The 56,064-nt window shown below is 72.4% G+C and carries 50 protein-coding genes, 1 tRNA gene and 1 pseudogene (1 of these 52 running past the window's edge); 31 read left to right on the top strand and 21 right to left on the bottom strand.

Translation table 11 applies throughout. The features are described 5' to 3' along the window. Positions 1–249: 249 nt before the first annotated feature. From rho to ACGF3A_RS05360, 7 genes are all read right to left on the bottom strand, one after another. Positions 250–2,334 (bottom strand): transcription termination factor Rho, encoded by a 2,085-nt coding sequence (rho, locus tag ACGF3A_RS05390; RefSeq protein ID WP_393725970.1) that lies wholly within the window; start codon positions 2,332–2,334, stop codon positions 250–252. Between the two features lie 401 nt (positions 2,335–2,735). Continuing rightward, positions 2,736–3,692, bottom strand: a complete 957-nt coding sequence (thrB, locus tag ACGF3A_RS05385) for a homoserine kinase (protein ID WP_393725968.1) — start codon at positions 3,690–3,692, stop codon at positions 2,736–2,738. Between the two features lie 366 nt (positions 3,693–4,058). Next, positions 4,059–5,156, bottom strand: coding sequence for a threonine synthase (gene thrC / locus ACGF3A_RS05380; protein WP_393727164.1), 1,098 nt, complete (start codon positions 5,154–5,156; stop codon positions 4,059–4,061). A gap of 96 nt (positions 5,157–5,252) precedes the next feature. After that, positions 5,253–6,551 (bottom strand): homoserine dehydrogenase, encoded by a 1,299-nt coding sequence (locus ACGF3A_RS05375; protein WP_393727163.1) that lies wholly within the window; start codon positions 6,549–6,551, stop codon positions 5,253–5,255. A 108-nt stretch (positions 6,552–6,659) separates the two neighbouring features. Next, complete coding sequence (gene lysA / locus ACGF3A_RS05370) at positions 6,660–8,051, bottom strand: diaminopimelate decarboxylase (RefSeq protein ID WP_393725966.1); 1,392 nt, start codon at positions 8,049–8,051, stop codon at positions 6,660–6,662. Between the two features lie 65 nt (positions 8,052–8,116). Beyond that, the gene (locus ACGF3A_RS05365) at positions 8,117–8,929 is read right to left on the bottom strand and encodes a DALR anticodon-binding domain-containing protein (RefSeq protein ID WP_393725965.1); all 813 of its coding nucleotides are present in this window, start codon (positions 8,927–8,929) and stop codon (positions 8,117–8,119) included. Positions 8,930–9,197: 268 nt separating this feature from the next. Then, positions 9,198–9,653 (bottom strand): PleD family two-component system response regulator, encoded by a 456-nt coding sequence (locus ACGF3A_RS05360; RefSeq protein ID WP_393727161.1) that lies wholly within the window; start codon positions 9,651–9,653, stop codon positions 9,198–9,200. Positions 9,654–9,813: 160 nt separating this feature from the next. On the opposite strand from ACGF3A_RS05360, the gene ACGF3A_RS05355 reads away from it, so the two are divergent. Together ACGF3A_RS05355 and ACGF3A_RS05350 are read left to right on the top strand one after the other, a co-directional pair. Then, positions 9,814–9,885, top strand: a tRNA-Arg gene (locus tag ACGF3A_RS05355). 93 nt (positions 9,886–9,978) lie between these two features. Further along, positions 9,979–10,227, top strand: a complete 249-nt coding sequence (locus ACGF3A_RS05350; protein WP_393725963.1) for a hypothetical protein — start codon at positions 9,979–9,981, stop codon at positions 10,225–10,227. Between the two features lie 150 nt (positions 10,228–10,377). On the opposite strand, the gene ACGF3A_RS05345 is transcribed toward ACGF3A_RS05350, so the two are convergent. Then, positions 10,378–11,715: a TerD family protein gene (locus ACGF3A_RS05345; RefSeq protein ID WP_393725962.1), complete on the bottom strand. Its 1,338-nt coding sequence runs from the start codon at positions 11,713–11,715 to the stop codon at positions 10,378–10,380. 73 nt (positions 11,716–11,788) lie between these two features. On the opposite strand from ACGF3A_RS05345, the gene ACGF3A_RS05340 reads away from it, so the two are divergent. After that, positions 11,789–12,532, top strand: a complete 744-nt coding sequence (locus tag ACGF3A_RS05340; RefSeq protein WP_393725960.1) for a sulfite exporter TauE/SafE family protein — start codon at positions 11,789–11,791, stop codon at positions 12,530–12,532. A gap of 6 nt (positions 12,533–12,538) precedes the next feature. Here ACGF3A_RS05340 and ACGF3A_RS05335 read toward each other — a convergent pair. Both ACGF3A_RS05335 and ACGF3A_RS05330 read right to left on the bottom strand, forming a co-directional pair. Beyond that, positions 12,539–12,850, bottom strand: a pseudogene (locus ACGF3A_RS05335) (hypothetical protein); the annotation flags it as partial. Next, complete coding sequence (locus tag ACGF3A_RS05330; protein WP_393725958.1) at positions 12,807–13,712, bottom strand: universal stress protein; 906 nt, start codon at positions 13,710–13,712, stop codon at positions 12,807–12,809. The gene ACGF3A_RS05330 and the pseudogene ACGF3A_RS05335, both read right to left, overlap by 44 nt. A 178-nt stretch (positions 13,713–13,890) precedes the next feature. Between ACGF3A_RS05330 and ACGF3A_RS05325 the strand changes: the two genes are divergently transcribed. From ACGF3A_RS05325 to ACGF3A_RS05310, 4 genes are all read left to right on the top strand, one after another. After that, on the top strand, positions 13,891–15,147 hold the full coding sequence (locus ACGF3A_RS05325) for a PucR family transcriptional regulator (RefSeq protein WP_393725956.1): 1,257 nt from the start codon (positions 13,891–13,893) through the stop codon (positions 15,145–15,147). Positions 15,148–15,301: 154 nt separating this feature from the next. Beyond that, positions 15,302–16,216, top strand: a complete 915-nt coding sequence (locus ACGF3A_RS05320; RefSeq protein WP_393725954.1) for an SGNH/GDSL hydrolase family protein — start codon at positions 15,302–15,304, stop codon at positions 16,214–16,216. A 5-nt stretch (positions 16,217–16,221) separates the two neighbouring features. Beyond that, a complete protein-coding gene (locus tag ACGF3A_RS05315) occupies positions 16,222–18,264 on the top strand; it encodes a hypothetical protein (RefSeq protein ID WP_393725952.1) in 2,043 nt (680 codons plus the stop codon). A gap of 11 nt (positions 18,265–18,275) precedes the next feature. Continuing rightward, positions 18,276–19,388 carry a tyrosine-protein phosphatase gene (locus ACGF3A_RS05310; protein WP_393725950.1) on the top strand — a complete coding sequence of 371 codons (1,113 nt, stop codon included), beginning with the start codon at positions 18,276–18,278 and terminating at the stop codon, positions 19,386–19,388. A 74-nt stretch (positions 19,389–19,462) separates the two neighbouring features. On the opposite strand, the gene ACGF3A_RS05305 is transcribed toward ACGF3A_RS05310, so the two are convergent. Further along, the gene (locus ACGF3A_RS05305) at positions 19,463–19,702 is read right to left on the bottom strand and encodes a chaplin (protein WP_393725948.1); all 240 of its coding nucleotides are present in this window, start codon (positions 19,700–19,702) and stop codon (positions 19,463–19,465) included. A 262-nt stretch (positions 19,703–19,964) separates the two neighbouring features. Here ACGF3A_RS05305 and ACGF3A_RS05300 point away from each other — a divergent pair, with 262 nt between their 5' ends. The 5 genes from ACGF3A_RS05300 (at position 19,965) to ACGF3A_RS05280 (ending at position 22,669) form a co-directional block, all read left to right on the top strand. Continuing rightward, positions 19,965–20,366 carry a rodlin gene (locus tag ACGF3A_RS05300; RefSeq protein WP_393725946.1) on the top strand — a complete coding sequence of 134 codons (402 nt, stop codon included), beginning with the start codon at positions 19,965–19,967 and terminating at the stop codon, positions 20,364–20,366. Positions 20,367–20,684: 318 nt separating this feature from the next. After that, the gene (locus ACGF3A_RS05295; RefSeq protein WP_393725944.1) at positions 20,685–20,921 is read left to right on the top strand and encodes a chaplin; all 237 of its coding nucleotides are present in this window, start codon (positions 20,685–20,687) and stop codon (positions 20,919–20,921) included. A 156-nt stretch (positions 20,922–21,077) separates the two neighbouring features. Then, positions 21,078–21,731, top strand: coding sequence for a chaplin family protein (locus tag ACGF3A_RS05290; RefSeq protein WP_393725942.1), 654 nt, complete (start codon positions 21,078–21,080; stop codon positions 21,729–21,731). Between the two features lie 164 nt (positions 21,732–21,895). Then, the gene (locus ACGF3A_RS05285; RefSeq protein ID WP_393725940.1) at positions 21,896–22,147 is read left to right on the top strand and encodes a hypothetical protein; all 252 of its coding nucleotides are present in this window, start codon (positions 21,896–21,898) and stop codon (positions 22,145–22,147) included. 114 nt (positions 22,148–22,261) lie between these two features. Continuing rightward, the gene (locus tag ACGF3A_RS05280) at positions 22,262–22,669 is read left to right on the top strand and encodes a rodlin (RefSeq protein ID WP_393727159.1); all 408 of its coding nucleotides are present in this window, start codon (positions 22,262–22,264) and stop codon (positions 22,667–22,669) included. A gap of 133 nt (positions 22,670–22,802) precedes the next feature. Here the strand turns inward: ACGF3A_RS05280 and ACGF3A_RS05275 are convergent, their stop codons facing one another. Next, positions 22,803–23,228, bottom strand: coding sequence for a hypothetical protein (locus ACGF3A_RS05275; protein WP_393725939.1), 426 nt, complete (start codon positions 23,226–23,228; stop codon positions 22,803–22,805). Positions 23,229–23,479: 251 nt separating this feature from the next. On the opposite strand from ACGF3A_RS05275, the gene ACGF3A_RS05270 reads away from it, so the two are divergent. Then, positions 23,480–23,980, top strand: a complete 501-nt coding sequence (locus ACGF3A_RS05270) for a DUF5949 family protein (protein ID WP_393725937.1) — start codon at positions 23,480–23,482, stop codon at positions 23,978–23,980. A gap of 10 nt (positions 23,981–23,990) precedes the next feature. On the opposite strand, the gene ACGF3A_RS05265 is transcribed toward ACGF3A_RS05270, so the two are convergent. After that, on the bottom strand, positions 23,991–24,536 hold the full coding sequence (locus ACGF3A_RS05265) for a carboxymuconolactone decarboxylase family protein (RefSeq protein ID WP_393725935.1): 546 nt from the start codon (positions 24,534–24,536) through the stop codon (positions 23,991–23,993). Positions 24,537–24,623: 87 nt separating this feature from the next. Here ACGF3A_RS05265 and ACGF3A_RS05260 point away from each other — a divergent pair, with 87 nt between their 5' ends. Continuing rightward, positions 24,624–25,103 (top strand): MarR family winged helix-turn-helix transcriptional regulator, encoded by a 480-nt coding sequence (locus ACGF3A_RS05260; protein WP_393725933.1) that lies wholly within the window; start codon positions 24,624–24,626, stop codon positions 25,101–25,103. Between the two features lie 43 nt (positions 25,104–25,146). Here ACGF3A_RS05260 and dnaK read toward each other — a convergent pair whose 3' ends face one another. Then, on the bottom strand, positions 25,147–27,060 hold the full coding sequence (gene dnaK, locus ACGF3A_RS05255; protein ID WP_393725931.1) for a molecular chaperone DnaK: 1,914 nt from the start codon (positions 27,058–27,060) through the stop codon (positions 25,147–25,149). A 124-nt stretch (positions 27,061–27,184) separates the two neighbouring features. Then, a complete protein-coding gene (locus ACGF3A_RS05250) occupies positions 27,185–28,294 on the bottom strand; it encodes a ferritin-like domain-containing protein (RefSeq protein ID WP_393725929.1) in 1,110 nt (369 codons plus the stop codon). A gap of 190 nt (positions 28,295–28,484) precedes the next feature. Between ACGF3A_RS05250 and ACGF3A_RS05245 the strand changes: the two genes are divergently transcribed. The 6 genes from ACGF3A_RS05245 (at position 28,485) to ACGF3A_RS05220 (ending at position 33,660) form a co-directional block, all read left to right on the top strand. Then, a complete protein-coding gene (locus tag ACGF3A_RS05245; RefSeq protein WP_393725927.1) occupies positions 28,485–29,432 on the top strand; it encodes a diiron oxygenase in 948 nt (315 codons plus the stop codon). Positions 29,433–29,702: 270 nt separating this feature from the next. Further along, a complete protein-coding gene (locus ACGF3A_RS05240; RefSeq protein WP_393725925.1) occupies positions 29,703–30,428 on the top strand; it encodes a TetR/AcrR family transcriptional regulator in 726 nt (241 codons plus the stop codon). 50 nt (positions 30,429–30,478) lie between these two features. Further along, positions 30,479–31,015, top strand: a complete 537-nt coding sequence (gene soxR, locus ACGF3A_RS05235; protein ID WP_393725923.1) for a redox-sensitive transcriptional activator SoxR — start codon at positions 30,479–30,481, stop codon at positions 31,013–31,015. A gap of 5 nt (positions 31,016–31,020) precedes the next feature. Beyond that, a complete protein-coding gene (locus ACGF3A_RS05230) occupies positions 31,021–31,305 on the top strand; it encodes a hypothetical protein (RefSeq protein WP_393725921.1) in 285 nt (94 codons plus the stop codon). A gap of 156 nt (positions 31,306–31,461) precedes the next feature. Continuing rightward, positions 31,462–32,373, top strand: coding sequence for a protein kinase (locus tag ACGF3A_RS05225; protein ID WP_393725919.1), 912 nt, complete (start codon positions 31,462–31,464; stop codon positions 32,371–32,373). Positions 32,374–32,511: 138 nt separating this feature from the next. After that, positions 32,512–33,660, top strand: coding sequence for a C40 family peptidase (locus tag ACGF3A_RS05220; RefSeq protein WP_393725917.1), 1,149 nt, complete (start codon positions 32,512–32,514; stop codon positions 33,658–33,660). Positions 33,661–33,679: 19 nt separating this feature from the next. Here ACGF3A_RS05220 and ACGF3A_RS05215 read toward each other — a convergent pair whose 3' ends face one another. Next, the gene (locus tag ACGF3A_RS05215) at positions 33,680–34,540 is read right to left on the bottom strand and encodes a protein phosphatase 2C domain-containing protein (protein ID WP_393725915.1); all 861 of its coding nucleotides are present in this window, start codon (positions 34,538–34,540) and stop codon (positions 33,680–33,682) included. Between the two features lie 594 nt (positions 34,541–35,134). On the opposite strand from ACGF3A_RS05215, the gene ACGF3A_RS05210 reads away from it, so the two are divergent. The 5 genes from ACGF3A_RS05210 to ACGF3A_RS05190 all read left to right on the top strand — a co-directional run bounded on the left by ACGF3A_RS05210 (position 35,135) and on the right by ACGF3A_RS05190 (position 40,769). Continuing rightward, positions 35,135–37,819, top strand: coding sequence for a nitrate- and nitrite sensing domain-containing protein (locus tag ACGF3A_RS05210; RefSeq protein WP_393725913.1), 2,685 nt, complete (start codon positions 35,135–35,137; stop codon positions 37,817–37,819). Continuing rightward, the gene (locus ACGF3A_RS05205; protein ID WP_393725911.1) at positions 37,816–38,406 is read left to right on the top strand and encodes a roadblock/LC7 domain-containing protein; all 591 of its coding nucleotides are present in this window, start codon (positions 37,816–37,818) and stop codon (positions 38,404–38,406) included. Before ACGF3A_RS05210 ends, ACGF3A_RS05205 begins: the two co-directional genes overlap by 4 nt. Before the next feature lie 2 nt (positions 38,407–38,408). Beyond that, a complete protein-coding gene (locus ACGF3A_RS05200) occupies positions 38,409–38,813 on the top strand; it encodes a DUF742 domain-containing protein (protein WP_393725909.1) in 405 nt (134 codons plus the stop codon). Further along, positions 38,794–39,399 carry an ATP/GTP-binding protein gene (locus tag ACGF3A_RS05195; protein WP_393725908.1) on the top strand — a complete coding sequence of 202 codons (606 nt, stop codon included), beginning with the start codon at positions 38,794–38,796 and terminating at the stop codon, positions 39,397–39,399. The genes ACGF3A_RS05200 and ACGF3A_RS05195 overlap by 20 nt, the downstream gene beginning before the upstream one ends. Positions 39,400–39,485: 86 nt before the next feature. Beyond that, entirely contained in the window at positions 39,486–40,769 is a 1,284-nt protein-coding gene (locus tag ACGF3A_RS05190) for a styrene monooxygenase/indole monooxygenase family protein (RefSeq protein WP_393725906.1), read from the top strand. On the opposite strand, the gene ACGF3A_RS05185 is transcribed toward ACGF3A_RS05190, so the two are convergent. Then, the gene (locus ACGF3A_RS05185; RefSeq protein WP_393725904.1) at positions 40,758–43,220 is read right to left on the bottom strand and encodes a penicillin acylase family protein; all 2,463 of its coding nucleotides are present in this window, start codon (positions 43,218–43,220) and stop codon (positions 40,758–40,760) included. The two genes, ACGF3A_RS05190 and ACGF3A_RS05185, sit on opposite strands and share 12 nt — an antisense overlap. A gap of 81 nt (positions 43,221–43,301) precedes the next feature. Next, entirely contained in the window at positions 43,302–43,748 is a 447-nt protein-coding gene (locus ACGF3A_RS05180; protein ID WP_393727157.1) for a MarR family winged helix-turn-helix transcriptional regulator, read from the bottom strand. A 274-nt stretch (positions 43,749–44,022) separates the two neighbouring features. Here ACGF3A_RS05180 and ACGF3A_RS05175 point away from each other — a divergent pair, with 274 nt between their 5' ends. Continuing rightward, complete coding sequence (locus tag ACGF3A_RS05175; protein WP_393725903.1) at positions 44,023–44,931, top strand: lysozyme; 909 nt, start codon at positions 44,023–44,025, stop codon at positions 44,929–44,931. A gap of 324 nt (positions 44,932–45,255) precedes the next feature. Here the strand turns inward: ACGF3A_RS05175 and lon are convergent, their stop codons facing one another. Continuing rightward, complete coding sequence (gene lon, locus ACGF3A_RS05170) at positions 45,256–47,697, bottom strand: endopeptidase La (RefSeq protein ID WP_393725901.1); 2,442 nt, start codon at positions 47,695–47,697, stop codon at positions 45,256–45,258. A gap of 252 nt (positions 47,698–47,949) precedes the next feature. On the opposite strand from lon, the gene ACGF3A_RS05165 reads away from it, so the two are divergent. Beyond that, positions 47,950–48,465, top strand: a complete 516-nt coding sequence (locus ACGF3A_RS05165; RefSeq protein ID WP_393725899.1) for a GNAT family N-acetyltransferase — start codon at positions 47,950–47,952, stop codon at positions 48,463–48,465. 43 nt (positions 48,466–48,508) lie between these two features. Here the strand turns inward: ACGF3A_RS05165 and ACGF3A_RS05160 are convergent, their stop codons facing one another. Both ACGF3A_RS05160 and ACGF3A_RS05155 read right to left on the bottom strand, forming a co-directional pair. After that, positions 48,509–48,925 carry an RNHCP domain-containing protein gene (locus tag ACGF3A_RS05160; protein ID WP_393725897.1) on the bottom strand — a complete coding sequence of 139 codons (417 nt, stop codon included), beginning with the start codon at positions 48,923–48,925 and terminating at the stop codon, positions 48,509–48,511. A gap of 1 nt (position 48,926) precedes the next feature. After that, a complete protein-coding gene (locus ACGF3A_RS05155; RefSeq protein ID WP_393725895.1) occupies positions 48,927–49,304 on the bottom strand; it encodes an RNHCP domain-containing protein in 378 nt (125 codons plus the stop codon). A 234-nt stretch (positions 49,305–49,538) separates the two neighbouring features. Between ACGF3A_RS05155 and ACGF3A_RS05150 the strand changes: the two genes are divergently transcribed. From ACGF3A_RS05150 to ACGF3A_RS05135, 4 genes are all read left to right on the top strand, one after another. After that, positions 49,539–50,222: a spermidine synthase gene (locus tag ACGF3A_RS05150; protein WP_393725894.1), complete on the top strand. Its 684-nt coding sequence runs from the start codon at positions 49,539–49,541 to the stop codon at positions 50,220–50,222. Positions 50,223–50,323: 101 nt separating this feature from the next. Next, positions 50,324–51,100 (top strand): response regulator transcription factor, encoded by a 777-nt coding sequence (locus ACGF3A_RS05145; RefSeq protein WP_393725893.1) that lies wholly within the window; start codon positions 50,324–50,326, stop codon positions 51,098–51,100. 16 nt (positions 51,101–51,116) lie between these two features. Further along, entirely contained in the window at positions 51,117–52,253 is a 1,137-nt protein-coding gene (locus ACGF3A_RS05140) for an ATP-binding protein (protein ID WP_393725891.1), read from the top strand. 227 nt (positions 52,254–52,480) lie between these two features. Next, positions 52,481–56,064: the 5' portion of a multifunctional oxoglutarate decarboxylase/oxoglutarate dehydrogenase thiamine pyrophosphate-binding subunit/dihydrolipoyllysine-residue succinyltransferase subunit gene (locus ACGF3A_RS05135; RefSeq protein WP_393725889.1), read on the top strand. Its footprint extends 256 nt past the window's final position; the window shows 3,584 of its 3,840 coding nt (coding positions 1–3,584); its start codon is at positions 52,481–52,483; its stop codon lies beyond the right edge, outside the window.

Genomic DNA, 56,064 nt, shown 5'->3' with positions numbered 1-56,064 from the left:
CACCAGGTCGCGTAAGCCATGCTCTGCGGGACGGAGGCCGCCTCACGGGGCCGTTGCTCCTTGTCGTCCCGTTCTACCTGCGACGACGTACCCCCGCCCGGCGGACGGACACCGTTTGGGGGAGGCAACTGTCTGTGGTCAAGCTCTCAACAGCCACAGAAGTCCCCGCACACACGGCGAGGGCCGCCCCACCGTGCGTGGTGGAACGGCCCTCGCCACATGATCCGTCCGAGTGACGAACGACTCCCGTCAGTCCGCGCCGTTGCCCGGCGCAGGCGTCGTCTTCTGGATCTGGAGCAGGAACTCCGCGTTCGACTTCGTCTGCTTCATCTTGTCGAGCAGGAGCTCGACCGCCTGCTGCTGGTCCAGGGCGTGGAGGACCCGGCGCAGCTTCCAGACGATCTGGAGCTCCTCGTTCGCCATGAGGATCTCTTCCTTGCGGGTGCTGGACGCGTCGACGTCCACCGCCGGGAAGATCCGCTTGTCCGAGAGCTTCCGGTCGAGCTTCAGCTCCATGTTGCCGGTGCCCTTGAACTCCTCGAAGATCACCTCGTCCATCCGGGAGCCGGTCTCGACCAGCGCGGTGGCGATGATGGTGAGCGAGCCGCCGTCCTCGATGTTCCGCGCGGCGCCGAAGAACTTCTTCGGCGGGTAGAGCGCGGTCGAGTCGACACCGCCGGAGAGGATGCGCCCGGAGGCCGGGGCCGCCAGGTTGTACGCACGGCCCAGACGGGTGATGGAGTCGAGCAGCACGACCACGTCGTGGCCCAGCTCGACGAGCCGCTTGGCCCGCTCGATGGCCAGCTCGGCGACCGTCGTGTGGTCCTCGGCCGGACGGTCGAAGGTCGAGGAGATGACCTCGCCCTTGACCGACCGCTGCATGTCGGTGACCTCTTCGGGACGCTCGTCGACGAGGACGACCATCAGGTGGCACTCGGGGTTGTTGTGCGTGATCGCGTTGGCGATCGCCTGCATGATCATGGTCTTGCCGGTCTTCGGCGGGGCCACGATCAGACCGCGCTGCCCCTTGCCGATGGGCGAGACCAGGTCGATGATCCGGGTCGTCAGCCCGCCGGGCTCGGTCTCCAGGCGCAGCCGCTCCTGCGGGTAGAGCGGGGTGAGCTTCTGGAACTCGGGGCGGGCCTTGCCGCCCTCCGGCGCCATCCCGTTGACGGAGTCCAGGCGGACCAGCGCGTTGAACTTCTCGCGCCGCTCCCCCTCGCGCGGCTGGCGCACGGCGCCGGTGACGTGGTCACCCTTGCGCAGGCCGTTCTTACGGACCTGGGCGAGCGAGACGTACACGTCGTTCGGCCCCGGCAGGTAGCCGGACGTACGGACGAACGCGTAGTTGTCGAGGATGTCCAGGATGCCCGCGACGGGGATCAGGACGTCGTCCTCGGCGATCTGCGGCTCGCCGCCGAAGGAGTCCTCACGGCCGCGACGGCCGCGACGGTCCCGGTAGCGGCCACGGCGCCCGCGGCGGCCGCCGCCGTCGTCGTCGAAGTCGTCACGGCGGTCGTTGTTGCCACCGCCGCCCTGGCCCTGCCCCTGGCCCTGGCCCCGGCCGCCCTGCTGGCCGCCCCCGTCGTTGTTCTTGTTGCGGTTGCGGTCGCGGTCGCGGTCCCGGTCGCGCTGGCGGTCACGCTTGTTCTGGCGGTCCTGCTGCTTGCCGCCGTCCTGGCCCTTGCCACCGTCGCCCTTGGCCTCGGAACGGTCGGCCTTGGCCTCCTTGCCGTCCTGCTTCGGCGCGGCGTCGGTACGGCCCTCGGCGGTGTCGGCGGCCGCCTCGGCGGACTTGCCGCGCCGCGAGCGGCTCTCGCCGGCCGGGCGCTCGTCGCCCTCGTGCTGGCCGGGGATCTCGATCTGCTGCTGGGCGGCGGTGCTGTCGCCCGCGGCCTCGTCGCGCTCGCCGGTGCGCGCCTTGGACGTCGCACGACGCTTCGGCTTCGTCTCGGCGGCGTCCGCGGTCTCGGCGGCCTTCGACGCCTTGGTGTCCTTGGACGCCTTGGCGTCCTTGCTGCCGTCGGACGACTTGGCGTCCTTGGCCGCCTTGGCGGCGGGGGCGGAGTCGGACGAACTCCCGCCCGCCTGGCGCTCCTTGATGACCTCGATCAACTGGCTCTTGCGCATCCGCGCGGTGCCCTTGATGCCGAGGCCGGAGGCGACCTGCTGGAGTTCGGCCAGAACCATGCCCTCAAGCCCCGTGCCGGAGCGCCGACGCCTGGGTGCGGCACCGGAGGCAGTCGAGGCGGAAGCGTCCGTAGCAGCAGGCGCCGCGGCACCGTCGGCTGCGGTATCGGCGTTCACGCCCATCAGATCGGTGGTGTCGCTCACGAAGGGTCCTTCCCTGGAGCGGACGTCGGCCAGTCTGGCTCGGCGACCGGTTGTGCTGTCCGGCTAGAGTCCTGTGCTCGCGGACCTGACCGGGGCGGTGGTCCCGCCTGGATGTACGGCGGGGAGATCAGTACGTGGGTTCGGCGTGAAACGTAGACAAGGGTGTCCTTCACGTCGGCTCCGGAGCGTGCTCTGCGCTGCCCGGTAGTGATCCAAGCAGTGTGGGAGGCTCCTGGGAGAAGAGGTGGTCCCTACTGGGCCTGCCAGGGGAACACTCATGCACTGCACTCTTCGAGCCGCCACCGTCTTCCGCGTGGGACCCACGAGACTGCGAGTGCAGACTTGAGGTTAACACTACCGGATCCAACAAACATTCCCCCTCTCGAAGACCGGCAATCGACTCACTGGGGCGTGCGGCCGCCCGCCCCCTCCGTACCGCCCGCGCTGAGCGGCAGGACGCTCGCCCCGGCGGCGTCGAGGGCGAACCGGTTCGCGGTCCAGCCCTCCCCCGCCAGCCGGGACACCTTGTCGGCCTCGCCGCCGTCCGCGGCCAGGGCCAGCACCGTGGGCCCGGCACCGGAGATGACAGCGGGGACGCCGTCGGCGCGCAGACGGTTCACCAGTTCGGCGCTCTCGGTCATCGCCGGGGCCCGGTACTCCTGGTGCAGCCGGTCCTCCGTCGCGGCCAGCAGCAGCTCGGGGCGCCTGGTCAGGGCCTCTACGAGCAGCGCGGCACGGCCCGCGTTGAAGGCCGCGTCGACGTGCGGGACGGTGCGGGGCAGCAGGCCGCGCGCGGTCTGGGTGAGCAGCGGGCGCTCGGGGACGAAGACCACCGGGACGAGGGAATCCGAGGGGTCCATCCTGATCGCGCGCGCGGCTCCGGCGTCCGTCCAGGCCAGGGTGAAGCCGCCGAGCAGGCACGCGGCGACGTTGTCGGGGTGGCCCTCGATCTCGGTGGCCAGCTCCAGCAGCGCCGTGTCGTCCAGCCGGGCCTCGCCGCCCGTGGTCACGGCGCGCGCGGCCATCACACCGGCGCAGATGGCGGCCGAGGAGGAGCCGAGGCCCCTGCCGTGCGGGATGCGGTTGGCGCAGACGACCTCCAGGCCGCGGGGCTGCCCCCCGAGCAGGTCGAAGGCGGTGCGCAGGGAGCGTACGAGCAGGTGGCTCTCGTCGCGGGGCAGGCTGTCGGCGCCCTCTCCCGCGATGTCGACGTGCAGCCCGGAGTCGGCGACACGGACGACCACGTCGTCGTAGAGTCCCAGGGCCAGGCCCAGGGCGTCGAACCCGGGGCCGAGGTTGGCGCTGGTGGCGGGGACGCGCACACGGACGGCGGCGGCGCGGAACGCGGGACCGGCCATCTCTCGATGACTCTCCTTGCTTTGGTTGCGGCAGCACCCCTCGAACCGCGGCAGCACGCCGGACCGGTCACGACTCTCGGCACCCGCGTGGGGGACGTTCGGGAGTCGGGGTGAATCTCAGCCTATCGAAGGAAGGTTCACTGGCGACATAGGGCGCACAGGAGGCGCACGATGCGTGTCGTGAGCCGACCCGTGCGACGGGCTCCGGCCGAGGGCGCCCCCGCGGCGAATTCACGGAGATTTCGCGGCGCGTTCCCGCGCTCGTTCTCGTGAATGTTCTCGCGATCGCTCTCGTTGTTCTCGCGATCACTTTCGCCGCTCCCGCGCTCGTTCTCGCGGCGGGGGTGCCCTCGTGGGGCGTTCCGGCTATGCCAGGCCGAGGCGCTCGGCCGCCGCGTCGGCGTCGACCGGGACCGTGACCGGCTGGGGCGCGCCCGCGACGGCCCAGTCCGGGTCCTTGAGCCCGTTGCCCGTGACGGTGCAGACGACGCGCTGGCCCGGGTCGAGCGCGCCCTGCTCGGACGCCTGGATCAGGCCCGCGACGGAGGCGGCGGAGGCGGGCTCCACGAAGACGCCCTCCTGCGCGGCCAACAGCCGGTAGGCGCGCAGGATCTGACGGTCGGTCACCGCGTCGATGAAGCCGCCGGACTCGTCCCGCGCCTGCTCGGCCAGCGTCCAGGAGGCCGGGTTGCCGATCCGGATCGCGGTCGCGATGGTGCTCGGGTCCTTGACGGCCTCGCCCCGCACGATCGGCGCGGAGCCGGAGGCCTGGTAGCCCCACATGCGGGGGGTCTTCGAGGCGGGCCCGCCCTCGGCCGCGTACTCTCCGTAGCCCTTCCAGTACGCGGTGATGTTGCCCGCGTTGCCCACCGGGAGGACGTGGACGTCCGGCGCGTCGCCGAGCATGTCGACGATCTCGAACGCGGCCGTCTTCTGCCCCTCGATCCGCACCGGGTTCACCGAATTCACCAGTGCGACCGGGTACTTCTCGGAGAGGCCCCGCGCGAGGGTGAGGCAGTCGTCGAAGTTCCCCTCGACCTGGAGGATCTTCGCGCCATGCACCAGCGCCTGGCCCATCTTGCCCAGCGCGATCTTGCCCTGGGGGACGAGGACGGCGCAGACCATTCCGGCCCGTACGGCGTAGGCGGCGGCGGAGGCGGACGTATTGCCGGTGGAGGCGCAGATGACGGCCTGGGCGCCGTCCTCCTTCGCCTTCGTGATGGCCATCGTCATGCCGCGGTCCTTGAAGGAGCCGGTGGGGTTGGCGCCCTCGACCTTCAGGTGCACGTCGCAGCCCGTGAGTTCGGAGAGGACCCGCGCGGGGACGAGCGGCGTGCCGCCCTCACGGAGGGTCACGGGCGTGGTGTCCGCGCCGACCGGCAGGCGGTCGCGGTACTCCTCGATGATGCCGCGCCACTGGTGCGTGCCACGCGTGCCCGCGGACCGCCCGGCGGCGTCGGGCATTCGATCCAGCGGAGAATCCATGACGGTCACGTTCCTTGCTCCGATTTCCCTCGCATTGTGACGCCGGTCGATCCGGGACGCCTACTCGCGGGACGCCTACTCACCCTCGACCCGCATGATGCTCGCGACCCCGCGCACGGTGTCGAGCTTGCGCAGCGCCTCGACGGTCGCGCTGAGCGCGGCGTCGGGGGCGCGGTGCGTGACCACGACGAGCCAGGCCCCGTCGTGAGCGCCTTCCTTGCCCTTCTGGCGCACGGTGTCGATGGAGACCCCGTGCTCCGCGAAGACCGTGGCGACCTGGGCGAGCACGCCCGGCTTGTCGGCCACGTCCAGGCTGATGTGGTACCGCGTGACCACCTCGCCCATCGGCGAGACGGGCAGCTGCGTGTACGCGGACTCGCCGGGGCCCTTCGCCCCGTTGAGCTTGTTCCGGCAGGCGGCCACCAGGTCGCCCAGGACCGCGGAGGCCGTGGGAGAGCCGCCGGCGCCCGGCCCGTAGAACATGAGCTGGCCCGCCGCCTCGGACTCGACGAAGACCGCGTTGTACGCCTCGCGCACGGAGGCCAGCGGGTGGCTCAGCGGGATCATCGCGGGGTGCACCCGCGCGGTCACGGAGCGCCCGTCGGCGGCACGCTCGCAGATGGCGAGCAGCTTGACCGTGCAGCCCATGCGCTTGGCGGAGGCGATGTCCGAGGCGGTGACCTCGGTGAGGCCCTCCCGGTAGACGTCGTCGAGGCGGACGCGGGTGTGGAAGGCGATGCCCGCGAGGATCGCGGCCTTGGCCGCCGCGTCGAAGCCCTCGACGTCGGCGGTCGGGTCCGCCTCCGCGTACCCCAGCGCGGTGGCCTCGTCGAGCGCCTCGCTGTAGCCCGCGCCGCTGGAGTCCATGCGGTCGAGGATGAAGTTCGTCGTCCCGTTCACGATCCCGAGGACGCGGTTGACCTTGTCGCCCGCGAGGGACTCGCGCAGCGGGCGCACGAGCGGGATGGCGGCGGCGACGGCGGCCTCGTAGAAGAGGTCGCCGCCGTGTTTCTCGGCCGTCTCGTGCAGGGTCGAGCCGTCCTCGGCGAGCAGGGCCTTGTTGGCCGTGACGACGCTGGCGCCGTGCTCGAACGCGGAGGTGATCAGGGCGCGCGCCGGCTCGATGCCGCCGATGACCTCCACGACGACGTCGATGTCCTCGCGCGCCGCGAGCGCGGCGGCGTCGGTGGTGACGAGCGCGGGGTCGATGCCCTCGCGGACCCGGTCGGGGCGGCGCACGGCGACACCGGCCAGCTCGACCGGTGCGCCGATGCGTTGCGCGAGGTCATCCGCGTGCGTCGTCATGATGCGCGCCACCTCTGAGCCGACGACCCCACAGCCCAGCAGCGCCACCTTCAGCGGACGCGTACGCATCATCTGACCTCGTTTTCCGTCTGTTCCGTCTCGTCAAGGGCGGTCTCAAGTCTCACGTACCGAGCGGGAGAATCCACGCTGGTTCCAGTATGTGGGACCTATTTCTCACTAGCCGACATCGAGCCGCAGAAGATCCTCCTCCGTCTCCCGCCGCACGACGGCCCGCGCCTCCCCGTCCCGTACGGCGACGACCGGCGGGCGCAGGGCATGGTTGTAGTTGCTGGCCATCGAGCGGCAGTACGCGCCGGTGGCCGGGACGGCGAGCAGGTCGCCGGGGGCCAGGTCGGCGGGGAGGAACGCGTCCCGTACGACGATGTCGCCGCTCTCGCAGTGCTTGCCGACGACGCGGCTGAGCATGGGCGGCGCGTCCGAGGCACGGGAGACGAGGGCGACGCTGTACTCGGCGTCGTAGAGCGCCGTACGGATGTTGTCCGACATTCCGCCGTCCACGCTGACGTACGTCCGCAGGCCCTCCAGCTCCTTGATCGTGCCGACCTCGTAGAGCGTGAAGGCCGTCGGGCCGACGATCGCGCGCCCGGGCTCGACGGAGAGCCGGGGCACGGCGAGCCCGGCGGACTCGCACTCGCGGGTCACGATGTCGCGCAGCGACTTGGCGATGTCGTGCGGCTCGCTCGGGTCGTCCTCCGGCGTGTACGCGATGCCGAGGCCGCCGCCGAGGTCGATCTCGGGCAGCTCGACGCCGTGCTCGTCGCGGACCTCGGCCAGCAGCCCGACGACGCGCCGCGCCGACACCTCGAATCCGGCCATGTCGAAGATCTGCGAGCCGATGTGCGAGTGGATGCCGATGAGCTCCAGGCTGTCGAGCTGCAGCACGCGCCGTACGGCCTCGGCGGCATCGCCGTCGGCCAGCGCGAGCCCGAACTTCTGGTCCTCGTGCGCGGTGGCGATGAACTCGTGGGTGTGCGCCTCCACGCCCACCGTCACCCGGATCTGCACGCGCTGGCGCACGCCCAGCTTCCGGGCGATGTGCGCGACGCGGGCGATCTCCTGGAACGAGTCGAGCACGATCCGCCCGACGCCCGCCTCGACGGCGCGGCTGATCTCCTCGGTGGACTTGTTGTTCCCGTGCAGGGCGATGCGCTCGGCGGGCATCCCGGCGCCCAGCGCGGTCGCCAGCTCGCCGCCCGAGCAGACGTCGAGATTCAGCCCCTCCTCGGTCAGCCAGCGCACGACGGCGCGCGAGAGGAAGGCCTTCCCGGCGTAGAACACGTCGGCGTCGTGCCCGAACGCGTCCCTCCAGGCCCGGCAGCGGGCCCGGAAGTCGGTCTCGTCGAGCACGTACGCCGGGGTGCCGAACTCCTCGGCGAGTCTCGCGACGTCGATCCCGCCGACGCGGACGGTCCCGTCCGCCTCACGGCGGACGGTCTGCGCCCAGACGCGGGGGTCGAGGGCGTTCAGGTCGGCGGGCGGGGCCGAATAGTGCCCCTCGGGGAGCACATCGGCGTGACGGGGCCCTGCGGGGTGTGCGGAACGGCTCATGACTTCTTCTGTCCTCGTGTCCTGGAGTCCTGGGGCCGGTGACTGGTGACTGGTGGCTGGCGGCCTCAGATATGGGCGGGTGCGGAAACGCCGAGCAGGGACAGGCCGCCTGCCAGCACCGCTCCGGTGGCCTCGGCGAGGGCCAGCCGGCCGCGGTGGGCGGCCCCGGGTTTCTCGTCACCGCTGGGCAGCGGCGGACAGGAGTCGTGGAAGTCGAGGAAGGCGTCGGCGACGGCGACGAGGTGCCGCGCGAGGGGGCCGGCGGCACGGGCGTCCTCGACACGGGCCTGATCGGCGACACGGGCCTGGTCGGCGACACGGGCCTGGTCGGCGAGGAGGGCGAGCAGCGCGGCCCCGTCCTCCGCCCGTCCGTCGTGGTGGGGCTCGACCCCGAGCTGCCGCCCGTTCCGCAGCACGGCGCGCGTGCGGGCGTACGCGTACTGCACACGGAAGAGCGAGCTGGACCGCGCGGTGCGCACGGCCAGCGCGGCGGGGTCCTCGCCGGTGGCGGCGGCCCAGCGCGCGATGTCGACGGCGGGCCGGTCCCGGGGGTCACCGGGCGGGCCCCCGGCAGCGAGCCCCCGTACGAGATCGGCACGCGCATCCTCGCTCAGGGTCACGTTGACGAACCCGGGCCCGACGACCCGTACGTCCGCGATGCCGGGCTCCGCCGCGAGCCCCTCGCGCAACAGCTCGGCGGTCTCCAGGGCGGGACGCCCCGCGCGGGCGGCGACCCGGAGCGCGACCCCCGTCGCGTAGTCCCCGCCGCCACGCCGGGGCGGCGCCTCGACGACCACGCGCTCAGGCAGCACGGCCGCGTCCGCGCCCGCACGACGCAGCGTGTGCAAAGCGGTACGGGAGAGCTGGGCGGGTGTCACAGAGCAAGCGTATGGGAGGTGGGGTGGGTGCACGCGAACAGGTTTCGCGTACTGGGACGAACGATCGTGGACGCTGGGCCGGAGCGCCGGGCTCCTAGGGAGTGTCTTCAAAGTAGCGTCGTCCGCCCGAAGGGCGGGCCCGGTGGCGTCTGGTGCGTGCGATCGCAAGGCGGAGGAAGGAGCCACTGCGGAGCATTGGCGACTGACGACAACGCCGCGAGCGTGCGTGCCAGGCGCCACCGGGCAGACGGGACTTTGAAGACACGACCTAGGGCTCGACGACCTCGGAGATCTCCGAGATCCCGGAGACGTCGGGGACCCCGGAGACGGGCCCCACGGAACCGGCGCCGCCGCCCCCTCCATGCATCAGACGGCGGACCATCCGCACCAGCTCGGCGGGCTCGAACGGCTTCGCCAGGAACGCGTCCACTCCCCCGGGCCCTCCGCTGCTCCCCGTCTCCAGCTCGGTGCACGCGCTGACGAGGGCGAGCGGGATGTGCCGCGTCCGCGGATCGGCCCGCAGCCGCTCCGCCGTACGCACCCCGTCGAGCCGGGGCATCACGGCGTCGAGCGTGACGACGTCGGGCCGGATGCGATGCACCATGTCCAGGCAATCGGCACCGTCGACGGCGGTCACGACCTCGAAGCCCTCCAGCTCAAGGTTGACCCTGATCAACTGCCGGATGACCTTGCTGTCGTCGACGACAAGGACCCGGCCGGACATACCTGGCACACCGCAAAGCCTAGGCGGGCGCCTCCACCTGCGTCCGGGTTTTGCCCATTTCCGCCCGCGCCGGTCCGCCCGACCACCCCCACGGCAAACCGGTTCCGGGCCACCACCCCCGAGCTGGTACTGTTCTACCTGTCGCCGCCACAGCGGCCACGCCCCCGTAGCTCAGGGGATAGAGCAACGGCCTCCGGAGCCGTGTGCGCAGGTTCGAATCCTGCCGGGGGTACTTCGATGTAAGTGCCGCAACGCCTCGCGACCAGCCTCTTCGCTGGTGCGGGGCGTTTGTCGTGCGCGGGGCCGGGACATCCTGCTCACGCTCGTGCGGGAACAGCTCGCCGAGGACCGGCAGTTCGCCCGCCGTCTGGAGTTGCGGGCGGCGAGTGCCCAGGGGGATCTGGTCGAGATCCGTGCCCAGCTCCACGCCTACGGCGAACAGGCCTTGCAAGCGGCCCACGCGATCGCCGCGCTGACGCCCGCCGGGCGGGCCGCGGACGTCCTGGGCGAGCGGGGAGCCGTCACCATGCGTCGGCTGGCGACCGAGGCATGGCGCGGCAATCGCACCGGCTGAGCGGAGAAGTACCTGATGGAGCGGCTGGCCAAGACGAGCGGCGGAGTGGACTCGGTGATCGCCGTACACGCGGCCGACCTCACCCCCGACGGCGCCACGCATCTGGTCATCGCCCACAAGCGTCGCCGGGCCCCACGAGAAGCGGCGGCCTCAGTTCTTGCCCGCCGCGTGCCACGTCATGCCCCAGCCGTATTCGAGGTCTGCCGACTGCTGCTTCATGACGCCGGGTGCCCGCACGATGTACTTGGCTTCGCGTCGGACGACCAGTTCACCGCCCGTGTTCTCGATCAGGGCGACGGCGGCGACCTGCGAGGGGACCGTGCATTCGTCCAGGTGCATTTCGATGGGCGGGCCGGAGGGCGGGTAGATGGTGGCGATGCCGTCGAGGCCCGCGAAGCTCTCCGCGCCCCGGTAGATGACCACGAACACCAGAAGGCGCTTGATCTCGGACTGGTGGTCGAGGTTGACGACCAGGTTCTCGCCCGCCTCGCTCGCGCCCGTACGGTCGTCCTGGTCGAGGCGGACGTAGGGCGGCTGGTCGTAGGAGCCGAACTGGTTCTCGATGGGGTGGACGATTCCCGTCGCCCCGTTCTGCAGCTCCCACAGGCACGACAGGTCCAGGTCGACGTCCTCCAGCCGGACGGCTGCCTTCCCCTTGTTCAGCCAGCCGCGCTGCTTGCGGGCGCTCCACCTGAGGTTGACCCGCATCGCTCCCGACGTGGCGCCCTGCTTGGTCAGCGACACCGCCGGGGTCGCCTTTGTGAGGGTGATCTTCGAGAGGCTGATGGGCGGTGCGGCGGGCGGAGGTGCGGGGGCTGCCATGGGCGGCGGCGCCGGGGCCGCCATCGGGGGCGCGGGGGCCGCCATCGGGGGCGGGGGTGCCTGTACGGGGGCCTGTACAGGGGCCTGTACGGGCGTCGGCTGTTGCGCCGGTACCGGTACCGGATCCGGCTCCGGCGCTTCCTCCTCCACCGAGATGCCGAAGTCCGTGGCCAGGCCCGCCAGTCCGGAGGCGTAGCCCTGGCCCACCGCGCGGAACTTCCACGCGTCGTTGCGCCGGTACAGCTCCCCCAGCACGAACGCCGTCTCCGTCGTGGCGTCCTCGGCGTCGAAGCGGGCGACCTCGGCGCCGGTGTCCGCGTCCAGCACCCGTACGAACAGGCCCGGCACCTGGCCGAACGTGCCCTCCGTGGAGGCCACCACGGCCACCTTCGTGATCTCCTGCTCCAGAGCGGTCAGGTCGGCGCCGACGGTCTCCGTCACGCCGCCCGCCTGGTCCTGGCGCCTGCCCTCCTGGCGTACAGCGCCGCTGCGGTGCACGGGCTGGTTGTAGAAGACGAAGTCGTCGTCCGAGCGGACCTTGCCGGACGCCGTCAGCAGCAGCGCCGACGCGTCCACCTCGGGCACTCCCGGGCCTTCGCGCCACCCCAGCTCCACGCGGACCCTGGCGGCCGGTACCGGCGCGTTGGCGCCCTTCTGCAGCGTCATGCTCACTCTCCCCGTTGCGATCTTTCACCAGCAGCCTAGGTGTTCGAACCGGCTCCGGGGGAGAGACTCCGGAGTGTCTGTCGCCGACCTCGCGCTTCTCCTCGCCGCCGGTCTCGCCGCCGGGCTCTCCGGTACGGTCGCCGGGCTCGGCTCGCTCTTCTCGTACCCGGCGCTCCTCGCCACCGGAATGCCCGCGACCGCGGCGAACGTGACGAACACCGTCGCCCTCGCCTTCGGGACCGTCAGCGCCGTGCCGAGTTCGCGGGCCGAACTGGACGGGCAGCGCTCCGTGCTGTGGCGGCTCGCGGTGCCGTGCGCGTGCGGCAGCGCGGCGGGCGCGGCGCTGCTGCTCGCGACCCCGCCGGGGGTGTTCGAGAAGGTGGTCCCGCTGCTGGTGGGCGGCGCCGCGGTGCTGATCATGCTGCCGACGAGGCCCCCGCGCCACCAGGTCTCCTCCGGGCCCGCGGCCGCCGCCGGGGTCTTCGCCGTCTCCGTCTACAGCGGGTACTTCGCCGCGGCCTCCGGCGTCCTGATGCTCGCCCTCCTCCTCGTCACGTCGGCGCGGAGCGAGTCCTTCCCCCGGGCGAACGCCCTCCGCAACGCGCTGATGGTCGTCGCCGACGCCGTCGCCGCCCTCGGCTTCGCCGCCTTCGGGCCCGTACGGTGGGCGGCCGTACCGCCGCTGGTGGCGGGCCTGCTGGCGGGGTCGTGGCTCGGGCCCTCGCTCGTGCGGCGCGTTCCCGCGGGGCCGTTGCGGGTGGCCGTCGGGGTCGCCGGGCTGGGGCTGGCGGTCCACCTCGCCCTGGATGCCTTCTAGGGCACGCGATCCCACCCCGTGGCGGAACATGCCCTCGGTCTCGGGCAGGACGCTCGCGGTGTTCGTATAGATCAGACGGCGGTGGCCGAGCCGGGCGAAGTTGGCCCAGACCGCCGTCAGATTGGCTTCGGTGATCCCCGAACGGTGCGGGTCCCCGTCCGGCGCGGGGTGCGCCTGCCCCAGATAGTCGCCGCCGAGGAGCAGCGCCTCCGGCGTCTCCGCGTCATCCATCGGGGCAGCGTGCCAGCGTACGGACGCCGGGCGCGAAGCCTTTTCACCGGTTCGCGGGTGCCGTACCGCCTCGTACGACCGCCACAGGGCAGTGCGCGTGGTGCAGCATGGCCTGGCTGACGGAGCCGAGCAGGAGGCCCCTGAAGCCGCCGCGGCCGCGGGCACCCACCACGAGGAGCTGGGACTCCTGGCTGGCGTCGATCAGCGCCTGGCGGGTGTACTCCTCGACGAGGCGGGGCCGGACGGTCACGTCCGGGTAGCGCTCGCGCCAGCCCGCGATGGCCTCGTGCAGGACGCGTTCCTCCTCCTCGCGGAGCAGGTCGGCGTCGTACACCAGCGGCATCGCGACGCCGGGGCCGCTCACGACGGGGCCGGTGAAGTTGTTCCAGGTGTGCAGGGCGACCAGTTCGGCGCCGCGCCGGGACGCGGCCTCGAAGGCGAAGCCGACGGCCGCGTCGCCGACCTCCGAGCCGTCGACGGCGAGCAGCACGGGCCCCGTGGGGTCGGGTCGGCCGCGCGTGACGAGGACGGGGCACTCGGCGTGCGCGGCGAGGTGGACGGCGACGGAGCCGACCAGCAGGCCGGTGAAGCCGCCCATGCCACGCGTGCCGACGACGACGAGGTCGGCCTCGTGCGAGGCCTGGCCGAGGACGGTGAGGGGCTCGCCGGGCACGACGTCGTGGACGACCTCCACGGCGGGGTCCGTACGCTGGGCGCGCTCGACCGCCTCCTGGACGGTCTTCTCCGCGAGGTTGCGGAGCCCTCCGTCGGCGGGGCCCAGCGTCGAGGGGCCGAGGGGGACGTTCATCATCGGCCAGACGAAGGCGTGCAGGATGTGCAGCCTCTCCCCTCGCCTCGCGGCCTCGCGGGTCGCCGTCTCCACCGCGTCGAGGCTCGACGGCGAACCGTCCACCCCGACCACAACTGATGCCCTGGCTGCGCCGTTCACCGGTGCTCTCCTTCCGCCGCACTTCGCCGTACGCGGGGTCGTCCGCGACTCCACCCTTACAGGGCGGAGGCCCTCGCAGCAGGGGCGGATGACCCGAACGGGCGGGACCATCGGCCCGGGGCGTGACGCCGCCCCCGCCGGGGCGCTACGGCCGCCCGGCAGTGGGCATGTTCTCGGCATGCCCATGACGGATCACGGACGCTATCCCGACGCCCCCCTCATCGGCGGGGTCCCGGTCGACGTACGGCTGGGCCGGGCCGTCCCCGCGCTCGCGCGGCGCATGGTCGCGCTCTTCACCGAGCGGCTGCCGACGTACGCCACGCTCCCCGGCGAGGAGCTGGCCGGGGACATCACGCGGGCCTGCGAGGAGAACCTGCGCGCCGTCGTACGGACGCTGCGCACCGGGCGCTTCCCCTCCCCCGGCGAGCTGGACGAGCTGGCGCGGTCGGCGTCGCGGCGGGCCGAGGAGGGGATACCGCTCTCCGCGGTGCTCTCCGCGTACCACCTGGGCTGGCGCCTCGGGCTGGACGAGGTGATGGCGGACGCGGGGCCCAAGGACCTGGCGGCCGTGCTGGAGGTGCAGGATCTGCTGCTGGAGCAGCTCCAGTTGGTGACCTCGGTGGTCACGGACGCGTACCAGGAGGTGCGCGAGGCGGTGCACGGGCAGGAGCTGGCGGCGCGGCACGCGCTGCTGTCGGCGCTGCTGGACGGCCAGGACGCCGCCGAGGCGGCCCAGCGCGCGGGGCTGCGGCGCGCGCCCGCGTACGCCGTGCTGACGCTCGCGCTGGGCGAGCACCCGGACGAGCGCCGACCCGGCGTCAGCCCCGCCGTCGCGGCGCGCCGCAAGGTGCGCCGGGCCCAGGCGGAGCTGGACCACCACACGCACGGCCAGGCCCTGTACGCGCTCGGGCCGCACGGCGGCCGGGTGCTGGTCCCCGCCGAGGAGCCGGAGCGGGCGCTGCGCGAGGGCTGGACGGACCTGACGGGACTGCTCGCGCGCGTGGCGGCGCGCGCGGGCGCCCGGGTGCACGCGGGCGTGGCAGCGGCGGCGCACGACGCGGTCGCGGGGGCCGTACGGGAGTCGGAGGAGGTCCTCGGCGTCGTACGGGCCTCCGGCCGCGCGCCGGGCGCGTACCGCGTCCTGGACGTGCTGATCGACTACCAGCTCTCCCGCCCCGGCCCGGCGCGGGACCGGCTGGCGGGGCTGCTCACGCCGCTGCGCGGCCACCCCGTGCTGCTGGAGACGCTGCGGACGTACGCGGCGCACGGCTTCAGCCGCCGCGCGACCGCCGAGGTGCTGCACGTCCACCCGAACACCGTCGACTACCGGCTGCGCCGCGTCTCCCACCTCACGGGGCTGGAGACGGCGAGCCAGCCGGGCCTGCTCGAACTCCAGGCCGCGCTGACGGCGTACGTGGTGGCCGAGAGGACGTAGGACGGGTGTAGGACACCGCTCTTGTGCTCCGTCACAACGAACCCCCAAGAAGTCTGCGTTACCGGCCAGTTCACCCGGAGGCCCCCGCTCGACATGCTGTCCCGCGGACAGCTCAGCTCAGCTCAGCTCACGGACACGACAGCGGGAGTCGCACATGAAGAAGCCCAGCACGCGCGCAGCGCTCAGCTTTTCCGGCGCCCTCGCCCTGGTGGTGACCCTGGCGGGAACGGCCGGGGCGGCGGAGGCCCAGGACGCGCGCGAGGGGGAGAGATACGTGTCCCTCGGCGACTCCATGGCCTCGGGCCCGCTCATCCCCGACATCACGGGACCGGTCGCCTGCGGCCGTTCCACCCACAACTACGCCCACGAGCTGGCCCGTACGCTCGGCGCCGCCGACCACCGCGACGTGACGTGCAGCGGCGCGTCCAGCAAGCACATGACCGAGCCGCAGAAGCTCTCGGTGGCGGGCGTGCCCGCGGGCGAGGCCCCGCCGCAGTTCGACGCGCTGAGCAAGGACACCACCCTGGTCACCCTCACCATCGGCGGCAACGACGCCGGGCTGGTCGGCGTCGCGCAGGACTGCTTCCAGCTCGACCCGAACGGCAAGAAGTGCCAGGACGAGTTCACGGAGGGCGGCGTGGACACGGTCGCGCGCCGCGTCGACGAGTTCGCGCCGAAGCTCGGCGCCGTCCTGGACGGCATCCGCGAACGCGCGCCCCAGGCCCGCGTCCTGGTCACCGGCTACGGCGACTACGTCAAGCCCGGCGGCTGCTGGCCCTCCGTCCCGGTCCTGCCCTCCGACGCCGACTGGCTCCAGGGCAACGTCAACCGTCTCAACCGCGTCGTCTCCGAGCAGGCCGCCGCGCACGGCGCCACGTACGTCGACGTGTTCACCCCGAGCAAGGGCCACGACGCGTGCGCCGCGCCCAAGGAGAAGTGGGTGGAGGGCTTCGTCCCGACCGATCTCGCGGCGCCGCTGCACCCCAACCGCAGGGGTGAGGAGAACTACGCGCGGATCATCCACGAGCAGCTCAAGGCACCCCTCACGGCGCGTACCGGCGGAGAGTGAGCCCGGTGCGCGCACCCGCCACCACGGCGGTGGCGGCCGCCCTCGTGACGGCCGCCACCCTGCTCACGGCCCCCGCCGCCGCACGGCCCGCACCCGACGCCCCGGCACGGTCCCGAGGGGGCTGCGACCCGCTCGGCGGGGGTACGGCGTGCCTGCTGCCGTTCCCCAACGACTGGTACACCCGCCCCGACCCCCGCGCCCCGACGGGCCGCCGCCTCGCCTTCGAGCGGGGCACGTTCCCGCGCGGCACCGGCACCGGCACCGGCTCCGGCTCCGGCGACGCCGACCCCGCCGCCTGGAACCGGCTGGACGGCTTCTCCCCCGGCTCGACGCTGCTCGCCCAGGTGCCCGACGTCGATCTGAAGGCGAGCGGCGCGGCGCCCGTCACCGACATCGGCGCCTCGCTGGACCGCGACGCGCCCCTCGTCCTCCTCGACACGGACACGGGCAAACGCGTGCCGTACTGGGCCGAACTCGACGCCAACGCGCGCGACAAGGACCGCCGGGCCCTCCTCGTCCACCCGGCCCGCAACCTCCGCGACGGCCACCACTACGCCGTGGCCGTCCGGGGACTCAAGGACGCCGGGGGCCGGACGCTGCCCGTACGCCCGGAGTTCGCCCGCGCCGCCGGGCCCGCGCTGCCGCCCGGCGATCCGCTGCGCGGACGGCAGCGCGCGCTGCGGCCCGTGCTGCGCGACCTGGCGCGGGCCGGGGTCGAGCGCCGGGACCTCCAGTTGGCCTGGGACTTCACGGTCGCCAGCACCCGGAGTCTCACCGGCGACCTGCTGACCCTGCGCGACGACGCCTTCCGCGGGCTGCGCGGCCGGGCCCCGTCGCACCGGGTCACCGAGGTGAAGGACTTCACCGAGGCCGAGGACCCGCGGATCGCGCGGGAGGTGCACGGCGAGATCACCGTGCCCAGCTTCCTGGACGCGCCGGGCGGCCCGCCGGGCTCGCTGCTGAACCGCTCCCCCGGGCCGTACGGGCGTCCGCGCCAGCTGCCCGGCAACACCCAGACAGCGAAGTTCCAGTGCGAGATCCCGCGCAGCGCACTCACCCGCCCCTCGCGCCCCGCGCTCTACGGGCACGGGCTGCTGGGCCGCCGCAAGGAGGTCGCGGCGGCGAACGTGAAGGCCATGGCCGCCGAGCACAACTACACGTTCTGCGCGACCGACTGGACCGGCATGGCCGAGGAGGACATCCCCACCGTCCTCACCGCGCTCGGAGACCTGGGCCGCTTCCCCGCGATCCCCGAACGCTCGCAACAGGGCATGCTGAACGGCCTCTTCACCGGCCGCGCCCTGATCCACCGCGACGGCCTCACCGCCGACCCCGCCTTCCGTACGGCGGACGGCAGGCCCCTGGTCGACCGCCGCGCGGAGCTGGCGTACGACGGCAACAGCCAGGGCGGCATCCTCGGCGCCACCCTGCTCGCCGCCTCCCCCGACATCGCCCGCGGCGTCCTGGGCGTACCCGGCATGAACTACGGGCTGCTGCTGGACCGCAGCGCCGCCTTCACCCAGTTCCGCCCCGTGCTCGACCAGGCGTACCCCGACAAGCTCGACCAGCAGCTCTACCTCGCGCTGGCCCAGCTGGTCTGGGACCACGGCGAGGCGAACGGCTACGCCAACCACGTCACCCGCGACCCGCTCCCCGGCACCCGCGCCCACCAGGTGCTGATGCACGTCGCGTACGGCGACCACCAGGTGCCGCCCGTCGCCGCCGAGGTCGAGGCCCGTACGCTCGGCGCCCGCCTGGTCACCCCCGCGCTCGCGCCGGGCCGCAGCCCGGACAGGGTGCCGTACTGGGGGATCCGGACCGCCGGGCGGCTGCCGTACCGGGGCTCGGCCCTCGTCGTCTGGGACAGCGGCACCCCCACCCCGCCTCTCACCAACACCCCGCCGACCGGCCCCGCCTACGGGCGCGACCCGCACTCCGACCCGCGCAACGCCCCCGCGGCACGCCGCCAGAAGGCGGCCTTCCTCTCCACGGGCCGCGTCCTCGACGTCTGCGAAGCGGCCCCGTGCACCGCCCCACCAGCCCCCTGAGGAGACCACTCATGCCCCGCACGCACCGCGTCACCACCGCGGCCCTCACCGCCCTCGTCCTCGCCGGAGGCGCCGCGCTGGCCCCGCCGGTACTGGCCGACAGCGACGGACGTACGTCCGCGAAGGCGCAATCCGCCCAACGGCAGGCGGCCCAGGCCGCCGTCCCCTTCACCAAGGCCGAGGCCAAGAGAGCGGCCGACGGGAGCCACGCGCTCTCCTGGGCGTCCCCCGCGGGCAAGGTGTCCGTGACCGCGTACCGGAATCCGGACGGCACCGGCGAGGGCGTCGACCTGGGCAGCGCGGGCGGCACCGGCACGCTCGCGGTCCCCGCCGGGAAGCTGCCCGCGGGCGACCGCTGGTACTTCCGCCTCACCCCCGACAGCGGCGGCCCGCTCACGGTCGCCGAGCGCTCGTTCGGCATCGAGTCCGCCAAGAACTTCCGCGACGTGGGCGGCTACCGCACCACCGACGGCCGCTGGGTGAAGTACGGCGAGGTCTACCGCACCAACAAGATCAGCTCTCTGACGGACGCCGAGCAGGCGAAGATGCTCTCCCAGGGCATCGGCCTCGACGTGGACCTGCGCAACTACTTCGAGCGCAAGGAGGACCCGGACCGCCTCCCGGCCGGCATCGAGTACCGCGTAGCGGACGTGGCGTCCCTGGAGCACGGGATCAAGTTCCACGACCCGGCGCTGATGACGCTCGCCGAGGCCATCGCCGCGGGCCTGCTCAGCGGCTCCTCCGACCTGGGCCAGTCCATCGGCTACCCGTTCATGGTCAACTTCGAGGGCGCCGACCACGCCTTCAAGGACCTGCTGACGGGCATCGCCACGAACGACAAGGGCGCCACCGTCTTCCACTGCAGCGCGGGCAAGGACCGTACGGGCTGGGGCACCGCCGTCCTGCTGACGATCCTCGGCGTCCCGCGCGAGACGGTCGAGGCCGACTTCATGGCCAGCAACCACTACCTGGGCCGCGACGACGCGGTCGAGCTCTCGTGGCTGCGCTCGGCCTTCGAGAAGGCCGACGACCTGTACGGCGACTTCGACACGTACGTCCGTGAGGGGCTCGGCCTCGACGACGCCACCGTCCAGGCGCTCCGCACGAAGCTCCTGACGCCCTGACACGCGCGTACAGAACGAAAAAGAAGAGGCCCCGCACAGGTGCGGGGCCTCTTCTCTGCTCGGGGAAGAGAGCGTCAGCTGTTGACGCAGGTGTTGCCGAACGCCGGGTTGAGCAGACCGATGACGTTGATGCTGTTGCCGCACAGGTTCACGGGGACGTGCAGCGGGACCTGCACCACGTTGCCGGACGCGACACCGGGCGAGTTGGCGGCAGCGCCGTTCGCGCCCGCGTCCGCCGAGGCGACACCGGCGGCACCGCCGACGGCCATGCCGGCGGAGGCGAAGACGAGAGCGGCCTTCTTCGCAGTGTTCATGGAGCACTCCTCCAGGAGGTGGTTCAGCGGCCCCGAACGGGCGCCGCGGTCTGCTGAACGCACGACCTGCTCAGGGGGCACGGCCCGGGGCGGCACTTCCGTCGTTCGGCGCAGTGTGCGAGAGAACGGAGATCACACCACTGGACAATCGGATGAATCCGATCAGTCCGCGTCATCCGGGTGAATACGCGGAACCATTCCCGCCCCGCCGAGTTGACCAGTGCGCTCCTGAGTCGAGCCACCACTTCGAGAAGGGTAAATCATGATCAAGAACGCGCTGGCCACGGCGGCCGTCGCCACGATCGCCGTCGGCATGGCCGCCCCGCAGGCGATGGCCGTGGGTAACGACGAGGGCACCACCTCGGTCAACGGCAACGGCGCCACCCAGATGTACGGCAACTCGGCGACGCACGGGAACATGAGCCCGCAGATGGCCCTGATCCAGGGCTCGCTCAACAAGCCCTGCATCGGCCTGCCGGCCAAGGCCAACCTCGGCTCGCTGGTCGGCCTCGTGCCGATCACCGTTCAGGACCTCAACGTCCTGTCCTCGCCGCAGAACCAGCAGTGCACCGAGAACTCCACCCAGGCCAAGGGCGACGAGCCGCTGTCGCACATCCTGGAGGACATCCCGGTCCTGTCCGGGAACGGGACCGCGAACCAGTGATCCCGCACCGGCCTCCGGCCGGTCACTGAGATCCCGGGGACCCGGGCCGCTGACGCAGCGGCCCGGGTCCTCCGCGTTTCCCGGGCTTTCCCGACCCTTCCCCGCCTTTTCCGATCTGCCGAATTATTCTTTTCCGCTTATCCATGTCCGCCATTTGTGTTGCGCAGCCGGGCGAACCCGGTATGAATTCCCTTTTCCTCGTGTCGAAAACAATCCGGGCTCGTTACGGATGGCGAAAGCGGAGTTGCGGGCGTTCAGCCGGCACTCGTGGACGCGAAATCCGTTGTCCAGCGAACACCGCTCAAGAAAGGACTCAACGTGAAGTACACGAAGGTTGCAACGGTCGCCGCCGGGACGCTCATCGCCCTGGGCAGCGCCGCCGCGCCGGCTCTCGCCGACGCGGGCGCCAGCGGTGCCTCCGCCAACTCCCCCGGCGTGATCTCCGGCAACACCATCCAGGTGCCGGTCCACCTGCCGGTGAACCTGTGCGGCAACACCATCGACGTCATCGGCCTGCTCAACCCGGCCTTCGGCAACGCCTGCGTCAACCGCTGACCCGCCGCGCCCTGTGCGCGGGATCAGCCCGGTCCGGCTCCGGAGCGTGGGGCATGGACCCCGCGCTCCGGAGCCGGCCGGTTTCTTGAAGCGCGGAGAACGGGGCGACTGAAGATTCCGCTACGGACTGAGAGCAGGAAAACCATGCGAAGGGTCTTGAGCAGGAGCCTCCTGACCGTTGCCGCCACCACCGGCGTGCTCGCCGCCGCGGCCGGCTACGCCCAGGCCGACTCCTCCGCCGACTCCAGCAATTCGGGGTCGCCCGGCATGCTGTCGGGCAACACCGTGGAGGCCCCGGTCGGCGCACCCGTGAACGCCTGCGGCAATTCCGCCGACGTCGTGGGGGCGATGAACCCCGCGTTCGGCAACAATTGCCAGAACCACTCGGGCGGCAGCGCCCGGGACACGGCACCCCGGCCGCAGGCACCGGCCTCGCAGGCCCCGGCCCCCCAGTCGGAGCCGTCCGCGGCGCCGGCGCCCCAGCGCGAACCGGCTCGTGAGCCCGCGCGCGAACCCGTCCGCGAACCCGTCCGCGAGCCCGCCCCCCAGGCGGCCCCCGCCGACCGGGACTCGGCGCACCGGGCACAGGGCTCGCAGGCCGCCGGGAACGACGGCCACGCGGGACAGGCCGAGGACGCCGAGATGACGCGGCACGCCTCTCCGGAGGCCGTACCGGCCGCCGACGCGGGTGCGCGGCCCGCGCTGGCCGACACCGGCAGCGCCGGAGTGGGCACGGCGGCGGCTCTCGGCGCCGGTGTCCTCGTCGGGGGCGTCGTGCTGTACCGGAGGGGTTCGCGGGGACGCGCCTGACCCTCCGGGGCCTCGCGCGGAACGGGTCGCCCCACAGGTCCGTTCCGCGTCTTCCTTCTCTCGTCCCGCCTTCAGGAGAACGGCGTTTCCAGGGCCGTACGGACTCGTTGTCCACATCGCTCCTGGAACGACGCCCCGTTGCCGGGGAGAAAGTTTCCGCCACTATGAAGCACTTCAAGACCGCGGTGGCCGTGACCGGTTCGGTGATGGCCCTCGGCGGCGCGACGCCCGCCATGGCGGCCGACGCCCCCGCGCAGAACCCGACGTCCCCGTCACTCAGCCTCAACCAGGGGCTCTACCAGGCGCTGCAGCCCGGCAACACGCTGGACCTCGCGCCGATCGACGGGCCGATCGCCGACAGCCTCGCGAACACGCTGAAGACCAGAGAGCTGCTCGGAGGACTCCCGCTGGGCTGACAGGCGGCCCTCGGGAACTCCATTCAGGTGAATGAGAAAAACCCCTCGCGCGGACTGCAGTTGAACCCGGCGTCCCGGACTTCCGCGCATTCTTCAAGGAGAACGCAACACATGATGAAGAAGGTTCTGTCCACGGCGACCGTGGCCGTCTCCCTCGTCGGCGTCTCGGCCATGGCCGCGCCGCAGGCTCTGGCCGTCGGCAACGACACGGGCACCTCCACGCTGAACGGCAACGGGGCGACCCAGTCCTTCGGCAACTCCACCACCCAGGGCAAGATGAGCCCGCAGCTCAGCGCCGTTCAGGGCTCCCTGAACAAGCTGTGCCTCGGCGTGCCGGTCAAGGCGAACCTCGGTTCGCTGGTCGGCCTCGTGCCGATCACCGTCCAGGACATCAACGTCCTGTCGGCCCCGCAGAACCAGCAGTGCGCCGACAACTCCACCCAGGCCAAGGGCGACGAGCCGCTGTCGCACGTGCTCAGCGACATCCCGGTCCTGGCCGGCAACGGCACCGCCAACCACTGAGGCGCCGTTCCCGCTGGACCCCATGCGGAAGCCCCGCATGCAGGAAGCCTCCGCCGCGATCGCGGCGGAGGCTTCTCCGTGTCCGGACTCCCCCGCCGGACGGCGGGGGCCGGGGGCCGGGGGGCCGGTCGGGTCAGCCCGGGAGCGGGCCGAGCAGCTTGCCGACGACGGGGAGTTCGCCGAGGGTGTCGCCGCGCGTGATGGGGCCCGTCAGCGTGTCGGTGCCGACCTGCCGGAAGTCCGCCACCTGGGTGGCGATCCCGTTGTCGAGCGGGTCGGCGCCCGTGCCGGCCAGCGGGTCGAGCTGGTGGTTCTTGAGGGTGCCGGTCAGTCCGGCGACCGCGTGCTCCGTGCCGCCGAGGCCCTCCAGTGAGGCGGTGACGCCGTCGGCGAGGCCCTGTGCGGCGTCGGCGCCGCCCTGGGCGGCGGAGGAGTCGGCCGCCATCGCGGTCGTACCGCCCGCGCCGAGGGCCGCGCCGACGACGGTGACGAGCAGGCCCGCCCGCATCAGGGCGCGTTGGGCCGGGGAGGCGGAGCGGACAGGGCCGGAGTTCTTCATACGTACCACCGTGGTGCGAGTGCGGTCGGGACTGTTCCGTCTAATCCATGGGTAATCGTGCGATTGCTCACGGTAGTCCATGCGGACTCGCGTGTTCCAGCTTGCGCGGCGAAGGGGGCGCCCCCGCGTCAGCCGCCCGGTGACGCACGGATGAGCGAGCGTGCCCCCTCCCGCGTGCTCGCCGCCGCGCGCTCGCCTTTCAGGGTGATTCGATGCCGGATGGGCGCGATGTCACCACTAGGGTCCCGGACATGACCTCCCAGACCGCCCGCAGCGGCTTCCAGCAGCGCCAGTTCGGCACCCTCACCGTGATCGGCTGGACCGGTGAACACCCGGAGGACGAACGGGACTCGCCGTTCCTGCTCGTCTACTCGCTCGGCGACGGGCCGGACGGGCCCGAGGCGGGCGAGGAGGCGCTGCGGGCGATGCTGGAGCAGGTGGGGCTGCCGATCGGCACAGAGCTGGTGGACGGTACGGCCGCCGGGCCGCAGATCCCGGTGACGCTGATGGTCGAGGGCGGCCAGGCGGTGGTGACCATGCCGCACTTCACCGCGCAGTACCCGGCGACGCCGGAGTGGCTGGCCGCGGTGGCCGAGCGGGGGGTCGTCTACTTCATGTTCGCGACGCGGCCCTGGCCCGAGGGGGCGCCCGGGGCGCCGGTCGCGGAGGACGCGCTGCGGGCGTTCGTGAGCGAGGAGATGATGGCCGGCGCGGCGCACTGCCTGCTGCCGGTGCGGGAGCTGAAGAAGTGAGCGGCGCCCCTCAGGCGTAGGGCGCGAGCTGCTCGTCGAGCGGGGCGCGGGTGAGGCGGTTGGCGAACGTCGTCAGCGTGTACGTGCTGATGCCGAGGACGACTTCGAGGGCCTGCTGCGGGGTGTACCCGTGCCCGAGGAAGGCGTCGAGGGACTCCTGCGGGACGTCACCCGTGTGGTCGAGGACCTCGCCGGTGAAGACGCGGACCGCCTCCAGCCGCGGCTCGGCGAGAGGCTTCCCGGCGCGCAGGGCCTCGGCCAGCGCCGGGTCGGCCTCCAGGGCGGCGAGCTTCTTCGCGTGCATGGCGACGCAGACATGGCACCCGTTGCGCACGGCGACGGTGAGGATCAGGACCTCGCGGGCGAGCGGGTCGAGGGTGGTGCTCTCGAAGAGCGCGTTGAGCTTCTGGAAGCCCTCCAGGAGCTGCGGCGAGGTCGCGAGGCGGCCCGCGGCCGCCGGGAGGTAGCCGAGGCCCTGCTCGATGCGCTCCAGGGGGCGGCGCGCGGCGGGCGGGGCGGTCTCGGGGGTGTGCTGGACGAACGGGTTCTCGCGCACGGGACGCCTTTCGTACGATGGACAACATGGTCAACGTGGTTGTCGAAACAGTAAACCTGGTTGTCGAGTACGGCAAGGGGCTTCCCCATGGCTGAGCCCGGGCGGACCGAGCGCTGGGGGTTCGAGCTGCCGCTGATGCTCTTCGCGGGGTTCCGCTCGCTCATCGACGAGCTGCACGCGGAGCTGGCCGAGCGGGGGCACCCCGACGCGCGGCCCGCGTACGGCTTCGCGATGCAGGCGATCGGGCGCGACGGCGTGACCGCGAGCGAGCTGGGGCGGCGGCTGGGGATCTCGAAGCAGGCCGCGGGCAAGACCGTCGACCGGCTGGCCGCGCTGGGGTACGCGGAGCGCGTGGACGACGCGGCGGACGCGCGGCGCAAGCGCGTACGGCTCACGCCGCGCGGGCTGGAGGCGCTGGCCCTGTCCGCCGAGATCTTCGAGGAGCTGCGCGGGCGGTGGGCCGCGACGCTGGGCGCCGAGCGGCTGCGGGCGGTCGAGGACGCGCTGGAGGCCGTCGTGCCGCCGGGCGCGTACCGGCTCGACGGGGGCGCCTGGTTCGGCGGATGAGGCGCCCCTTGCGGCGGGCTCACGCCTCCGCCTAGGCCTACGCCTACGCCTCCGGGTTCCGCTTGTCCTCGCCGTTCCGCTTGTCCTCGCCGTTCCGCTTGTCCTCGTCCACGATCTCCGCGTCGACCACGTCCTCGTCGCCCGGGGACGACGCGCCCTCGGGCGGCGGGTCCTGGCTCTCGCCCTCGGGGGCTTCGGCCTGGTCGGCGCGGGCCTGGGCGTACATCGCGGTGCCGACCTTCTGGGCCGCCGCCGCCGTCCTGTCGGCGGCCTCGCGGATGGCCGAGGTGTCCTCGCTCTTCAGCTTCTCCTTGAGGTCCTCCAGCGCCGCGTCGACGTCGGTCCTGGCGTCGGCGGGGATCTTGTCGGCGTTGTCCTTGAGGAGCTTGTCGGTCTGGTAGGCCAGGTTCTCCGCGTGGTTGCGGGTCTCGGCGGCCTCGCGCCTGCGGCGGTCGTCCTCCGCGTACTGCTCGGCGTCGCGCATCATGCGGTCGATGTCGTCCTTGGGCAGCGCGGAGCCGCCGGTGACCGTCATGCGCTGTTCCTTGCCGGTGCCGAGGTCCTTGGCCGAGACGTGCATGATGCCGTTGGCGTCGATGTCGAAGGTGACCTCGATCTGCGGCACGTTGCGCGGCGCCGGGGGCAGACCGGTCAGCTCGAACATGCCGAGCTTCTTGTTGTACGCCGCGATCTCGCGCTCGCCCTGGAAGACCTGGATCTGCACGGAGGGCTGGTTGTCCTCAGCCGTCGTGAAGGTCTCCGAACGCTTCGTCGGGATCGTGGTGTTGCGCTCGATCAGCTTCGTCATGATGCCGCCCTTGGTCTCGATGCCCAGGGACAGCGGGGTGACGTCCAGGAGGAGGACGTCCTTGACCTCGCCCTTGAGGACACCGGCCTGGAGCGAGGCGCCGATGGCGACGACCTCGTCCGGGTTGACGCCCTTGTGCGGGTCCTTGCCCGTCAGCTCCTTCACCAGCTCGGTCACGGCGGGCATACGGGTGGAGCCGCCCACCAGGATCACGTGGTTGACGGCGGAGAGCTTCACGCCCGCGTCGCGCACCGCCTGATGGAACGGGCCCTTGCAGCGCTCCAGCAGGTCCTGCGTGAGCTGCTGGAACTGGGCGCGCGTCAGCTTCTCGTCCAGATGCAGCGGACCCTCGGCGGAGGCCGTGATGTACGGCAGGTTGATGTTCGTCTCGGACGACGAGGACAGCTCGATCTTCGCCTTCTCGGCCGTCTCGCGCAGCCGCTGGACGGCCATCTTGTCCTTGGAGAGGTCCACCCCGTACGCGTTCTTGAACTGCTTGACCAGGTGGTCGACGACGCGCTGGTCCCAGTCGTCGCCGCCGAGGCGGGTGTCGCCCGCGGTGGCCTTGACCTCCAGCACGCCGTCGCCGATCTCCAGCAGCGAGACGTCGAACGTACCGCCACCGAGGTCGAAGACCAGGATCGTCTGGTCGTCCTCCTTGTCCAGCCCGTACGCCAGGGCCGCCGCCGTGGGCTCGTTGATGATCCGCAGGACCTTCAGGCCCGCGATCTCGCCGGCCTCCTTGGTGGACTGGCGCTGCGCGTCGTTGAAGTACGCCGGGACGGTGATCACGGCGTCCTTGACGTCCTGGCCGAGGTACGCCTCCGCGTCGCGCTTGAGCTTCTGCAGGACGCGCGCGGAGATCTCCTGGGCCGTGAAGCGCTTCCCGTCGATGTTGCCCGAGTCGGGGAAGCGCCAGTCGGTGTCGCCGACGTGGCGCTTGACCGAGCGGACCGTCCGTTCGACGTTGGTGACCGCCTGGCGCTTGGCGACCTCGCCCGTCAGCACCTCGCCGCTCTTGGCGAAGGCCACGACGGACGGCGTGGTCCTGGCGCCCTCGGCGTTGGTGACGACGGTGGGGTCGCCGCCCTCCAGCACGCTCACGACGGAGTTCGTCGTCCCCAGATCGATGCCGACCGCACGCGCCATGTCCGTCCTCCTCGCTCGGGGCCAGCCAGCCGTGGGCGCCGCACAGCGGTGCCACACCTCCCTGCATAAAACCTGAGCGGGGTGACGTCAAGAACGCGTGGTGCGGCAGGAGTCGGCGGTCACGTCAGTCACCTGCGGCGCCGTCCGCGACGGCCTCCTCGACCTCCCTCGTCCGCGCTGCCTCCTCGGCGGCGAAGCGCTCCGCGTCGAGCTTCTCGGCGATCTCCTCGTCCTGGGCCATCAGCAGGTCCAGGTTCTGGTCGCCCATCTCGAAGACGCCCATGTCCACGTACGCGCGCTGCAGGCGCTCGCCCCACAGGCCGATGTCGCGGACGCAGGGGACGATCCGGCTGAAGAGGAGCCGCCGGAAGAGCTGGAGATACTCGGACTGCTCGCTGAGCGCGTCGGCCTCGGCGGCCGGGATGCCGAAGTTCTCCAGCACCTCGGCGCCCTTGAGGCGGTCGCGCATCAGGTAGCAGCCCTCGATCACGAACTCCTCGCGCTCGCGCAGTTCGGCGTCGGAGAGCTGCCTGTAGTAGTCGCGCAGGGCCATGCGGCCGAAGGCGACGTGCCGGGCCTCGTCCTGCATGACGTAGGCCAGGATCTGCTGGGGCAGCGGCTTGTCCGTCGTGTCCCTGATCATGCCGAACGCCGCCAGCGCCAGGCCCTCGATGAGCACCTGCATGCCCAGGTACGGCATGTCCCAGCGGGAGTCGCGCAGGGTGTCGCCGAGCAGGGACTGGAGGTTGTCGTTGACCGGGTAGAGCATCCCGACCTTCTCGTGGAGGAAGCGGCCGTACACCTCCGCGTGCCGCGCCTCGTCCATCGTCTGGGTGGCGGAGTAGAACTTCGCGTCCAGGTCGGGCGCGGACTCCACGATCCTGGCCGCGCACACCATGGCGCCCTGCTCGCCGTGGAGGAACTGGCTGAACTGCCAGGAGGCCGCGTGCCTGCGGAATTCGGCCCGTTCGGCCCCGCTCATCCGGTCCCAGTAGCGGGTCCCGTGGATGCTCAGCGCCTCGTCGGGGGTGCCGAGGGGGTCGTACGGATCGACCTCCAGGTCCCAGTCGATACGGCGCTGCCCGTCCCACTGCTTGTCCTTGCCCTTCTGGTAGAGGGCGAGGAGACGCTCCCTGCCCTCGTCGTACTCCCAGGTGAAACGGGCCTGACCGGTGGACGGAACCTTCCAGAGAGGATCGCCCGGACCGTGCGTGTAGAGATCGCGAGTCGACACCGGCATCGCCTCCGGTTCGTGGAGTGCCCTTGAAGGGCGGGCAGTTGGCAGGCTCACACGGCGGTTACCGCAGGGTCAACAAGCCGCACACAAGCCGCGCACAGGGGATTGACGTGCTTGCTGACAAGCAGTCTCATAAGAGAAGAGGAAGAAGTGACCTCCGGTAACCCCTACGAAGAGGTGCCCCCGCATGACCACTGCGCCTGACATCTCAGCACAAGATCGCGAGGTGCTCCGGGACGCCCTCGGGCTGCTCAAGGACCGCGAGCAGGTGGCCGAACGGCTGCTGGAGTCCAGCAGGAAGCACTCGTTCGACCCGGACACCGAGCTGGACTGGGACGCGCCCTTCGAGGACGGCAAGTGGTTCTGGCCGCCGGAGCTGGTCTCGCTCTACGACACCCCGCTGTGGCGGCGGATGTCGGAGGAGCAGCGCTTCGACCTCGCGCGGCACGAGGCGGCGTCGCTGGCCTCGCTGGGCATCTGGTTCGAGGTCATCCTCATGCAGCTGCTGGTGCGGCACATCTACGACAAGCCGCTGACCAGCAACCATGTGCGGTACGCGCTGACGGAGATCGCGGACGAGTGCCGCCACTCGATGATGTTCGCGCGGATGATCAACAAGGCGGGCTCGCCCGCGTACCCGGTCTCCCGGCTGCACCACAATCTCGCGCGGCTGCTCAAGACGATCTCCACGACGCCGGGTTCGTTCACGGCCACGCTGCTCGGCGAGGAGATCCTCGACTGGATGCAGCGGCTGACCTTCCCGGACGAGCGCGTCCAGTCGCTGATCCGTGGCGTGACGCGGATCCATGTGATCGAGGAGGCCCGCCATGTGCGGTACGCGCGGGAGGAGCTGCGCCGTCAGATGGTGTCCTGCCCGCGCTGGGAGGCCGAGCTGACGCGGGTCAGTTCGGGCGAGGCCGCGCGCGTCTTCTCCGTCTCGTTCGTCAACCCTCAGGTCTACACGGACGTGGGACTCGACAAGCGGGAGGCGCTCGCCCAGGTGAGGGCGAGCGGTCACCGGCGCGAGGTCATGCAGTCCGGTGCCCGGCGCCTGACCGATTTCCTCGACGAGATCGGAGTGTTGCGCGGCGTCGGCCGCAAGCTCTGGGTCAGCTCGGGGCTGCTGCCGAAGTAGGGCCCGGCTCTTTTCCGTGTCCGGGCAGGGGGTGCCCCCGCGCGTACTTCGCGGACCGCGGACGCGTCGTGGCTTGTCGCGCAGTTCCCCGCGCCCCTGATCGGCAAGCCCCGAAGTTCCGACAAGCTTGGGAGGTCTGCGCAAGGCGCAGGGCTGGCAAGCGCAGCCCACTGCGCCGGGCACGCGCCATGACGCCGGGTGGCCCGGAAGAGCGGCGCCCGGAAGAGGGTAAGAACGCTTGTGCGGCACTCGGAGGCTAGGCTGCCTCATATGAGCAGCAGCGGCACCGCCCCGGCGTATCGCAGGCTGAGTGTGGACGAGCGGCGCTCGCAGCTGCTCGTCACCGCGCTCGGCCTCTTCGCGCACCGGCCGCCCGAGGACGTCACGCTGGACGACGTCGCGGCGGCGGCCGGGGTGTCCAGGCCGCTGGTGTACCGGTACTTCCCGGGCGGCAAGCAGCAGTTGTACGAGGCCGCGCTGCGCAGCGCGGCCGACGAGCTGGAGCAGTGCTTCGCCGAGCCGCACTCCGGGCCGCTGACCACCCGCCTCGCCCGCGCCCTGGACCGCTATCTGGAGTTCGTCGACGAGCACGACGCCGGGTTCAACGCGCTGCTGCGGGGCGGCAGTGTCGTGGAGACCTCGCGGACGAACGCGATCGTGGACGAGGTCCGCCGCGCCGCCGCCGAGCAGATCCTGGTCCACCTCGGCACCCGCCGCCCCGGTCCCCGGCTGCGGATGGCCGTACGGACGTGGATCGCGGCGGTCGAGGCCGCCTCGCTGATCTGGCTGGACGAGGAGAAGCAGCCGCCGCTCGGGGAGCTGCGCGACTGGCTGGTCGACCACTTCCTCGCGCTGGTCACCGTCACCGCCGCGAGCGACGAGGAGACCGCGGCCCTGGTGCGCGGGGCGCTGGCGATGGAGCGCGCCGACGGCCCCGTGGGCGGGCTGGCCCGCCGGGTGCTGCCGGTCGTGGGGGACGCCGGTCACCTGCTGTGAGCACCCAGGGGACTTAAATAAAACTTGAAGGCCGGGCTAGGCTGGCGGGCATGGCTACTCAACTGTCCTGGAAGGCCAAGGAAGCCACCGTCGGCGAGCTGGCCGAGCGTGCCGGTGTGGCGACGTCCGCGCTGCGCTTCTACGAGCGCGAGGGGCTGATCCAGAGCCGCCGCACCTCCGGCAACCAGCGCCGCTACAGCCGTGACACGCTGCGCCGCGTCGCCTTCATCCGCGCCTCGCAGCGGCTCGGCATGCCGCTCGCCGCGATCCGCGAGGTGCTGGGCCTGCTCCCGGAGGGGCGTACGCCGACCCGGGAGGACTGGGCGCGGGTCTCGGAGTGCTGGCGCGAGGAGCTGAGCCAGCGCATCGAGCTGATGCAGCAGCTGCGCGACCACCTGACGGACTGCATCGGCTGCGGCTGCCTCTCGCTGACGACGTGCGCGCTGGTGAACCACCACGACCGGCTCGGCGACGAGGGCCCGGGCGCCCGCGCGCTCGCCCAGCCCTGCGATCCGGGCGCCTCCGCGGGGGCGGCCGGGCAGAGCGCCGGGCAGGGCGGCGGCAGCGCCGACTGCTGCGCGGGCTGAGCGCCGTGCGCAGCGAGGAGACCTCGTTCACCGGCGGGCCGCTGGACGGGCGGTCCCTGCCCGTGCTGCTGGGCCCGACGGGCAGGCCGCCCAAGACGTACGAGGTCCCGGTGCCGGACCCGGACGGCGGGGAGACGGTGACGCACGTGTACCGGCTGGAGCCCGCGCGCGTGAACAAGTGGGGCCTGCCGCGCGGCTGGGCGTACGTCTACGAGCCGGACGGAGAGCCGCGCGGCGGGCCGAAGTGGCCCTGGCGGCGCGGGCGGCCCGGCGGGTCAACGGCTCGTTAACACCGCCCCCCTTACTGGTACGTACCATTGACAGTGGTGGTCTAGTCCGGTTGGCTCCCGAAGCAGGGGGCGCCGCCCGGGTTGCCTCCCCCGGTCGTCACAGCGTCGGCCGGCGCCCCCTCCCCACATGCGCGTGGTGCGCCTAGTCTGCTCGGCGTGACCGACGGGATTGCCAGCCTCGACGGATCCGGGTCCGCGCGGCTCGGTCCCTTCCGGCTGTACGGAACGCTCGGCTCCGGCGCGGCCGGGACCGTTCATCTGGGGCGTGGCGCCCCGCGCCGCGGCGCGCGCAAGCGGCTCGCGGCCGTGCGCGCGCTCCGCCCCGAGCTGCTCCGGGACCGCCAACTCCGCGCGGAGGTACGGCGGCAGGCGCTCACCGCCGCCGAGTCCGTCGACAGCCCGTACGTCGCGGCGGCGCTCGGCTGCGAGCTGGACAGCGAACACCCGTGGCTGGCGAGCGAGTTCGTGCCCGGCGTCGCGCTCGCCACGCTGGTCGAGCGGTACGGGCCGCTGCCCGAGCCGTCGCTGCGCGCCCTGGGCGGCGCCGTCGCCCGCGCCCTCACGGCGCTCCACGCGGCGGGCACGGCCCACCGCGACCTGCGCCCCGAGAACGTGATCCTCACCAGCGAGGCGCCCCGTGTCGTCGACCACGGCGCGGCGCTGGGCCGTACGGCCTGGCACGGCACCAGTGGCGGGGACGAGGAGGAGGGCGGCGGGGCCCACGGCGGGTTCTCCGGCGCGAGCGCGGACGTCTTCGAGCTGGGCGCGCTGCTCGCGTTCGCCGCCACCGCGCGCCACCCCTTCCCCGGACAGCTGCTGCCGACGGCGCGGGAGGGCGCCGACATGACGGGCGTCCCCGAGGCGCTGCGCCCGGCGCTGCTCGCGTGCCTGCACAAGACGCCGGAGTCCCGGCCCACCGCCGAGGCCCTCGTCCGCGTGCTCGACCTCGGCAACGGCGCGGGGCGCCCCGGCGCCGAGTGGCTGCCCGAGCCCTATCTGCACGAGATCGGCACCTTCGCGGAAGAGGCCCGCCGCCTCGCGGGACGGCGCCGCTTCGGGCGTGGCTGAACCGAGCTGACACGCCGTCACCGCACCCGGACGAGTGACACCCCTGGGCGGATTCGCCCAGTTCAGCAGGAGACGCCGCGCGACCCGGTGCCACGCTCGCGGAAAGCGACGAGAGCGCGACGAGAGTGGGGTGCGCCGGTGACCAGGTCCTTCGCCCGAGCCGTACGAGCCGTACGGACCGTCAGATCGGCCGCCGTCGCGGCGGCGACCGCGACGGTGCTGACGGTCACCGCGCTGACCGCGCACCCCGCGCTCGCCGCCCCCGCCGATCCGGAACCGGTGCCGGGAACGGAGCTCACGGAGCCGGAGCCCGAGGGGATGGACGGGGCCGGTGACGCCTCCGTCGGCGCGCTGCTGGAGCGGCTTCAGGGGCTGTACGCGCGTGCCGAGGCCGCGTCCGAGGCGTACAACGGCACGGCGGAGAAGCTGAAGCGGCAGCGGGCCGCGACCCGGCGCGCGCAGGCCGCGCTCACCCGCGCGCACGCCGACCTCACCGCGGGCCGCACCCAGGCGGGGCGGCTGGCCCGGCAGCAGTACCGGGGTGCCGTCTCCGGGCTGCCGCCCAGCGTGCAGGTGCTGCTCTCGCGCGATCCGTACGCGCTGCTGGAGCGGGGACATCTGCTGCGCCGCGTGGCCGGTGACCAGGCGGCGACGGTGCGGCGGCTGACCAGCGGCGAGCGGAGAGCGACGGCGCTGGCGCAGCGCGCGCGGGGCGCGCTGGAGCGGCAGCGGAAGCTCACCTCGGCCCGGAAGGCGCGGCGCGACGAGGCGCGGGAGCGGCTGAAGGAGGTCGAGTCGATGCTCGCCTCGCTCTCCGGCGAGGAGCTGGCCGAGGTGCGCGGGCTGGAGGACGCGCGTACGGACGCGGCGCAGGAGAAGCTGGAGGACTCGGGCGCGCTCGGCGGCACGCGCGCCCCCTCGTCCGCCGGGGAACGGGCGCTGGAGTACGCGCGCGAGCAGATCGGCAAGCCCTACCGGTGGGGCGCCGAGGGCCCGTCGTCGTACGACTGCTCCGGGCTGACGTCGCAGGCGTGGCAGCACGCGGCGCGCGCGATCCCGCGCACCAGCCAGGAGCAGTGGCGGCAGCTGAAGCGGGTGCCGCTGCGCGAACTGCGCCCCGGTGACCTGGTCGTGTACTACCGCGGGGCCACGCATGTGGGGCTGTACGCGGGGGACGGCGAGGTCGTGGAGGCGCCGCGGCCCGGCGAGGACGTCAAGCTGTCGCCGGTGGCGTCGAATCCGGTGCTGGGCGCCGTACGCCCCGACCCGGGGAAGCGAGAGAGCTGAGCCCTCGTACACGGTCGTGTCAGGCCAGCTCGGCCAGGGCGAGGGCCGCGTCGTCGTGGGGCTTGCCCCGGCGGAAGGCGACGCAGTCCGGGTCGGCGGACTCGGCCGTGCGGACGCGGGAGACGAGCGCGCCCGTGCCCTCCTTGCGCACCACCGCGAGCAGCCCCGCCCAGTCGCCCAGGCGGAACGTCTCCGTCCAGCGGGCCGCGCCGTCGGTCAGCGCGAGGAGTGCGCGCACCCGCGCGCGCGGAAGGGTACCGGTCACGGCGCGCTCCGCGACGGCGGGATCGGCCGCCGCGGTGTAGAAACCCGAGCCGTCCGGCGCGTTGCGCAGCCCCTCGACCGCGCGCACGTACGCCGCGCGCGCCGCCGCCAGTTCCTCCGCCTCGCCCGCCGCGCGCAGCGCGCGGACGTGGTCGCGCAGGGCACGGACGGACGGCGGGAGTTCGGCGAGGCGGCGGTCGAGGACGGGCGTCACCTCGCCGTCGTCGCCCTCGACGAGGAGCGCGGAGTCGGAGAGGACGAGGTGTTCGACGCGGTCCTCGTCCCAGCGCGCGGCGACCACGGTCGCCTGAGGCGTACGGATATGAGAAAGATCACAGGTTGAGACGTGCGCCTCCGCCGTACGCGCGATGGCCGCGGCGAGGCATTCGGCCAGGGTCATGTCCCGGCGCGAACCGGACAGTTCGAGCATCGCGGACCCGAGGCGGGCCGTGAACCACGGGACGCCGTGCGTGCACCCGACGTCCTCACGGGGCGGCGTCACGCCGTCCAGGAGGACCAGCGCGCCGCCCCACCCGGACGCGGGAAGGGCCACGGACACATAGTCCTCATTGGGGCGTTGGGGATCACCGGGCTCGGTGGTCATGTCGATGCGCATAGGGGAAGTCTGCCGGAGGCGTACGGCTGCCGGACGGGCGCCCGCCGGTTCCCCGGCTCTGGTCCGTACCTGACTCCGCGCCAGGGGAAACGCCCCTCGAACGGCCCTCGCGGACGGGGCCCGAACGACCGGAACATGGCGCTCCGGGAATCTGCGGGCGGGCATCCTGCCAGGGCGCTCGCCGGATTTCCAACCCATGCCCGGGGGCCGGACGGTACGTCCGCGACGTGGAGTTGTTCCCCAACTCCTGAGTGATGTTCACTCCTTCGGGTGGCCCGGCAGGGGAACCACACCCGCCTCACCACCGCGCTGCGAAGGTCGGTCGACGAGGGCGGGCGGGGTCAGTCTCTTGCCACACACGTTGGACTGTGCCACCCGGGCTCCCCCGGGGCAGGCGGGACGAGATTGCGAGCACGGGTGCGGAAGAAGCAGCTTCGGAAACCGGTTGTTCCCCAGGCCACCGCCACAGCCACCACTTCCGCAGCGCCTCCGGATTCCCAGGCGCCCGCCGCGTCCGTTGCGCCCGCCGCGTCCGCCCCGCCCGTCGCCCCGGGAAGACGCAGAGCCCGGGTCCGCAACCGGCTGCTCGCCTCCGTGGCGCTCTGCGCCGTCGCCGTGCTCGCCGCGGGCGCGCCCACCGTCGTCGCCGCCTCCGAGGACGCCACGGACGCGCAGGGGCTCGTGGACGACGCGAAGCTCAGCCAGCGCGCCATCGCGCTCTCCCACTCGCTCGCCGACGAGCGCGACGACATCGTCGAGTACATCGCCGCGGGGCGCACCAGCCGCGGCGGCGCCGGGGTCAGCGAGCGCCAACGCGCGCGCGTGGACCGGCAGGTCCACGAGATCCGCGAGGCGGCGCCCGCCGAACTGCGCAAGTCCCTCAAGACGCTCCCGAAGATCCGCCAGCGGGCCATAGCCGGGCACGGCGGCGCCCTCGCCTCGTACGAGGCGTACTCGCGCGTCGTCCAGGCGCTGCGCGGGGTCACCCGCGACGTGGCGCGCGGGCTGCCCGAGCGGGCGCAGGACGCGACGGCCGGGGCGCTCCCCGACCTCGCGCGCGCCCTCGACCAGGCGTCGGCCACCCGCGGCCTGCTGCGCGGCGCCCTCGCCGGTACGGGCACCCAGCGCGCCCTGACCTCCGAGGCCCAGCGCGCCCGCGTACGGGAGGAGGGCGCGCTCGGCGACTTCGAGGAGGCCGCGGGCCGCCAGGCGCGCGACAGCTACAGCACGACCGTCAACGGTACGGACGTGAACACCGCCGAGCGCTATCTCGCCCGGCTCACCGCCCGCCCCTACCTCACCCCGCGCGAGCGCGCCCTCGACGCCGACCGCGTGGACAGCGCGCTCTCCGCGCGCCTCGCGCACATGCGCGGCGTGCAGTCGTCCTTCGCCGCCGCCGAGGTCAAGCGGCTGGAGGGGCTGCGCGACGACGACGTGGACGCGCTGCAGGTCCGCGCCGCGCTGGTGGGCGTCTGCGTGCTGCTCGCCGTCGGCGTCAGCGTCTCGACAGCGCGCTCGCTCGCCCGTCCGCTCTCCGTCCTCCGGCGCGGCTCGCGGCGCCTCGCGGACGACCCGTCGGGCGAGCCGGTGGCGTTCCACGGCAGGAACGACGAGTTCGCCGACGTCGTCCGCGCGCTCAACACGCTGCGCGACTCCGCCGCCGACCTCCAGGGCCGCACCGCCCGCGCCGAGGGCGAGCAGGACGAACTGGCCGTCGCCAAGGCCGAGCTGACCGAGCGGTACGAGCTGCTGCGCCGCGACTACGACGCCGTACGCGAGAAGCTGCGGCTCTCCGCGGACGCCGCGCACGGCACGTTCGTCCATCTCTCCCTGCGCACCCTCGGGCTGGTCGAGCGTCAGCTCGGCGTGATCGAGGAGCTGGAGGAGAACGAGACCGACCCGGACCGGCTGGGCACGCTCTTCCGGCTCGACCACCTCGCCACCCGGATGCGGCGGCACACCGAGAACCTGCTGCTGCTCGCCGGTGCCGAGCACACGAGCGGCCGCCCGCAGGGCCCCGCTCCCCTGCTGGACGTGCTGCGCGCCGCCGTGAGCGAGATAGAGCGCTACGAGCGGGTCGCGCTCGGCTCCGTTCCCCCGCACACCCAGATCGGCGGCTTCGCGGCCGACGACCTCAGCCATCTGATGGCCGAACTGCTCGACAACGCCGCCTCCTTCTCGCCGCCCGAGACCGAGGTGCGGCTCTCCGGCTGGCTGCTGGAGAGCGGCGAGGTCGCGCTCTCGGTCCAGGACTCCGGCATCGGCGTCGGCGACGAGCAGCTCGCCGAACTGAACGCGCGGCTGAGCGACCCGGCGGCCCAGGAGCCGCCGGAGCAGGGCAGGGACGGCCAGAACGTGCTGGGCATGGGCCTGTACGTCGTCGCGCGGCTGGCGGCGCGGCACGGGCTGCGCGTCCGGCTGAGCAAGCAGGACGAGGGCGGGCTCGCGGCCGTCGTCACCGTGCCGCCCGCGCTCCTGCCGGACCGCCCGGCCCCGGGTGCGGCGGGCGCGCCCGCGTCCCCCTCCACGGACACTGACACGGACACGACCCCGGACGCGGACACGGCCACGGACGCGGAGGCGTCCGCTCCGGCCGCCGCGCTGCCCGGCTCGGTCGCCGAGGCCGACTCCGACGACCTGCCCGTGCTCCGTCCCCGGCGCCGCCGCACCGCCGGCGTGGACGACTGGCCGATGGGGCCAGGCGGCACGCGGAAGGAAGAGGCAGAGGCCGAGGCCGGGGAAGAGGCCGAGGCTGACGGGACCGGCACCGTCGGCGCGCCCGACGCCGGGACCACCACCGGCACCGGCACCGGGCCGCACTCCGGGCCCGCCGCCGCCATGGAGACCACCGCCGGGACCGGTGACGGTCCCGCCACCGGGATCCCCGGCGGCGACGAGCACGCCCATGCCGAGGACCTGGCGCCCGTCGCCGCGCGGTCGCCGGAGGCCGAAGCGGAAGCGGACGCGGAGACGGAAACGGAAGCCGCCGGGCCGACCACCCGCGGCACCGGGACGGCACCCGTCCCTGACACCACGTACACGGCCAAGGGCCTGCCCAAGCGCACGCCCAGGACGCCCGCCACGGGCGCTCCGACGGCGCCGCGTCCACGCCGGGGCGGCACCGGGGCCGAGGAGCTGAGGCGCCGTCTCGGCGGGTTCCAGCAGGGGGCGAAGGAAGGACTGCGTGACGCTGCGGCGGAATTTGTCGCAGAAGAGAATGTGGAGGAGCAAGCGGGGGCGCAGGTAGACGGTGGTACCGCCGAGGAGGCTCGCAAGTGAACGCGCCCACCACGCATACGACCAGCAGCTCGGAAGCGCGTAACCTGCGCTGGCTGCTGGACAATCTGGTCGACGAGGTGCCGGGCGTACGGTCCGTCGCCGTCGTCTCGTCCGACGGTCTGCTGCTGCTGTCCTCCGATCCGGAGCAGGAGGGGCGAGGGGTCGGCGCGCCGGAGGAGACGCACGACCGGCCCGCACGCCCGGTCCAGACGGCACCGCCCGTCCGTACGCCGTCCCCGTCGCCGTCCCCGGGCCCCGGCGGTCCTGGAGGCTTCGGCGGTCCCGGCGGGCCGCGCGGGTCCAGTGCCGATCTGGCGACCATCGTCTCCGGCGTGGGCTCGCTGACGGTCGGCGCCGCGAAGCTGATGGACGGCGGGCCGGTACGGCAGACCATGATCTCGATGGACGACGGCGCGCTCTTCGTCATGACCATCGGGGACGGCTCGCTCCTCGGCGTCCACGCGGCGCCGGACTGCGACATGAGCGTCATCGGCTACCACATGGCGCTCTTCGTCGGCCGCGCCGGACACGTCCTCACCCCCGAACTCCGCAGCGAGCTGCGGGAGTCCATGGAGCTGGAGCAGTAGCAGTGACCTCCCATCCCCCTCTTTCCATACGCGGCGCCCACGGCGGACGGGCGAAACGTGTCCGCCCCTACGCCCTCACCGGCGGCCGGACGCAGGCCGGGCACGTGCTGCTCGTCGAGACGTTCGTCGCCGCGATCGAGGCCGCGGACGAGCGCCACGAGCTCACCTCGGGCGGGCTGCGCGACCGCGTGATGCCCGAGATGCAGGCCATCGTCGAGCTGTGCCGCAGGATGCGTTCCGTCGCGGAGATATCGGCGCTGCTCAGGATGCCCCTGGGCGTGGTCCGCGTGCTGCTGGGCGATCTCGCCGCGCAGGGCCGGATCCACGTGTACGGCACCGGGCACGGCGCCGAGAGGCCGAATCGCGCGCTGCTGGAGAGGGTGCTCGGTGGACTTCGCAGAATCTGAGACGGACTTCGTGCCCGAGTGGCAGAAGGACCTGACACGCGCGCCGGTCTCCACGAAGATCGTGGTCGCCGGGGGCTTCGGGGTGGGCAAGACGACGTTCGTCGGCGCCGTCTCGGAGATCGAGCCGCTGCGCACCGAGGCGCTGATGACGCGCGCCAGCGAGGAGACGGACGACCTCGGCGCGACGCCCGACAAGGCGACGACGACGGTCGCGATGGACTTCGGGCGGATCACGCTGGAAGACGACCTGGTGCTCTACCTGTTCGGCACGCCCGGGCAGCAGCGGTTCTGGTTCATGTGGGACGACCTCGTGCGCGGCGCGATCGGCGCGGTGGTGATGGCCGACACCCGGCGGCTGGAGGACTGCTTCCCCGCGCTCGACTACTTCGAGAGCTGCGCGCTGCCGTACGTCGTCGCCGTGAACCACTTCGAGGGCACGCGGGCTTTCGAGGCGGACGACGTACGGGAGGCCCTGTCGGTCCCCGAGCACGCGCCTGTGGTGATCATGGACGCGCGCGAGCGGAGCACCGTGGCCGAAGCGCTCCTCGCCCTCGTCGGCCACGCGCTGGAGACGGCACCCGCCTGAGCGGTGCAGCGACGCGCCGCGCCCGCCGCGCCCCACCGCGCCCGCCGCGCACGAACCACCCGGAACAGACAGAGAGCAGTACCCCCATGCGGAAGATACTCGTCGTCGGAGCCGGCCAGGCCGGTCTCCAGCTCGCCCTCGGCCTCCAGTCCCACGGCTACGAGGTCACCGTGATGTCCAACCGCACCCCGGACGAGCTCCGCGGTGGCCGGGTGATGTCCACGCAGTGCATGTTCCACACCGCCCTCCAGCACGAGCGCGACATCGAGGTCAACTTCTGGGAGGACCAGGCACCCCGTATCGCGGGCCTGGGCGTCTCGGTCGCCGCGCCGGACCGGTCCCGCGCCGTCAACTGGCTCGGGAAGCTGGACGGGTACGCGCAGTCCGTCGACCAGCGCGTGAAGATGGCGGGCTGGATGGAGACCTTCGCGCAGCGCGGCGGCCAGCTCGTCATCCACGGCGCCGCCGTCTCCGACCTCGACTTCTTCGCCCGCCGCTACGACCTGGTGCTCGTCGCGGCGGGCAAGGGCGAGCTGGTGTCGATGTTCGAGCGGGACGCGGAGCGCTCGCCGTACGACACCCCGCAGCGCGCCCTGTCCGTCGCCTACGTCCACGGGCTCGACCCGCGCCCGGAGCACCCGGAGACGGAGGCCGTGCGCTGCAACCTGGTGCCGGGCGTCGGCGAACTGTTCGTGATGCCGTGCCTGACGACGTCCGGGCGCGCCGACATCCTCTTCTGGGAGGGCGTGCCGGGCGGCCCGGCCGACGTCTTCCAGGGCATCAAGGACCCGCAGGAGCACCTGGCGAGGACGCTGGACCTGATGGAGGAGCACCTGCCCTGGGAGTACGCCCGCGCGACGAAGGTCGAGCTGACCGACGCGGGCGGCACCCTGGCGGGGCGGTACGCGCCGACCGTGCGCAGGCCCGTGGGGCGGCTGCCCGGCGGGGGCGCGGTGCTGGGCGTCGCCGACGTGGTGGTCGCCAACGACCCGATCACGGGCCAGGGCTCGAACTCCGCCTCCAAGTGCGCGGCGACCTACCTCGCGGCGATCCTGGAGCGCGGCGAGGAGGAGTTCGACGAGGAGTGGATGCGGGCCACGTTCGAGCGGTACTGGGCGACGGCGCAGCACGCCACCAAGTGGACGAACGCGATGCTGGCCCCGCCGCCCGAGCACATCCTGGAGCTGCTCGGCGCGGGCAACGAGGTCCAGCACGTGGCGGACCGCTTCGCCAACGGCTTCAACGACCCCTCGGACTTCGAGGAGTGGTTCTTCGAGCCGGAGAAGGCACGCGCGTACCTGGACCGGGTGGCGCACCCGGAACCCGCGCCCGCCCCCGCCCCTGCCGCCGCCCCCGTCTCAGGGCTCTAGGAGGATCCGCGTCCCGGCGTTCTTCTCGACGGCCTCGTCGCTGTAGACCAGCGGGAAGTGCCCGCCCTTCGCCCAGGTCGCGTGCAGGTCGGTGAAGTGCGGGCTCCGCCGGTCCCCGGACTGCCCCGGCGCGTTGATCGCGCGGGAGTTGTCCCAGGCCCCGACGTCGAGCGCCATCCTGAAGGTCGGGCCGACGATCTCCGGAAAGTGGTAGGTGGTGAAGAGGTAGTACGAGCAGCGCACCGTGTCGAAGGTGCCGCCCCGCGCCACCCGGCCGGTGTTCGGCTCCCCGAGGGGGTGCGCGAAGACGTGGAAGTGCAGCGCGCCCCAGCGCCACTCCGCCTCGTCGGCCCCGAGCTTGGCGCGTACCTCCTCGTACGCCTTCGCGAGCGAGCCGAGCAGCAGCGCGTCCCTGGCCTTCGCGCCGCCCTCGCCGAACCAGTCGCCGGGGTGCGCGAAGGTCTCGTGCATGACGCGCAGATCGGCCGCGAGGCTCAGCGACGTCAGATGGTCAGCGGCCTCCTTCGGCAGCAGGGCCTGGGTCCACGCCGGGTACAGGAACCGCGTCAGCCAGGTCTCGAAGAGCGCGGCGGGGGCCGAGTCCTCGCCCGCGACCGCGTCGTGCGCGCGCAGCAGCCGGAGGGCCTTCCGGGTCGTCGGGTCGGCGGAGTCCAGCCGCGTCACGTACGGCAGGAGGCGGGCGGCGTTCCCGGACCGCTCGTCGTTCTGGAGCGCCACGGTGTCCTCCAGCGTGACGCGGCGGTGCCGGGAGAGGACCTTGTCGATGCGGCGCTTGCGGTCGGGAGCGGTCCACTCGTAGGTGGGCACGGGGGCGCCGGAGGGGAAGTTGTACTCGTTGGCCGAGGCGATGTACCCCTCGCGCGGGTTGCGGACGCGGGGCAGTGCGGCGTTGTCGTGGAAGCCGTCCCACTCGTACCGTCCGTCGCCGGGCACGGGCAACAGGCCGTCGTACCCCTCGCCCTTCCGCTTCGGGAAGAGGGCGCCGGGGACCCAGCCGATGTCGCCCTTCGTGTCGGCGTAGACCAGGTTCGAGCCGGGGGCCTTCCAGCCGCGCATCGCCTTCACGAACTCGCCCGAGTCCGCCGCGCGCTGGAAGCGCAGGCTGCCGAGGTACGGAGACGTGCCCGGCTCCGTCCAGACGGTGCGCACCGCGTACGCCTTGGCGTTCTCCACGTCCACCTTGACGACCGGGCCGTGCCGCGTGAACGACAGCTCGGCGCGGCGGGTGCCGCCGCCCGCCACCGGGATGTCCTCGGTGACGGTCCTGATCCGCTCCCAGCCGTCCTGGTAGCGGTAGCGCGTGGGGTCGTCCGGGTCGAGGTCGTAGACGTAGAGGTCCGTCTGGTCGGCGGGGAGGTTGGTGAGGCCGAACGCGATCCTGCCGTTGTGGCCCATGCTGACGCCCGGGTTCCACGGCTCCCCGGCGCCGATGATGTTCAGGCCGGGCGCGTGGAGATGGACGAGGTACCGGTTCCCGGGCAGCGCGTGGTTCTCCCGGTGCGGGTCGCCCGCGAGGATCGGTCTGCCGGTGGCCGTACGGCGCGGGGAGACGGCCCAGGCGTTGCTGCCGGACACGGTCTCGCGCAGCAGGCCCGCCGTCTGCGCGTCCAGCCCCTCGGCGGGCGCCGCCCTCTTCATGCGCCCGTCGGAGAACTGCATCTGCGCGGTGGCCAGGTGGAAGACCTCGGCGACGTCGTCCGGGATCAGGTCCAGGTCGAGCCCGTCGGGGACGCGCGGCGTGTGCTCCGGTTCGAGCTTCCGGTAGAGCTTGCCCGCCTCGGGCCCGCCGAGGCGCAGGAGCTTGGCGCGCGCGAGCTCTCCCGACAGATTGCCGCCGAGCGCGTGGGTCCTGATCCGCACCACGTCCTCGGGCTCCCAGCGCGCCGGGCCGTACCCCAGCGCGGTGAACTCCTCGGGCAGCTCCTCGGGGTGGTCGTCCAGCCAGTCGACGTACGCGTTGATCCCGGCCGCGAAGCGCGTGGCGGCCGTACGGGCCTCGGGGCCGTAGGCGGCCCACTCGGCGTCCATGCCGCCGCGGTAGAGGAAGAGCCGCGCGGCCCTGTCCTGCTCGACGTACGCCTCGCCGAGGACCTCGCTGAAGCGGCCGAGTCCGCGCCGCCGCCAGGTGTCGATCTGGAAGAGCCGGTCGCGGGCGATGTTGAAGCCCTGCGCCTGGAAGAGGTCACCGGCGTCGGCCGCGTAGAGGTGCGGCACGCCCCAGGTGTCGACCGTTACGCGCACTGGCTTCCGCAGCCCGGGGACCGGGTACGTGCGGCCCTTGTCGGCCTTCCACCCCGCGTCCGCTTCCGCGTCCCGTGCGGCGGCCGGGCCGTCGAGCGCGGTCGCGGTCAGGGCGGTGGCGGCGGCGCCCGCGAGGCCCGTGCCGACCACGGCGCGGCGGGAGGGCGGACGGAACGATGAAGGCGACATGCCGCGCAAGCTAATGCGCACCCTCAGCCCCGGTCTTCCCCGTGGCCATTACCGGCCACTACCGGAACACCGCCGTACGGTTCACTCGTCCGCCGCGCTCACCTCGTTCAGCCGGTGCAGCAGGCGTGCCAGGTCGGCGATCTCCTGGCGGTCCCAGGCCGCGAGCTTGCGCGCGTAGCGCGAGCGGCGCGCGTCACGGACACGGGTGAACCGCTCGTGCCCCTCGGACGTCAGCTCCACGAGGGAAGCGCGCCCGTCGGCCGGGTCGGGGGTGCGCGCGATGAGGCCGAGGCGGTCCAGCGCACCGAGCTGGCGGCTCATCGTCGCCTTGCCCACGCCGAAGTACGCCGCCAGCTCCGTGGCCCGCTGCGGGCCCGCGTCCTCCAGCCGTACGAGCAGGCCGTACGCGGCGGGCTCCAGGTCCGGATGCACCTCGCGGGCCATCTCGCCCGACGTGGCACGGGCACGGCGGAGGAACACCGCGAGCTCCCGCTCCAGATCGAGCCCTTCCGGCCCGAACTCGTCCATCGGGCCGCCCTTTTCATCCGTCAATGCCGCTTCTCCCGCGAAGAAAGTTTCTGCCAGCGGTACTGATAACCGCAGCTCCGCCCAGTATTTCGCAGGAATAGACCACCGGCAGCCGGTGGTGCGTCTTCCGCCTCACGGGTCTACGCGCGTACCTTCGTTGTGACATGCCCACACCAGCGGACATGTCGACCGCTCCATCTGCTCCACCTCCACGCGTTCCACGCACGACCCCACCCCCCACGACCCCCACCACCCGAGGTCACCGGAGGCAGCGATGTCCAGCTCCCGCACGTCGAGCACCCCGAACGGAACGTCCCGTCGCAGACGCGGAGTCGCGGCGGCACTCGGCACCCTCACCGCGCTCCTGTCCGCGCTCGCGCTCGTCCTCACCCTGCCCGGCGCCGCGACGGCGGCGCCCGCTCCGCCGCCGCCCCCGGCCCCGGCGCCGCCCGAGCCGCAGAAGCCCGGCGACGCCTGGATGGGCGCGGGCGTGCGGATGCACGAGGGCGACGACACCCCCGGCACCCCGCCCGCCGACGGCGGCAAGGGCGTCGCCGCGACCGTCCACGGCGTGGACGTCAGCGGCCACCAGGGCAACGTCAACTGGAAGGGCCTGTGGGACAGCGGCGTCCGCTTCGCGTACGTCAAGGCGACGGAGGGGACCGGGTACAAGAACCCCTACTTCACCCAGCAGTACAACGGCTCGTACAACATCGGCATGATCCGCGGCGCGTACCACTTCGCGCTGCCCAACTCCTCCAGCGGCGCCTCGCAGGCCAAGTACTTCGCCTCGAACGGCGGCGGCTGGAGCAAGGACGGCAAGACCCTGCCGGGCGTGCTCGACATCGAGTACAACCCGTACGGCTCGACCTGCTACGGGCTCAGCGCCGGTGCGATGGTGAACTGGATCAAGGACTTCACCTCCACGTACAAGGCGCAGACCGGCCGTGACGCGGTCATCTACACGAGCACGAGCTGGTGGAAGCAGTGCACCGGCAACTCCGGCGCGTTCGGGAACACCAACCCGCTCTGGGTGGCCCGCTACGCCTCCGGGCCCGGCGAACTCCCCGGCGGCTGGGGCTTCTACACCTTCTGGCAGTACACCTCGTCCGGCCCGATCGTGGGGGACCACAACTACTTCAACGGGTCCATGGACCGGTTGAAGGTTCTGGCCAACGGCTGAGCCGCGCGCTCTGCCTTGCCGTGACGCCCGTGGGGGCGGGAAGCGCCGTTGGGCTTCCCGCCCCTGCCGGGTGCGGCATGCGTCGTGGCCGGGCGCGCAGTTCCCCGCGCCCCTGAGGGCGACGGGCCTACGCCCCGACGCGGCTGTGCCACCTCCCGGGGGCGGATACGCGCCGTAGAACCTCCCCGCCCTCGCCGGGTGCCGCATGCGTCGTGGCCGGGCGCGCAGTTCCCCGCGCCCCTGGGTTCCATGCCGTGACCGGCGTACGCGAAGGGGCCCTCCCCCTGGTGGGGAAGGGCCCCTTCTTTCAACCGGTCACGTCCGTCACGCCGCGACCGGAACTTCGCGGGCCGGGCTTCCCGCCGGGGTGAGGGCCAGGTCCAGGACCTGGCGGACGTCGGAGACGGGGTGGACGTCGAGGCCGTCGAGGACCTCCTGGGGGACGTCGTCCAGGTCCGGCTCGTTCCGCTTCGGGATGACGACGGTCGTCACCCCCGCGCGGTGCGCGGCGAGCAGCTTCTGCTTGACGCCGCCGATCGGCAGCACCCGCCCGGTCAGCGAGACCTCGCCCGTCATCGCCACCTCAGGACGCACCTGGCGGCCGCTCAGGAGCGAGGCCAGGGCCGTCGTCATCGTCACGCCCGCGCTCGGGCCGTCCTTGGGGACGGCGCCCGCGGGGACGTGCAGGTGGATGCCGCGCTCCTTCAGGTCGCCGACCGGAAGCTCCAGTTCGGCCCCGCGTGAGCGGAGGTAGGAGAGGGCGATGTGTGCCGACTCCTTCATGACGTCGCCGAGCTGGCCGGTGAGGGTCAGGCCCGAGCCGCCCGTCTCCGGGTCGGCGAGCGACGCCTCGACGAAGAGGACGTCACCGCCCGCGCCCGTGACCGCCAGGCCGGTGGCCACGCCCGGCACCGCCGTACGCCGCTCGGCCGGGTCCTGCGCCGACTCGGGCGTGTGGTGCGGGCGGCCGATCAGCTCGCGGAGCTCGTCCACCCCGACCTCGTACGGCAGCTCCAGCTTGCCGAGCTGCTGCTGTGCGGCGACCTTGCGGAGCACCCGCTGCACGGCCCGCTCCAGGTTCCGCACGCCCGCCTCCCGCGTGTACTCGGCGGCGAGCTTGCGCAGGGCCTCGTCGGTGAAGGTGACCTCGCCCTCCTCCAGGCCCGCCCGTTCGAGCTGGCGGGTCAGCAGGTGGTCGCGGCCGATGGTGACCTTCTCGTCCTCCGTGTACCCGTCGAGCTGGACGACCTCCATGCGGTCGAGCAGCGGCTGCGGGATGGCCTCCAGCACGTTGGCCGTGGCGAGGAAGACGACGTCCGAGAGGTCGAGCTCGACCTCCAGGTAGTGGTCGCGGAAGGTGTGGTTCTGGGCCGGGTCCAGGACCTCCAGGAGGGCCGCCGCGGGGTCGCCGCGGAAGTCGGAGCCGACCTTGTCGACCTCGTCGAGGAGGACGACCGGGTTCATGGAGCCCGCCTCCTTGACGGCGCGCACGACGCGGCCGGGCAGCGCCCCGACGTACGTACGCCGGTGGCCGCGGATCTCCGCCTCGTCGCGGACGCCGCCGAGGGCGACGCGGACGAACTTGCGGCCCATCGCGCGGGCCACGGACTCGCCCAGCGAGGTCTTGCCGACGCCGGGCGGGCCGACCAGGGCGAGTACGGCTCCGCCGCGACGGCCGCCTACTACGCCGAGGCCGCGCTCGTCGCGCCGCTTGCGCACCGCCAGGTACTCGGTGATGCGCTCCTTGACGTCCTGCAGCCCCGCGTGGTCCTCGTCCAGCACGCGCTGGGCGCCGGTGATGTCGTACGCGTCCTCCGTGCGCTCGTTCCAGGGGAGTTCGAGCACGGTGTCGAGCCAGGTGCGGATCCAGCTGCCCTCGGGGGACTGGTCGCTGGAGCGCTCCAGCTTGTCGACCTCCTTGAGGGCGGCCTTCCTGACCTCCTCGGGCAGGTCGGCGGCCTCGACGCGGGCGCGGTAGTCCTCGCTCTCGTCCTCCGGCTCCCCGTTCAGCTCGGCCAGCTCCTTGCGGACGGCCTCCATCTGGCGGCGGAGCAGGAACTCGCGCTGCTGCTTGTCGACGCCCTCCTGGACGTCCTTCGCGATGGACTCGGCCACGTCCTGCTCGGCCAGGTGCTCGCGCAGGGCGGCGGTGGCGGCCTTCAGGCGCTCGACCGGGTCGAGGGTGGTGAGCAGTTCGAGGCGCTGCTCGGTGGTGAGGAACGGGGAGTATCCCGCGTTGTCCGCGAGCTGCGAGACGTTGTCGATCTGCTGCACGCGGTCCACGACCTGCCAGGCGCCGCGCTTGCGCAGCCAGTCCGTGATGAGCGCCTTGTACTCCTTCATCAGCTCGGTGACCGCGCCCGGCAGGGGGTCGGGGACCGTCTCCTCGATCTCCGTGCCCTCCACCCACAGCGCGGCGCCCGGGCCGGTCGTCCCGGCGCCGATACGGATCCGGCGCAGGCCCCTGATCAGGGCGCCCGGGTCACCGTCGGCGAGCCGTCCCACCTGCTCCACGCGGCCGAGCACGCCGATGTCCGCGTACTGCCCCTCCACGCGCGGAACAAGGAGCACGCGGGGTTTGTCTCCCTGGAGGACGGCGGCCTGCGCGGCCTCGACGGCGGCGCGGACCTCGCTCTCCGAGAGGTCCAGGGGCACCACCATCCCGGGCAGCACGACCCCGTCACCGTCGGATCCCTCCGGACCGTCGGCGTCGATCGGCAGCACAGGCAGGGTGAGCGGTGTGTACCCCGTGGAACCGGTAGCCATGATCTCTCCCTCGGCAGGCAAATTGAGTAACACTCGCTCAATGCTGTTGAGGCGAGGATTGTTCCCCCGCGCCTGTTCGCTGTGAGCGATCGTGCGTCGAGGGGTGCGCGCCGTAGGATGCCGTCCAGCGACGGACCGAGGGGAGGCTGATGAATATGGCCCGCGAGGCGCTTCGTCAGCATGCCCAGGTCCGGGCCGCGCGCTGAGAGCCGTGGCCCGGTCGTTCGACAGACGACGACCGGAGAGTGTCGCGTGACTTCTTCTTCTCTTCCCCTTCCCTTCAGCCTGTCCGGTGACGAACTGCTCACCGAGCGTCTCGTCCTGCGCCCGTGGACGGCCGCCGAGGTCTCCGCCGTGCTGGACGGCCCCCGCTCCGACGGGTGGGCCGGGGACTTCCCCGCCGAGGGCGACGGCGTGATCGCCGGATTCCTGCGGGACAGCCCCGAGGGGCTGCACCCCTACGGCCACCGGCTCGTCGCCGAGCGGGACGGCGGGCTCGTGATCGGCTCCATCGGACTGTTCTGGCCGCCGAACGACGGCGTCCTGGAGCTCGGCTACGGCGTCGTCCCGTCCCGCCAGGGCCGGGGCTACGCGTCCGAGGCGGCGGGCGCACTCGCCGGGTACGGGCTGACCGCGCCCGGCGTGCACACCGTCCGGGCACAGGTCGAGCTGGCCAACCCGGCCTCGGTCCGCGTCCTGGAGAAGGCCGGACTGCGGCGGGTGAGCGACGACGGAACCCTGGCGGAGTTCGCCGTCACGGCGGACTGACCGGGAGGGAGGGCCGGGGCGGCGACCGCCCCGGCCCTCCCCGTCACAGCGCCAGCAGCGCCCGTACCGGCATCGCGCCGTCCGCCAGCGGCCGGACCGCGAGGCGGAGCAGGGCCAGCGCGTTGTCGTCGCCCGCGATGCGGTTGGCGCTCAGCTCCCCGCAGACCACGCAGAGATGGATGAGCGTCCACTCGCCGTCCGGCCGTACGGACAGGCCGAGCGCCGTCATCCGCGCCCGGCACTCCGACGCGCGGTCGCCCGGGACGCGGCGGTCCACGTGCAGGCTCGTCAGACAGTGCGGGCAGTGGTTGCGGTGCGCCGTGCCCGGCGCCGCCATCGGGACGGCGAGGGCGCAGCCCACGCAGCGGAACGCGTCGCCGCCGCCCTCGCCGGGGCGCCCGTGCCAGGGGTCCTTGCGGCGCTGGGGACGCCGTGCGGACCGGGTGTGCCGTCGCGCCATGTCACACCTCGCCGAAGACTTCGAGGGGGAACGGCGGCTGTGCCAGCGGGCGTACGGCCATCCTCATCAGGATGAGGTGGTTGTCGTCCGGCGAGACCGGGTTCGAGGTCAGCTCGTCGCAGCGGGTGCAGCGGTGGATGACCATCCAGGCCCCGTCGCGCAGCACCGCGATCGCGATCGGGCTCATCCGCGAACGGCACTCCGAGGCGCCGCCCTCCACGTGGTCGGTGACGTGCCGGGAGTGCAGACAGCTCGGGCAGTGGTTGCGCACGCGGTCGTCGGGATCGAGCCGGGTGACGGTGAGTCCGCAGCGTACGCAGGTGAAGGTGCCGGTCCGACGCGCGCCGGAGCGCGCGGAACCGGAGTCGGTGGTGGACACCGGGGTACTCCTTGCTGGAGAAAGGTTCGGTTCAGGACAGCAAGGGAGCGCCGAGCGACCGAGAGGCTCGGAGAAATGGGTCCGGGCTCAGGAGCGCTCAGCGCCCGGTGGGCCGGGGTGTCATCAACACCTGCGTTTCCAGGGCACGAAGGCCCGGTCGTCGTTCAACGGGACCCGGCGAACGTAACAACGCCCCCGCCACGGGCGCGAACGGTTTTCCGTACCCTTCCGGGCATGCCAGACCAAGCACTTGCCGAGACCCTCGACCGCCGCGACGGGCCGTACGGCGAGGTCGTGCTCCGGCGGCGCGGGGAGCACCACGAGATCATCGCCAACGGCTGCTTCCTGATGGACACCTCCGACGGCCGCTCCGAGCGGCTGCTGGTGCGCGCGGCGCTGGGGGAACTGCGGGAACGGGACGGCCGCGAGGCGCCGTCCGTGCTCATCGGCGGGCTCGGCGTGGGCTTCTCGCTCGCGGAGGCGGCGGCCGAGCCGCGCTGGGGCAGGATCACCGTGGTCGAGCGCGAGGCCGCGATCCTCGACTGGCACCGCGGCGGGCCGCTGCGCGCGCGCTCCGCCGCGGCGCTGGAGGACCCGCGCACCGAGCTGGTCCACGCCGACCTGCTGGAACACCTACGTACGGCGCCGCGTGCGTACGGCGCGCTCTGCCTCGACATCGACAACGGACCGGACTGGACGGTCACCGAGGACAACGCCTCGCTCTACTCCCCCGCGGGGCTGGCCGCGTGCCTGGCGCGGCTGGCGCCGGGCGGTGTGCTCGCCGTCTGGTCGGCGCAGCCGTCCTCCGGATTCGAAACGTCCTTGCGGAATGCGGGATTCTGTCGCGTTCGGACCGATGAGATCCACGTCGCCCGAGGCGTCCCCGACGTGGTCCACTTCGCCTCGCGACCGGCGTAGCCGAGGCGGCCGACAGGCCCTTACGCTGCTGCCAGTAAGTACATCTGTAAGTGCACGGACAGACGCGACACAGCGGCGGGGCGACGCAGGGGCGGGGCCGAATGGACCAGAAGAACAGCACGCAGACGACGGGCGGGGCCACCCCGGCACCCACCCCGGGTGCCCAGCGCCGCATCCTGGTCGTCGAGGACGATCCCACCATCGTCGACGCCATCGCCAGACGGCTGAGGGCCGAGGGCTTCCAGGTGCAGACCGCGGGCGACGGGCCCGCGGCCGTGGACACCGCCGAGGCCTGGCAGCCCGACCTGCTGGTGCTGGACGTGATGCTCCCCGGTTTCGACGGGCTGGAGGTCTGCCGCAGGGTGCAGGCCCAGCGCCCCGTCCCGGTGCTGATGCTCACCGCGCGGGACGACGAGACGGACATGCTGGTCGGCCTGGGCGTGGGCGCCGACGACTACATGACGAAGCCGTTCTCCATGCGCGAGGTCGCGGCCCGCGTCCATGTGCTGCTGCGCCGCGTGGAGCGCGCGACGCTCGCCGCGCACACGCCGCGCACGGGGATACTCCGGCTCGGCGAGCTGGAGATCGACCACGCGCAGCGCCGGGTCCGGGTCACGGGCGAGGACGTGCACCTGACGCCGACCGAGTTCGACCTGCTCGTCTGCCTGGCGCACTCCCCGCGCGCCGTGCTCTCCCGCGAGCAGCTCCTCGCCGAGGTCTGGGACTGGGCGGACGCCTCCGGCACCCGTACCGTCGACAGTCACATCAAGGCGCTGCGCCGGAAGATCGGTGCCGACCGCATCCGTACGGTCCACGGCGTCGGGTACGCGCTGGAGACACCGGCCCCGGCGGCCCCGGCCGCCACCGACGGTTCCTGAGCGGACGGGGGACGGCATGTCCGTGACGGAGAACGGAAGCCGCTGGCAGCACGCGTGCGCCCGGCTCTGGGAACGGACATGGGAACGGACCTGGGAGGCCCTGCGCCCCCTGGACCCGTACCGCTCGGTGAAGGCCGCGCTCGGCGCGCTGGTGATCGTCTCGGTGGTGATCACCACGCTGCTGGCGCTCTTCGCCATGCACTCGAAGACCGAGCTGCGGGTGATCACGATCATCTCGATCGTGGCCTCGCTGCTGATCACGCAGTTCGTCGCCCAGTCGCTGACCGCGCCGCTGGACGAGATGACGGACGCCGCCCGGGCGATGGCGCACGGTGACTACACGCGCCGGGTGCGCCGCAGCCGCCGGGACGAGTTCGGCGAGCTCGCCGAGACGTTCAACCAGATGGCCGCCGACCTGGAATCCGTCGACCAGCACCGCAAGGAGCTGGTGGCGAACGTCTCGCACGAGCTGCGCACCCCCATCGCGGCGCTCCGCGCCGTGCTGGAGAACGTGGTGGACGGCGTCTCCGAGGCCGATCCCGAGACCATGCGCACGGCCCTCCAGCAGACGGAGCGGCTGGGGCGGCTCGTGGACCACCTCCTGGACCTCTCCCGGCTCGACAACGGGGTGGTGCCGCTGCACGCGCGCCGCTTCGAGGTCTGGCCGTACCTGGCGGGCGTCCTGAAGGAGGCCAACATGAGCAAGGGCTCGGGCCACGCCCGTACGGACGTCCATCTGCACCTCGACGTCTCGCCGCCCGAGCTGACCGCGCACGCCGACCCCGAGCGGCTGCACCAGGTCGTGGCGAACCTGATAGACAACGCGGTCAAGCACAGCCCCCAGCACGGCCGCGTCACGGTCCGTGCCCGTCCCGGCGAGGGTCCGCCGGAGGACGGCAGCCTCCAGGTCGAGGTCCTGGACGAGGGGCCCGGCATCCCGCAGTCCGAGCGGCTGCGCGTCTTCGACCGGTTCAGCCGTACGCAGACGTCCGAGGGCAAGGCGGGCCAGGGCGGCACCGGGGGCACCGGGCTGGGCCTGGCCATCGCGCGCTGGGCGGTGGACCTGCACGGCGGCTGGATCAGGGTGGCCGAATCCCCTCGCGGCTGCCGCATCCACGTCACCCTTCCGGGAGCGGGCAAGGCGCAAGGTTGACGTAGGCTCGGGGCTGTGGACCGCGCGGACGCCGCGAAGGGGCTCCGCGGTTGCGCTTTCGCGCCGGAACCGTGGGTGATTCCCGCCAAATCCTGCGCCGAAACCGGCTCCCCGATGTGACTTACGTGACCAAGGGGTGGCCCGGACTCCACCAATCGTCCAGAGGGGCGTAGCCTTTATTTCCGCTGTCCACCATCCCAAGGAAGCGGAAGAGGGCGGTTAGCGCCGTGTCGCCACAGTCCCCCAACAGCTCATCGAGCACTCCGGCCGAACAGCAGGACGGGCAGGGCAAGGACCCTGCCGCGAAGCCTGCGTCGTTCGGTGCCAACGAGTGGCTCGTCGACGAGATCTACCAGCAGTACCTCCAGGACCCGAATTCAGTGGACCGAGCCTGGTGGGACTTCTTCGCCGACTACCGGCCGGGCGAGGAGGCCGGTGGAGCGGCGGGAACGGCGCGTGAGACCGCTGCCGCAGCCCAGGCCGCCCCCGCGCAGCCCGCGCCCGCCCCGGCGGCGCCCGCGGCGCAGCCCGCGGCCCCCGCGAAGCCCGCCCCCACCGTTCCCGCGGCGAGCGCCCCGGCGGCCCCCGAGGCCCCGGTGAAGCCCGCCGAGCCGACGAAGGCCGAGCCTGTGAAGACCGAGCCTGCGAAGGCCGCCGCTCCGACCGCCCCCCAGCCCTCCCAGAGCGAGGCCCCCGCGGGCCCGGAGCTGGTGACGCTGCGTGGCCCGTCCGCGGCCGTGGCGAAGAACATGAACGCCTCGCTGGAGCTGCCCACGGCCACGTCCGTGCGCGCGGTCCCGGTGAAGCTGCTGTTCGACAACCGCATCGTCATCAACAACCACCTCAAGCGCGCCCGCGGCGGGAAGGTCTCCTTCACGCACCTGATCGGGTACGCGATGGTGCAGGCCCTCAAGGCCATGCCGACGATGAACCACTCCTTCGCGGAGAAGGACGGCAAGCCCACCCTGGTCAAGCCCGAGCACGTGAACCTGGGCCTGGCCATCGACCTGGTGAAGCCCAACGGCGACCGCCAGCTCGTGGTCGCGGGCATCAAGAAGGCCGAGACCCTCAGCTTCTTCGAGTTCTGGCAGGCGTACGAGGACATCGTCCGCCGCGCCCGGAACAACAAGCTGACGATGGACGACTTCACCGGCGTCACCGTCTCCCTCACCAACCCCGGCGGCATCGGCACCGTGCACTCGGTCCCGCGCCTCATGCCGGGCCAGTCGGTGATCATGGGCGTCGGCGCGATGGAGTACCCGGCGGAGTTCCAGGGCACCTCGCAGGACACCCTCAACCGGCTCGGCGTCTCCAAGGTGATGACGCTGACCAGCACGTACGACCACCGGGTCATCCAGGGCGCCGCCTCCGGCGAGTTCCTGCGGATCGTCGCCAACCTGCTCCTCGGTGAGGACGGGTTCTACGACGACATCTTCAAGGCCCTCCGCATCCCGTACGAGCCCGTGCGCTGGATGAAGGACATCGACGCCTCGCACGACGACGACGTGACGAAGGCGGCGCGGGTCTTCGACCTGATCCACTCCTACCGGGTGCGCGGCCACATCATGGCCGACACCGACCCGCTGGAGTACAAGCAGCGCAAGCACCCCGACCTGGACATCACCGAGCACGGCCTCACCCTGTGGGACCTGGAGCGGGAGTTCGCGGTCGGCGGCTTCGCCGGCAAGTCCATGATGAAGCTGCGCGACATCCTCGGCGTGCTGCGCGACTCGTACTGCCGCACCACCGGCATCGAGTACATGCACATCCAGGACCCCAAGCAGCGCAAGTGGATCCAGGACCGGGTCGAGCGCGGCCACGCCAAGCCCGAGCGCGAGGAGCAGCTCCGCATCCTGCGCAGGCTGAACGCGGCGGAGGCGTTCGAGACCTTCCTGCAGACCAAGTACGTCGGCCAGAAGCGCTTCTCGCTGGAGGGCGGCGAGTCCGTCATCCCGCTGCTCGACGCGGTGATCGACGCCGCCGCCGAGTCGCGCCTGGACGAGGCCGTCATCGGCATGGCCCACCGCGGCCGGCTGAACGTGCTGGCGAACATCGTCGGCAAGCCGTACGCGCAGATCTTCCGCGAGTTCGAGGGCAACCTCGACCCGAAGTCGATGCACGGCTCCGGCGACGTGAAGTACCACCTGGGCGCCGAGGGCACCTTCACCGGCCTGGACGGCGAGCAGATCAACGTCTCGCTCACCGCCAACCCCTCGCACCTGGAGGCCGTCGACCCGGTCGTCGAGGGCGTCGCGCGCGCCAAGCAGGACATCATCGGCAAGGGCGGCACGGACTTCACGGTCCTGCCGGTCCAGCTGCACGGTGACGCGGCCTTCGCGGGCCAGGGCGTGGTCGCCGAGACGCTGAACATGTCGCAGCTGCGCGGCTACCGCTGCGGCGGCACGATCCACATCGTGATCAACAACCAGGTCGGCTTCACCGCCGCGCCGGAGTCCGCGCGCTCGTCGATGTACTCGACGGACGTGGCGCGGATGATCGAGGCCCCGATCCTGCACGTCAACGGGGACGACCCGGAGGCCGTGGTGCGCGCCGGGCGGCTCGCCTTCGAGTACCGCCAGGCGTTCAACAAGGACGTGGTCATCGACCTCATCTGCTACCGCCGCCGCGGGCACAACGAGACGGACAACCCGAAGTTCACCCAGCCGCTCATGTACGAGCTGGTGGACAAGAAGCGCTCGGTGCGCAAGCTCTACACCGAGTCGCTGATCGGGCGCGGCGACATCACCCTGGAGGAGGCGGAGCAGGCGCTCCAGGACTTCCAGGGCCAGCTGGAGAAGGTCTTCACCGAGGTCCGCGACGCCACCTCCGTCCCGGCCCCGGCCGAGGTCCCGGCCCCGCAGGCCGAGTTCCCGGTCCACGTCGACACCGGCATCAGCCAGGAGGTCGTCAAGCGGATCGCGGAGTCGCAGGTCAACATCCCCGACCGGATCGCCGTCCACCCGCGCCTGACGCCGCAGCTGCAGCGCCGCGCGCAGATGGTCGAGGACGACACGATCGACTGGGGCATGGGCGAGACCCTCGCCATCGGCTCGCTGCTGATGGAGGGCACCCCGGTCCGCCTGGCGGGCCAGGACTCGCGCCGCGGCACGTTCGGCCAGCGCCACGCGGTGCTGCTCGACCAGAACACGGGCGACGACTACACCCCGCTGCTCTACCTCTCCGACGAGCAGGCCCGTTACAACGTCTACGACTCGCTGCTGAGCGAGTACGCGGCGATGGGCTTCGAGTACGGCTACTCGCTGGCCCGTCCCGAGGCGCTGGTCATGTGGGAGGCGCAGTTCGGCGACTTCATGAACGGCGCGCAGACGGTCATCGACGAGTTCATCTCCTCGGCCGAGCAGAAGTGGAACCAGACCTCCGGTGTCACCCTGCTCCTGCCGCACGGCTACGAGGGCCAGGGCCCGGACCACTCCTCGGCCCGGATCGAGCGCTTCCTCCAGCTCTGCGCGCAGAACAGCATGACGGTCGCGATGCCGACCCTGCCGTCGAACTACTTCCACCTGCTGCGCTGGCAGGTGCACAACCCGCACCACAAGCCGCTGGTCGTCTTCACCCCGAAGTCGATGCTCCGGCTCAAGGCCGCGGCCTCGAAGACCGAGGAGTTCACGCACGGCGGCTTCCGCCCGGTCATCACGGACGACTCGGTCGACCCGGCCGCCGTCCGCAAGGTCGTCTTCTGCTCCGGCAAGGTCTACTACGACCTGGACGCGGAGCGGAAGAAGCGGGGTCTCACGGACACCGCGATCATCCGCCTGGAGCGGCTCTACCCGCTGCCCAGCGCGGAGATCCA

It is taken from the genome of Streptomyces sp. NPDC048172 (assembly GCF_043202595.1).
Lineage (GTDB): Bacteria > Actinomycetota > Actinomycetes > Streptomycetales > Streptomycetaceae > Streptomyces.
The sequence above is the reverse complement of the archived record's forward strand: the minus strand, read 5'-3'. Positions and strand labels throughout refer to the sequence as shown.

What these genes read in the sequence shown, in the direction of transcription:
- ACGF3A_RS05305 (WP_393725948.1), bottom strand. Translation starts at nt 19,702, where the DNA reads ATGAACACTGCGAAGAAGGCCGCTCTCGTCTTCGCCTCCGCCGGCATG.
- ACGF3A_RS05325 (WP_393725956.1), top strand. Translation starts at nt 13,891, where the DNA reads ATGCCCATGACGGATCACGGACGCTATCCCGACGCCCCCCTCATCGGC.
- ACGF3A_RS05240 (WP_393725925.1), top strand. Translation starts at nt 29,703, where the DNA reads ATGAGCAGCAGCGGCACCGCCCCGGCGTATCGCAGGCTGAGTGTGGAC.
- ACGF3A_RS05270 (WP_393725937.1), top strand. Translation starts at nt 23,480, where the DNA reads ATGACCTCCCAGACCGCCCGCAGCGGCTTCCAGCAGCGCCAGTTCGGC.
- soxR (WP_393725923.1), top strand. Translation starts at nt 30,479, where the DNA reads ATGGCTACTCAACTGTCCTGGAAGGCCAAGGAAGCCACCGTCGGCGAG.
- ACGF3A_RS05345 (WP_393725962.1), bottom strand. Translation starts at nt 11,715, where the DNA reads ATGACGCTGCAGAAGGGCGCCAACGCGCCGGTACCGGCCGCCAGGGTC.
- ACGF3A_RS05185 (WP_393725904.1), bottom strand. Translation starts at nt 43,220, where the DNA reads ATGTCGCCTTCATCGTTCCGTCCGCCCTCCCGCCGCGCCGTGGTCGGC.
- ACGF3A_RS05275 (WP_393725939.1), bottom strand. Translation starts at nt 23,228, where the DNA reads ATGAAGAACTCCGGCCCTGTCCGCTCCGCCTCCCCGGCCCAACGCGCC.
- lysA (WP_393725966.1), bottom strand. Translation starts at nt 8,051, where the DNA reads ATGAGCCGTTCCGCACACCCCGCAGGGCCCCGTCACGCCGATGTGCTC.
- ACGF3A_RS05300 (WP_393725946.1), top strand. Translation starts at nt 19,965, where the DNA reads ATGATCAAGAACGCGCTGGCCACGGCGGCCGTCGCCACGATCGCCGTC.
- ACGF3A_RS05310 (WP_393725950.1), top strand. Translation starts at nt 18,276, where the DNA reads ATGCCCCGCACGCACCGCGTCACCACCGCGGCCCTCACCGCCCTCGTC.
- ACGF3A_RS05360 (WP_393727161.1), bottom strand. Translation starts at nt 9,653, where the DNA reads ATGTCCGGCCGGGTCCTTGTCGTCGACGACAGCAAGGTCATCCGGCAG.
- thrB (WP_393725968.1), bottom strand. Translation starts at nt 3,692, where the DNA reads ATGGCCGGTCCCGCGTTCCGCGCCGCCGCCGTCCGTGTGCGCGTCCCC.
- dnaK (WP_393725931.1), bottom strand. Translation starts at nt 27,060, where the DNA reads ATGGCGCGTGCGGTCGGCATCGATCTGGGGACGACGAACTCCGTCGTG.
- ACGF3A_RS05320 (WP_393725954.1), top strand. Translation starts at nt 15,302, where the DNA reads ATGAAGAAGCCCAGCACGCGCGCAGCGCTCAGCTTTTCCGGCGCCCTC.
- ACGF3A_RS05260 (WP_393725933.1), top strand. Translation starts at nt 24,624, where the DNA reads ATGGCTGAGCCCGGGCGGACCGAGCGCTGGGGGTTCGAGCTGCCGCTG.
- ACGF3A_RS05150 (WP_393725894.1), top strand. Translation starts at nt 49,539, where the DNA reads ATGCCAGACCAAGCACTTGCCGAGACCCTCGACCGCCGCGACGGGCCG.
- ACGF3A_RS05145 (WP_393725893.1), top strand. Translation starts at nt 50,324, where the DNA reads ATGGACCAGAAGAACAGCACGCAGACGACGGGCGGGGCCACCCCGGCA.
- ACGF3A_RS05285 (WP_393725940.1), top strand. Translation starts at nt 21,896, where the DNA reads ATGAAGCACTTCAAGACCGCGGTGGCCGTGACCGGTTCGGTGATGGCC.
- lon (WP_393725901.1), bottom strand. Translation starts at nt 47,697, where the DNA reads ATGGCTACCGGTTCCACGGGGTACACACCGCTCACCCTGCCTGTGCTG.
- ACGF3A_RS05245 (WP_393725927.1), top strand. Translation starts at nt 28,485, where the DNA reads ATGACCACTGCGCCTGACATCTCAGCACAAGATCGCGAGGTGCTCCGG.
- ACGF3A_RS05140 (WP_393725891.1), top strand. Translation starts at nt 51,117, where the DNA reads ATGTCCGTGACGGAGAACGGAAGCCGCTGGCAGCACGCGTGCGCCCGG.
- ACGF3A_RS05280 (WP_393727159.1), top strand. Translation starts at nt 22,262, where the DNA reads ATGAAGAAGGTTCTGTCCACGGCGACCGTGGCCGTCTCCCTCGTCGGC.
- ACGF3A_RS05215 (WP_393725915.1), bottom strand. Translation starts at nt 34,540, where the DNA reads ATGCGCATCGACATGACCACCGAGCCCGGTGATCCCCAACGCCCCAAT.
- ACGF3A_RS05190 (WP_393725906.1), top strand. Translation starts at nt 39,486, where the DNA reads ATGCGGAAGATACTCGTCGTCGGAGCCGGCCAGGCCGGTCTCCAGCTC.
- ACGF3A_RS05175 (WP_393725903.1), top strand. Translation starts at nt 44,023, where the DNA reads ATGTCCAGCTCCCGCACGTCGAGCACCCCGAACGGAACGTCCCGTCGC.
- ACGF3A_RS05375 (WP_393727163.1), bottom strand. Translation starts at nt 6,551, where the DNA reads ATGCGTACGCGTCCGCTGAAGGTGGCGCTGCTGGGCTGTGGGGTCGTC.
- ACGF3A_RS05180 (WP_393727157.1), bottom strand. Translation starts at nt 43,748, where the DNA reads ATGGACGAGTTCGGGCCGGAAGGGCTCGATCTGGAGCGGGAGCTCGCG.
- thrC (WP_393727164.1), bottom strand. Translation starts at nt 5,156, where the DNA reads ATGCCCGACGCCGCCGGGCGGTCCGCGGGCACGCGTGGCACGCACCAG.
- ACGF3A_RS05160 (WP_393725897.1), bottom strand. Translation starts at nt 48,925, where the DNA reads ATGGCGCGACGGCACACCCGGTCCGCACGGCGTCCCCAGCGCCGCAAG.